Origin of the sequence: Propionimicrobium lymphophilum DSM 4903 (assembly GCF_000423485.1) — a bacterium.
Taxonomy (GTDB): domain Bacteria; phylum Actinomycetota; class Actinomycetes; order Propionibacteriales; family Propionibacteriaceae; genus Propionimicrobium; species Propionimicrobium lymphophilum.
This window is the reverse complement of sequence record NZ_KE384026.1, coordinates 402,268-459,938: the sequence shown is the minus strand read 5'-3', so window position 1 is coordinate 459,938 and position 57,671 is coordinate 402,268. Positions and strand designations below refer to the sequence as shown.

At 52.6% G+C, this 57,671-nt stretch carries 51 protein-coding genes and 2 tRNA genes (2 of these 53 only partly in view); 40 read left to right on the top strand and 13 right to left on the bottom strand.

Features of this window, described 5'->3' with window-relative positions:
• The 4 genes from leuS to holA form a co-directional block, all read left to right on the top strand.
• Positions 1-1,760: the 3' portion of a leucine--tRNA ligase gene (gene leuS / locus G556_RS0109570; protein WP_028822624.1), read on the top strand. The gene continues 724 nt to the left of window position 1, outside the view; the window shows 1,760 of its 2,484 coding nt (coding positions 725-2,484); the start codon falls outside the window, past its left edge; its stop codon occupies positions 1,758-1,760.
• A gap of 191 nt (positions 1,761-1,951) precedes the next feature.
• The gene (locus tag G556_RS0109565) at positions 1,952-2,677 is read left to right on the top strand and encodes a ComEA family DNA-binding protein (RefSeq protein WP_162139781.1); all 726 of its coding nucleotides are present in this window, start codon (positions 1,952-1,954) and stop codon (positions 2,675-2,677) included.
• Positions 2,674-4,920 (top strand): ComEC/Rec2 family competence protein, encoded by a 2,247-nt coding sequence (locus G556_RS10865; protein ID WP_051176830.1) that lies wholly within the window; start codon positions 2,674-2,676, stop codon positions 4,918-4,920. Before G556_RS0109565 ends, G556_RS10865 begins: the two co-directional genes overlap by 4 nt.
• 35 nt (positions 4,921-4,955) lie before the next feature.
• Positions 4,956-5,921, top strand: a complete 966-nt coding sequence (holA, locus tag G556_RS0109555) for a DNA polymerase III subunit delta (protein ID WP_028822622.1) — start codon at positions 4,956-4,958, stop codon at positions 5,919-5,921.
• Between the two features lie 90 nt (positions 5,922-6,011).
• On the opposite strand, the gene rpsT is transcribed toward holA, so the two are convergent.
• Complete coding sequence (gene rpsT, locus G556_RS0109550) at positions 6,012-6,272, bottom strand: 30S ribosomal protein S20 (protein WP_016456319.1); 261 nt, start codon at positions 6,270-6,272, stop codon at positions 6,012-6,014.
• A gap of 201 nt (positions 6,273-6,473) precedes the next feature.
• Here rpsT and lepA point away from each other — a divergent pair, with 201 nt between their 5' ends.
• The 8 genes from lepA (at position 6,474) to G556_RS0109510 (ending at position 16,785) form a co-directional block, all read left to right on the top strand.
• Positions 6,474-8,324 (top strand): translation elongation factor 4, encoded by a 1,851-nt coding sequence (lepA, locus tag G556_RS0109545; RefSeq protein WP_028822621.1) that lies wholly within the window; start codon positions 6,474-6,476, stop codon positions 8,322-8,324.
• A 3-nt stretch (positions 8,325-8,327) separates the two neighbouring features.
• On the top strand, positions 8,328-9,467 hold the full coding sequence (hemW, locus tag G556_RS0109540; protein ID WP_028822620.1) for a radical SAM family heme chaperone HemW: 1,140 nt from the start codon (positions 8,328-8,330) through the stop codon (positions 9,465-9,467).
• Between the two features lie 57 nt (positions 9,468-9,524).
• A complete protein-coding gene (locus G556_RS0109535) occupies positions 9,525-10,388 on the top strand; it encodes a DUF3097 family protein (protein WP_028822619.1) in 864 nt (287 codons plus the stop codon).
• Positions 10,389-10,464: 76 nt separating this feature from the next.
• Entirely contained in the window at positions 10,465-13,041 is a 2,577-nt protein-coding gene (locus G556_RS0109530; RefSeq protein ID WP_028822618.1) for an alpha-amylase family glycosyl hydrolase, read from the top strand.
• Positions 12,962-13,747, top strand: a complete 786-nt coding sequence (locus tag G556_RS0109525; RefSeq protein WP_051176829.1) for an inositol monophosphatase family protein — start codon at positions 12,962-12,964, stop codon at positions 13,745-13,747. Before G556_RS0109530 ends, G556_RS0109525 begins: the two co-directional genes overlap by 80 nt.
• Before the next feature lie 110 nt (positions 13,748-13,857).
• Positions 13,858-14,865 (top strand): heat-inducible transcriptional repressor HrcA, encoded by a 1,008-nt coding sequence (hrcA, locus tag G556_RS0109520; protein WP_028822616.1) that lies wholly within the window; start codon positions 13,858-13,860, stop codon positions 14,863-14,865.
• Positions 14,866-14,876: 11 nt separating this feature from the next.
• Positions 14,877-16,058 carry a molecular chaperone DnaJ gene (gene dnaJ / locus G556_RS0109515; RefSeq protein ID WP_028822615.1) on the top strand — a complete coding sequence of 394 codons (1,182 nt, stop codon included), beginning with the start codon at positions 14,877-14,879 and terminating at the stop codon, positions 16,056-16,058.
• A complete protein-coding gene (locus tag G556_RS0109510; RefSeq protein WP_028822614.1) occupies positions 16,051-16,785 on the top strand; it encodes a 16S rRNA (uracil(1498)-N(3))-methyltransferase in 735 nt (244 codons plus the stop codon). Before dnaJ ends, G556_RS0109510 begins: the two co-directional genes overlap by 8 nt.
• Here G556_RS0109510 and G556_RS0109505 read toward each other — a convergent pair.
• Positions 16,782-18,110, bottom strand: a complete 1,329-nt coding sequence (locus G556_RS0109505; RefSeq protein WP_028822613.1) for a purple acid phosphatase family protein — start codon at positions 18,108-18,110, stop codon at positions 16,782-16,784. The two genes, G556_RS0109510 and G556_RS0109505, sit on opposite strands and share 4 nt — an antisense overlap.
• 107 nt (positions 18,111-18,217) lie before the next feature.
• Between G556_RS0109505 and tgt the strand changes: the two genes are divergently transcribed.
• The 8 genes from tgt to leuA all read left to right on the top strand — a co-directional run bounded on the left by tgt (position 18,218) and on the right by leuA (position 26,732).
• The gene (gene tgt, locus G556_RS0109500; protein WP_016456309.1) at positions 18,218-19,480 is read left to right on the top strand and encodes a tRNA guanosine(34) transglycosylase Tgt; all 1,263 of its coding nucleotides are present in this window, start codon (positions 18,218-18,220) and stop codon (positions 19,478-19,480) included.
• A 114-nt stretch (positions 19,481-19,594) separates the two neighbouring features.
• On the top strand, positions 19,595-20,524 hold the full coding sequence (locus G556_RS0109495; RefSeq protein ID WP_016456308.1) for an SPFH domain-containing protein: 930 nt from the start codon (positions 19,595-19,597) through the stop codon (positions 20,522-20,524).
• Positions 20,525-20,597: 73 nt separating this feature from the next.
• Positions 20,598-21,056, top strand: a complete 459-nt coding sequence (locus G556_RS0109490; protein WP_036916280.1) for a DUF5709 domain-containing protein — start codon at positions 20,598-20,600, stop codon at positions 21,054-21,056.
• Between the two features lie 148 nt (positions 21,057-21,204).
• Entirely contained in the window at positions 21,205-22,152 is a 948-nt protein-coding gene (locus G556_RS0109485) for a PhoH family protein (RefSeq protein ID WP_036916344.1), read from the top strand.
• Complete coding sequence (gene ybeY, locus G556_RS0109480) at positions 22,149-22,610, top strand: rRNA maturation RNase YbeY (RefSeq protein WP_028822609.1); 462 nt, start codon at positions 22,149-22,151, stop codon at positions 22,608-22,610. The genes G556_RS0109485 and ybeY overlap by 4 nt, the downstream gene beginning before the upstream one ends.
• Positions 22,600-23,862: a hemolysin family protein gene (locus G556_RS0109475; protein ID WP_028822608.1), complete on the top strand. Its 1,263-nt coding sequence runs from the start codon at positions 22,600-22,602 to the stop codon at positions 23,860-23,862. The genes ybeY and G556_RS0109475 overlap by 11 nt, the downstream gene beginning before the upstream one ends.
• On the top strand, positions 23,863-24,783 hold the full coding sequence (era, locus tag G556_RS0109470) for a GTPase Era (RefSeq protein WP_028822607.1): 921 nt from the start codon (positions 23,863-23,865) through the stop codon (positions 24,781-24,783).
• Between the two features lie 218 nt (positions 24,784-25,001).
• A complete protein-coding gene (gene leuA / locus G556_RS0109465) occupies positions 25,002-26,732 on the top strand; it encodes a 2-isopropylmalate synthase (RefSeq protein WP_028822606.1) in 1,731 nt (576 codons plus the stop codon).
• Between the two features lie 295 nt (positions 26,733-27,027).
• Here the strand turns inward: leuA and G556_RS0109460 are convergent, their stop codons facing one another.
• Entirely contained in the window at positions 27,028-27,807 is a 780-nt protein-coding gene (locus G556_RS0109460) for an isoprenyl transferase (RefSeq protein ID WP_024110643.1), read from the bottom strand.
• Between the two features lie 63 nt (positions 27,808-27,870).
• Between G556_RS0109460 and recO the strand changes: the two genes are divergently transcribed.
• The gene (recO, locus tag G556_RS0109455) at positions 27,871-28,614 is read left to right on the top strand and encodes a DNA repair protein RecO (RefSeq protein ID WP_028822604.1); all 744 of its coding nucleotides are present in this window, start codon (positions 27,871-27,873) and stop codon (positions 28,612-28,614) included.
• Here the strand turns inward: recO and G556_RS0109450 are convergent.
• The 4 genes from G556_RS0109450 to G556_RS0109435 are packed head-to-tail and all read right to left on the bottom strand — an operon-like array spanning position 28,611 to position 31,786.
• Positions 28,611-29,021: a Fur family transcriptional regulator gene (locus G556_RS0109450; protein ID WP_028822603.1), complete on the bottom strand. Its 411-nt coding sequence runs from the start codon at positions 29,019-29,021 to the stop codon at positions 28,611-28,613. The genes recO and G556_RS0109450 overlap by 4 nt on opposite strands.
• Complete coding sequence (locus G556_RS0109445; RefSeq protein WP_028822602.1) at positions 29,011-29,985, bottom strand: metal ABC transporter permease; 975 nt, start codon at positions 29,983-29,985, stop codon at positions 29,011-29,013. Before G556_RS0109445 ends, G556_RS0109450 begins: the two co-directional genes overlap by 11 nt.
• A gap of 2 nt (positions 29,986-29,987) precedes the next feature.
• Entirely contained in the window at positions 29,988-30,734 is a 747-nt protein-coding gene (locus G556_RS10860; protein WP_036916279.1) for a metal ABC transporter ATP-binding protein, read from the bottom strand.
• Positions 30,731-31,786, bottom strand: a complete 1,056-nt coding sequence (locus tag G556_RS0109435; RefSeq protein ID WP_233418214.1) for a metal ABC transporter substrate-binding protein — start codon at positions 31,784-31,786, stop codon at positions 30,731-30,733. Before G556_RS0109435 ends, G556_RS10860 begins: the two co-directional genes overlap by 4 nt.
• Before the next feature lie 160 nt (positions 31,787-31,946).
• Between G556_RS0109435 and G556_RS0109430 the strand changes: the two genes are divergently transcribed.
• The 3 genes from G556_RS0109430 (at position 31,947) to G556_RS0109420 (ending at position 35,704) form a co-directional block, all read left to right on the top strand.
• Positions 31,947-33,332 (top strand): glycine--tRNA ligase, encoded by a 1,386-nt coding sequence (locus G556_RS0109430; protein ID WP_028822600.1) that lies wholly within the window; start codon positions 31,947-31,949, stop codon positions 33,330-33,332.
• A gap of 55 nt (positions 33,333-33,387) precedes the next feature.
• Positions 33,388-34,539, top strand: coding sequence for a tRNA dihydrouridine synthase DusB (gene dusB / locus G556_RS0109425; protein ID WP_081675577.1), 1,152 nt, complete (start codon positions 33,388-33,390; stop codon positions 34,537-34,539).
• A 94-nt stretch (positions 34,540-34,633) separates the two neighbouring features.
• On the top strand, positions 34,634-35,704 hold the full coding sequence (locus tag G556_RS0109420; protein WP_028822598.1) for an HD domain-containing protein: 1,071 nt from the start codon (positions 34,634-34,636) through the stop codon (positions 35,702-35,704).
• Here G556_RS0109420 and G556_RS0109415 read toward each other — a convergent pair.
• The gene (locus G556_RS0109415) at positions 35,701-36,468 is read right to left on the bottom strand and encodes an ABC transporter permease (RefSeq protein WP_051176827.1); all 768 of its coding nucleotides are present in this window, start codon (positions 36,466-36,468) and stop codon (positions 35,701-35,703) included. The two genes, G556_RS0109420 and G556_RS0109415, sit on opposite strands and share 4 nt — an antisense overlap.
• A gap of 81 nt (positions 36,469-36,549) precedes the next feature.
• Between G556_RS0109415 and dnaG the strand changes: the two genes are divergently transcribed.
• The 8 genes from dnaG to cas2 all read left to right on the top strand — a co-directional run bounded on the left by dnaG (position 36,550) and on the right by cas2 (position 46,193).
• A complete protein-coding gene (gene dnaG, locus G556_RS0109410) occupies positions 36,550-38,412 on the top strand; it encodes a DNA primase (RefSeq protein ID WP_028822596.1) in 1,863 nt (620 codons plus the stop codon).
• Between the two features lie 49 nt (positions 38,413-38,461).
• Positions 38,462-39,259, top strand: a complete 798-nt coding sequence (locus G556_RS0109405) for a sigma-70 family RNA polymerase sigma factor (RefSeq protein WP_028822595.1) — start codon at positions 38,462-38,464, stop codon at positions 39,257-39,259.
• Between the two features lie 24 nt (positions 39,260-39,283).
• Positions 39,284-39,766 (top strand): hypothetical protein, encoded by a 483-nt coding sequence (locus G556_RS0109400; RefSeq protein ID WP_028822594.1) that lies wholly within the window; start codon positions 39,284-39,286, stop codon positions 39,764-39,766.
• A gap of 75 nt (positions 39,767-39,841) precedes the next feature.
• Positions 39,842-39,916: transfer RNA gene (locus G556_RS0109395), tRNA-Asn, on the top strand.
• A gap of 170 nt (positions 39,917-40,086) precedes the next feature.
• Positions 40,087-41,385: a YkvI family membrane protein gene (locus tag G556_RS10855; protein ID WP_051176826.1), complete on the top strand. Its 1,299-nt coding sequence runs from the start codon at positions 40,087-40,089 to the stop codon at positions 41,383-41,385.
• 221 nt (positions 41,386-41,606) lie between these two features.
• Positions 41,607-44,969 carry a type II CRISPR RNA-guided endonuclease Cas9 gene (cas9, locus tag G556_RS0109380; protein ID WP_036916277.1) on the top strand — a complete coding sequence of 1,121 codons (3,363 nt, stop codon included), beginning with the start codon at positions 41,607-41,609 and terminating at the stop codon, positions 44,967-44,969.
• A complete protein-coding gene (gene cas1 / locus G556_RS0109375) occupies positions 44,969-45,868 on the top strand; it encodes a type II CRISPR-associated endonuclease Cas1 (RefSeq protein WP_028822592.1) in 900 nt (299 codons plus the stop codon). Before cas9 ends, cas1 begins: the two co-directional genes overlap by 1 nt.
• A 1-nt stretch (position 45,869) precedes the next feature.
• Complete coding sequence (gene cas2, locus G556_RS11925; RefSeq protein WP_028822591.1) at positions 45,870-46,193, top strand: CRISPR-associated endonuclease Cas2; 324 nt, start codon at positions 45,870-45,872, stop codon at positions 46,191-46,193.
• A 489-nt stretch (positions 46,194-46,682) separates the two neighbouring features.
• Here the strand turns inward: cas2 and G556_RS0109365 are convergent.
• Positions 46,683-46,756: transfer RNA gene (locus G556_RS0109365), tRNA-Met, on the bottom strand.
• A 153-nt stretch (positions 46,757-46,909) separates the two neighbouring features.
• Here G556_RS0109365 and G556_RS0109360 point away from each other — a divergent pair.
• From G556_RS0109360 to serA, 6 genes are read left to right on the top strand one after another with little or no spacing between them, the layout of a single operon-like run.
• A complete protein-coding gene (locus tag G556_RS0109360; protein ID WP_028822590.1) occupies positions 46,910-48,412 on the top strand; it encodes an ABC transporter substrate-binding protein in 1,503 nt (500 codons plus the stop codon).
• A 3-nt stretch (positions 48,413-48,415) separates the two neighbouring features.
• On the top strand, positions 48,416-49,411 hold the full coding sequence (locus tag G556_RS0109355; protein ID WP_036916276.1) for an ABC transporter permease: 996 nt from the start codon (positions 48,416-48,418) through the stop codon (positions 49,409-49,411).
• On the top strand, positions 49,408-50,223 hold the full coding sequence (locus tag G556_RS0109350) for an ABC transporter permease (RefSeq protein WP_016456249.1): 816 nt from the start codon (positions 49,408-49,410) through the stop codon (positions 50,221-50,223). The genes G556_RS0109355 and G556_RS0109350 overlap by 4 nt, the downstream gene beginning before the upstream one ends.
• Positions 50,223-51,056: an ABC transporter ATP-binding protein gene (locus G556_RS0109345; RefSeq protein WP_028822588.1), complete on the top strand. Its 834-nt coding sequence runs from the start codon at positions 50,223-50,225 to the stop codon at positions 51,054-51,056. The genes G556_RS0109350 and G556_RS0109345 overlap by 1 nt, the downstream gene beginning before the upstream one ends.
• Positions 51,046-51,825, top strand: coding sequence for an ABC transporter ATP-binding protein (locus G556_RS0109340; RefSeq protein ID WP_016456247.1), 780 nt, complete (start codon positions 51,046-51,048; stop codon positions 51,823-51,825). The genes G556_RS0109345 and G556_RS0109340 overlap by 11 nt, the downstream gene beginning before the upstream one ends.
• Positions 51,826-51,828: 3 nt before the next feature.
• The gene (gene serA, locus G556_RS0109335) at positions 51,829-53,052 is read left to right on the top strand and encodes a phosphoglycerate dehydrogenase (RefSeq protein ID WP_267878608.1); all 1,224 of its coding nucleotides are present in this window, start codon (positions 51,829-51,831) and stop codon (positions 53,050-53,052) included.
• Here the strand turns inward: serA and G556_RS0109330 are convergent.
• From G556_RS0109330 to G556_RS0109315, 4 genes are read right to left on the bottom strand one after another with little or no spacing between them, the layout of a single operon-like run.
• On the bottom strand, positions 53,045-53,833 hold the full coding sequence (locus G556_RS0109330) for an inositol monophosphatase family protein (RefSeq protein WP_016456245.1): 789 nt from the start codon (positions 53,831-53,833) through the stop codon (positions 53,045-53,047). The genes serA and G556_RS0109330 overlap by 8 nt on opposite strands.
• Positions 53,834-53,842: 9 nt before the next feature.
• The gene (rsgA, locus tag G556_RS0109325; protein ID WP_024110544.1) at positions 53,843-54,868 is read right to left on the bottom strand and encodes a ribosome small subunit-dependent GTPase A; all 1,026 of its coding nucleotides are present in this window, start codon (positions 54,866-54,868) and stop codon (positions 53,843-53,845) included.
• Positions 54,865-56,139 (bottom strand): 3-phosphoshikimate 1-carboxyvinyltransferase, encoded by a 1,275-nt coding sequence (gene aroA / locus G556_RS0109320; RefSeq protein ID WP_051176825.1) that lies wholly within the window; start codon positions 56,137-56,139, stop codon positions 54,865-54,867. Before aroA ends, rsgA begins: the two co-directional genes overlap by 4 nt.
• A 15-nt stretch (positions 56,140-56,154) precedes the next feature.
• The gene (locus G556_RS0109315; protein ID WP_028822586.1) at positions 56,155-56,691 is read right to left on the bottom strand and encodes a DoxX family membrane protein; all 537 of its coding nucleotides are present in this window, start codon (positions 56,689-56,691) and stop codon (positions 56,155-56,157) included.
• 105 nt (positions 56,692-56,796) lie between these two features.
• Here G556_RS0109315 and G556_RS0109310 point away from each other — a divergent pair, with 105 nt between their 5' ends.
• Positions 56,797-57,603, top strand: coding sequence for a sigma-70 family RNA polymerase sigma factor (locus G556_RS0109310; protein ID WP_420806064.1), 807 nt, complete (start codon positions 56,797-56,799; stop codon positions 57,601-57,603).
• Between the two features lie 2 nt (positions 57,604-57,605).
• Positions 57,606-57,671, top strand: the beginning of a protein-coding gene (gene rsrA, locus G556_RS0109305; RefSeq protein ID WP_028822584.1) for a mycothiol system anti-sigma-R factor. 216 nt of this gene lie beyond the right edge of the window; only the first 66 of its 282 coding nucleotides appear in the window; its start codon is at positions 57,606-57,608; its stop codon lies beyond the right edge, outside the window.

Below are 57,671 nucleotides of genomic sequence, written 5' to 3'. Positions count from 1 at the left end.
AAATCGAAAGCCGCGAGGAGCCGGTAACGGTTTTCACCACTCGCCCCGACACCTTGTATGGCGCAACATTCATGGTCGTCGCGCCTGATAGCGATCTGGCCAGCGAAATCGTCTCCGCCGAGCAGAAGGCAGACTTCGAGAAGTATCTGGAAGAGGTCAAAAAGAACACCGAGATTGAGCGACAGTCCACCCAGCACGAGAAGACTGGTGTTTTCCTCGGCGTCTACGCTGAGAACCCGGTAACCGGCGAGAAAATCCCGATGTGGGCTGCCGACTACGTCCTAAGCGATTACGGCACTGGCGCGATTATGGCAGTGCCTGCTCACGATCAGCGTGACTTGGACTTCGCGTTGAAGTACGGCCTCGAGGTTCGTCCTGTCATCGACACTGGCGAAGAGAATCCCGCGACAAGCGGGGTTGCCACCACCGGTGATGGTGTCTACGTGAGCTCCGGCCCGCTCGATGGCTTAACGAGCGTCAAAGAAGGCATTAAGAAGACTGTAGAGGTTTTGAACAAGCGTGGCTCGGGTGAGGCGGCAGTTACCTACAGGTTGCGCGACTGGCTGTTGAGTCGTCAGCGTTTCTGGGGCTGCCCCATCCCAATTATCCACTGCCCGAAGTGCGGTTTGGTTCCCGTCCCCGACGATCAGCTACCGGTAGAGCTGCCAGACCTTCGAGGCGCAGACCTGGCTCCTAAGGGGATGAGTCCGCTGGCAAGCGACGCGGCTGCAGAATGGCGCAGTGTTTCCTGCCCGAATTGTGGTGCTGATGCACAGCGAGATACGGACACGATGGACACGTTCGTCGATTCCTCTTGGTACTTCTATCGCTACTGCTCGCCGCACTTTGAGGACGGCCCCTTCAATCCGGAGGACGTTAATCGTTGGATGCCGGTGGAACAGTATGTAGGTGGCGTTGAGCACGCCATCTTGCACCTGCTTTACATGCGTTTCTTTGCGAAGGTTCTTAACGATCTTGGCGAGATCGACTTCGATGAGCCGATGAAGAAGCTGCTGAACCAGGGCCAGGTCATCAACCAGGGCAAAGCTATGAGCAAGTCGCTAGGCAACGGCGTAGATCTTGGAAAACAGATAGACGAGTTCGGTGTGGACGCTGTTCGTCTGACGATGATCTTCGCCGGTCCGCCCGAGGACGACATCGACTGGGCAGAGGTCTCGCCATCCAGTTCTCTTAAGTTCTTGCAGCGTGCTTACCGTATTGCCGCCGATGTGACCAGCGATCCGGGTTGTCCTGTTGAATCTGGCTACGAGGGTCTGCGTCGAGTAACACACAAAACAATCCACGACGTCACAGAGCTCGTCGAGATGGGACGCTTCAACGTCGCTGTAGCTCGTGTAATGGAGCTGGTAAACGCAGCCAGGAAAGAAATTAACGGCGAGACTGGTGCAGCGGATCCCGCAGTCCGTGAAGCAGCCGAGTTCACCGCTCAGGCATTGAGCCTATTTGCTCCTTACGTCGCCGAAGAGATGTGGGAACTTCTGGGCAAGGAGCCCTCGGTTGCTAACAGCGCCTGGCCAACTGCCGACGAGAAGCTCCTGGTAGCCGAATCGGTAGTACTAGTAGTCCAAGTACAGGGCAAAGTCAGGGCAAAGATAACCGTAAGCCCCGATATCACTGAGGAGCAGGCTATCGAAGCCGCACTCGCCGAAGATAACGTTCAGCGGGCCCTAGATGGTCGTGAGATTCTTAAGACCATCGTCAAGCTTCCGAAGATGGTCAGCATCGTTCCCAAAAAGTAAATAGACCGTAAAAAACGGCAGAGTCTGATGTTGTCAGGCTCTGCCGTTTTGTTGTCTTTGTGAACAAGTCATGAGGGTTAGTCAATAGTGTTTTCGTGCTAGAGAACTCCGATGACTTAGATCGCAGGCTAAGCGAGTTGGTCTCGGGAGAAAGACCTCCCGGGAGTGCTCGCAGAGCGATGTTTGCCAACGTGAATGAATACACGCAATCGGAACAGGACTACAAAGTCGATGCCGACCTCCGCTACGAAGAAAAACTGAATGAGAAATACGTAGAGCCGCCCAAACCGGCTTCGATAAAAGACAAAATCGTTGAAGTAAGCAGAAAAAACCTGCTTGCGCTCATAGCTGCTGGTGCAATTGCGGTGCTCTTCGTTGTAGCCCAGCTAGGTAGATCCTCCGCAGCTCAGCTTCCCGAAACCGAGGATAGGCCGACCCCAGTAATTGTTGAAACACCGGAGCCCACACCAAGCCGGCAACCATTAGTGGTGCACGTCATAGGCGCGGTAAATAACCCGGGAGTAGTCGAAGTACCAGAAGGATCTAGAGTCGTAACAGCAATTGAGGCAGCCGGGGGAGTCACTGACGACGCAAACTTGGGCGAACTGAATCTGGCTATGCCGATTTCGGACGGCGTGCAGATATTCGTCAGCTCAGGAAGCGATTCTAGTGAGGTGAGAACAGGTAAAGCTGCGGAAGGAGGAACACAAGCGGAAGGCTCAGCAGGAAAGATAAACCTGAACACAGCAAGCCAAAGTGAGCTAGAACAGCTACCAGGAGTTGGCCCAGTAACTGCGTCGGCAATAGTCGACTGGCGCACCAAGAATGGAAAATTTTCTTCACCCGAACAGCTCCAAGAAATAGATGGGATAGGGCCGAAATCCTTTGCGAAACTCTCCGAGAAGGTCTGCGTGTGAAGAAAACAGACCTAAGGATGGTGCCCATCGGAGCTGCGGCATGGGCAGGAGCAGCCGCTGGAATACTCGGTTTGCACCTATCAGTAGTGCTCGTTATTAGCGCTGTCAGTGGGGCCCTATTCCTCAAATGCAGGAAAAATATTTTCATAGCTTTCGCTCTGATTCTCTTAACCAGTTTCGTCCTCAGCGGGGTAAGGACTAACGCGAAAGAAGAAGACCCGCTTGCGGAAGCTGCAAGAAATGGTTCCGTTATACATGCGATCGTCAAAATAAGCACAGATCCAGAAATTGCGACTGCTAAACGTAACTCTGAATCGTGCCGTTCACTAGGAACGGTGGAAAGAATATTAGAAAAAGGAAACCCCGCCGCGGGTTCTCGGGTTTTCTTGATCGCCTCTGGTGAACAGCAGACAAGCTTATGCTCACAAACGGTCGGTTCGATAATCAAGGTGACTGCTAAAGCGCGCCCAGCGCAGAGAACTCAACGGCAAAGCGCTTTTCTATCTGTCCTGAAGGTGACACCAGTCAAAAATCCTGGCTGGTTGTCGGCGATAACAAACCGCATGCGAGATGGGCTTCGCGAGTCGATGAGATGGTCGGAACCGAAACAAGGCGGTCTTGTTCCGTCGCTAGTGGTAGGAGACACATCTAAACTTGACGAAACAATTTCATCTGATTTCAAAGCCACCGGGCTAACCCATTTGACTGCGGTTAGTGGCACCAACTTAACTTTGCTACTTGCTTTTGCTCTGCCTTTAGCGAGATTCATCGGCGTCAGGGGTAGGTGGATCTGGCTTGTTGCGTCGGGCTCGGTGGCGCTGTTCGTCATCGTCTGTAGGGCTGAGCCAAGCGTGCTTAGGGCATCGGTCATGGGACTGATTGGCCTTGCTGCCACAGGCGTGGCTACGGACAAGAATCGAGGCCTACGCGCACTAGGTGGTGCTGTTATGGCGCTTTGTCTAATCGATCCTTGGCTTTCATTGTCCTGGGGGTTCGCGCTTTCCGTCTCCGCTTCGGCGTCGATCCTCGTGTTGGCGAGCGGGTGGCAGATTAAACTTCGCAAGTGGCTGCCGGGGCCTCTTGCTGAAGCTATTGCTATCCCTTTAGCTGCTCAACTCGGCACTCAACCGCTTGTTACTTGTATTAGCGGTGAAATCAGTTTCGTCGGTCTTTTTGCCAATGCTTTAAGTGGACCGTTCGTCGGTATGGTGACCGTGCTCGGGCTTGTTGCAGGTGGTTTTTCCTTTTTTTCAAGTTTCTTGTCTGGATGCTTGGGGTGGCTGGCGGGGTGGTGTGTTAACCCGATAATCGTCATTGCGCACACATTCTCTGTCCTGCCTGGAGCCACGTTTCAGTGGTCAGCGACGATTCCCTCGATCACGGTGCTCAGCATTTTCTGCGGTATGTTGATCCTCGTCATCGGTAAGGTGCTGAACACTCCTTGGCTAACTATTCTGCTTGCATTCATTCTTGTTGTCTGTTCGCTATTTCCTCTACAAACAATTGGTTGGCTCCCGAAGGATTGGCTGTACATTTTTTGTGACGTTGGGCAGGGATCGGCAAATCTAGTCAGAAGCGGCAGCGATTCGGGAGTTCTGATAGACGCGGGTCTAGACGACGAAAAGCCTTTGAGGTGCGTAGAAGGATCGGGGCTACGTAGATTGGACGCCATTATTTTGACCCACCGCCATGCCGACCATGTCGGGGGCTTGAACAGGATTTTGGCGAAATTTCCAACCGAGAACATCTACAGCTCTTCAAACATTAGGGGTATCCAAACACAGTTACTGGAAGACGGTGCAGTCTTATCAGTGGGGAATGCCCGGATAAGTATTTTGGGTGGTAAAAAATTGACTAGCGACGTCTCTAAATTGACTGGTCAGATGGAAAACGATGCCGGTATCACGAGCAAAGTCGAACTCTTTGGAACCAAAGCTATTTTTCCTGGTGACATAGAGATCGACGGCCAAACTAAGCTACTGATGCAAGGTCGAGATCTCAGTGGAGACGTCTTAGCCATCCCGCACCATGGATCGGCACATCAAGTTCCAGAATTTTTCAAAGCAGTTTCACCTAAGCTAGCTGTCGCCTCGGCGGGCAAAAACAACGATTACGGCCACCCTTCTGCTAAATCATTGAAGCTGGCTAATCAGAGCGGCGCTTTGGTTTATCGTACGGATGAGAACGGGAGTGTAGCTGTCGCTAGGAGTGACGGTAAACTGGTCGCTGCTACCCAGCGCTGAGACAAGCAAGATGTGGTTCTAACGAGAACGGTTAAATGGAAAAGATGAATGCATTCGGCACAACTTTGCTAATCACAGGAAAAGAGCAACTTCTGCTTGACCGCGCAGTGGAAGCAAGAGTCAGGGCCGCTAAGCAAGAGTGTCCCGAGGCCGAATACAACGATCTTTCCGCGGGGGATCTGGACGGTAGTCACCTCTCATCCATCACTGGAGGTTCTCTTTTTTCGCTCCAAACAATTGTGGTAATTCGTCAACTAGGAGAATTGCCCGCCGAACTGCACGATCAAGTGCTGGCAATCGCGAAAAGCACGCATGACGACCTCAGCTTGACTCTCGTTCACGAGGGTGGGCAGAAAGGTAGCGGACTGCTAAACAAACTCAAAAAAGCCAAAGTGCAAACCCAATCTGTCGAAGCTCCCAAGCCGTGGAAAATGCCCGATTTCGTGATTGCGGAAGGCAGAGCCAACGGAGTGCGGATCGATGAGGCAGCGGCTAAAGCAATTATTGATGCGTTGGGGACTAACATGTCTGCTCTTGCCGGTGCAGTAGCGCAACTGTCAGCCGACTGGCAGGATGGCAGAATCGATAAAGAAATAGTTCAGCGCTACTTTAGCGGCCACGTCGAGATCAGTGGCTTCGCTATTTGTTACGACGTGCTTAACGGCAGAACCGGGTCTGCGCTAGAAAAACTTCGTTGGGCGCTGCAAAACGGTGTTGCCGCAGTTCTGATAACCTCAGCTTTCGCAAGCGAGTTGAGAGGGCTAGGTAAATACTTCGGTGCTCGTGGCACAAGAGGTAACGAGCTTGCAAGAAAGGTCGGAGTTGCCCCGTGGAAACTCAAGGATCTAGCCAGGCTAAGTAGGACTTGGACACCTCAAGGCGTGAGCGCCGCGATACAGGCCGTAGCCAAAGCGGATGCACAAGTTAAGGGCGCTTCTGCCGATCCCGATTACGCGTTGGAAAAGATGATCCTAGAAGTGAACTCTGCCAGGCGTAAGTGAAAAACGCACGTCAAACGCCTCAACCCACCCAGAGGGAGTTGAGGCGTTAGACAAAAATCTTTTAGCCCTTAAATTTAGGCGAAAGTTAATTTACAGAGAAGCCGCGCGAGACGAGATAGCCGACTTGCGGTTAGCAGCCTGGTTCTTGTGGATTACACCCTTGCTGGCAGCCTTGTCTAGGAGACGGTTAGCGCTCGCGGCGAGCTTAACAGCGTCTTCCTTATTGCCGGCATCGGCAGCTTCGCGGAACTTGCGAACGCTAGAGCGCAGCTCGTTCTTAACGGCCTTGTTGCGCAGCCTAGCCTTCTCGTTGGTGAGGATGCGCTTCTTCTGGGACTTGATGTTTGCCACTTGGGTTATGCCTCTTCTAAAAGTCGTTTTCTGGGTTCGCGCTTTTTACGGCGCGACGAGATAATCTATCAGTTTGAATGCTTCAGTCCAAATAATGGCAGAGCATTAGTTGGCATGAAACAATAACACTTGGCGCGTCCGCGTCCAATCGCCAGCATCGCGAACCGGTGCTAACGAGTCTTGAGGTTTAATTCGAAATCCATGGCTAAACACATTGCTGGGCAGACTGATCCGCAACTCATCCGCAACTTCAGCATCATCGCGCACATCGACCACGGAAAGTCGACGCTTGCAGACCGTATGCTGCAGTTGACTGGTCTTGTTGACGATCGCACTATGCGTGCCCAATATCTAGACCGAATGGATATCGAACGCGAACGCGGAATCACCATTAAGTCTCAGGCGGTCCGAATGAATTGGACGTCCGACGATCAGCCTTACGTGTTGAATATGATTGACACGCCAGGTCACGTCGACTTCACTTATGAGGTGAGCCGTTCGTTGGCTGCCTGTGAGGGAGCTCTCCTGGTCGTGGATTCAGCTCAGGGCATCGAGGCTCAGACGCTATCTAATCTTTATTTGGCTATCGAAGCCGATCTCGCCATCATTCCAGTTTTGAACAAGATTGATTTGCCCAACGCGAATCCCGAAAAGTTCGGAGCGGAGATCGCTTCCATCATCGGTTGTGACGAGTCAGAAGTGCTCAAGGTCAGCGCAAAAACCGGTGAGGGCGTTCCGGAGCTGCTGGACACGATCGTCAACAAGATTCCTGCCCCTGTGGGCGACGAAAATGAGGCCCTACGGGCGATGATCTTCGACTCCGTATACGACTCCTACAGGGGAGTCGTGACTTACGTGAGGGTGATGGACGGCTCGTTCAAACAGCGTGACAAGCTGAAAATGATGGCAACGGGAGCCACTCACGAAGCTCTTGAACTCGGAGTCATCTCTCCTGAACCGACAGCAGCAGATGGTTTAGGCGTCGGCGAGGTCGGTTATTTGATCACTGGCGTCAAAGACGTCAGGCAGTCCCGAGTCGGTGACACCATCACCAGCGCGATCAAGCCAGCCGAACAGCCATTAAGCGGATACCGAGACCCCATCCCAATGGTTTTCTCGGGCATATATCCCATCGACAGTTCCTACTTCCCTGATCTGCGTGAGGCGCTTGAGAAGCTTCAATTAAACGACGCCGCATTGACCTACGAACCCGAGACGTCTGCAGCGCTAGGATTCGGTTTCCGGGTGGGCTTCCTTGGCTTGCTGCACATGGAGATTGTTAGGGAACGACTCGAGCGAGAGTTCGATCTCGACCTCATCTCAACTGCGCCTAACGTGCATTACGAAGTCGAGATGGAAGACGGTACGAAGAAGCTGGTGGATAACCCTTCGGATTTCCCAGAAGGAAAGATCGCCGCTGTGCGTGAGCCAATCGTCAACGCAACGATCTTGACTCCATCCGAATTCATCGGACCGGTAATGGAAATGTGTCAGCAGCGTCGTGGCGAGCAGAAGGGCCTTGACTACCTGTCCACAGACCGTGTTGAGCTTCGCTACATGCTGCCACTAGGCGAAATCGTGTTCGATTTCTTTGATGTGCTGAAATCCAAGACCAAGGGTTACGCCTCCTTGGATTACCACGAGGCCGGCGTCCAGGAAGCTGACCTAGTCAAGGTGGACATTCTGTTGAATGGCGAGCAGGTTGATGCGTTCAGCGCAATTGTGCATCGTGAGAAGGCATACGCTTACGGCCTCGAGATGACCAAGAAGCTGCGCGAGCTTATCCCTCGTCAGCAGTTCGAGGTTCCAGTGCAGGCGGCAATCGGTAGCCGTGTGATTGCTCGTGAAACCATCCGAGCCATGCGCAAGGATGTTCTTTCTAAGTGCTACGGCGGCGACATCACTCGTAAGCGCAAGCTCCTCGAGAAGCAGAAGGAAGGCAAGAAGCGCATGAAGATGGTGGGCAGAGTAGAGGTGCCACAGGAGGCCTTCGTAGCCGCGCTTTCGACCAACGAATCGAGCAAGGACATCAAGGGCAAAGAACGTGGCTAATCAATGCAGCGCACGCTAAGCCTCTACGTTCATGTGCCGTTTTGCTCAAAGCGATGCGGCTATTGCGATTTCAATACCTACACGCCAGCACAGGCCGGCCTGGGGGCTGTGCAGGCCTACCTTGACGCGGCCCACAAGGAAATTGATATCGCTCGGGAGACTATCGGTGATGGAAGAAAACTAGACACAGTTTTCTTCGGTGGTGGCACCCCCACGTTGCTAGATACCGAAGCCCTCGGGGGGCTATTGGCGCATGCAAAAGAATGTTTCGGGTTCTCCGGCAGTGTAGAGATCACGACAGAGGCCAACCCGGAAACCCTCGATGACGACGTGCTGGAACATCTTCTTAGCGCAGGGTTTAACCGGCTATCTATCGGCATGCAATCTAGCGACGAGACCGTCTTGGGCGTACTGGATAGAGTTCATCAGCCTGGACGAGCAGTGCAGGCGGCCAAGCGCGCCCGACAGATCGGGTTCTCAAACATCAGCCTGGACTTGATCTATGGCACACCGGGGGAGAGCCTTGAGTCTTGGCGGTCTAGTCTGCTCGATGCCCTATCCGCAGGCCCGGATCACATTAGCGCCTATTCCCTGATAGTTGAGGACGGGACTCCACTCGCCAGGCGGATTAAAAAGGGGAGAGTCGCCAAGGTGGACGAGGATGATCTCGCGGACAAATATTTACTTGCAGACGAGCTTTTGTCCGAGGCTGGACTGGAAAATTACGAGACCAGCAACTGGGCTAAGGATGGGTTTGAATCCCGTCACAACATTGCCTATTGGCTAGGCGGGGACTGGTGGGGTATCGGTCCAGGGGCGCATTCTCACCTGGCAGATAAGCGCTGGTGGAATGTGAAGCGTCCGCTTCGCTACGCCGAGCAGCTTCATCAAAACGGGTCCGCCATCGAGGGCTCCGAAACCCTAGACGAGATCGCTAAGCACGAGGAAGAAGTCTTGCTCCGCATGCGCCTTAAACGCGGGCTTGAGCTTCGAAAACTTAGCGCTTCTGAGGCGTCCAGGGTGCAACGTTTCATCGACCAAGGGCTACTCGAAAAATTTATTTCCGAAGAAGGTCAAATGATTAGGGCGAGCCAAGACGGCAGGCTGCTCATCGATGGAATAGTTGTAGAAATATTGGATTAGACCTGTTCGGGTATGTGGGCTCGATGGCGGCAATAAGTCAGGCTATGGTTTCGTTTCGTGGCAGCAGAATCTAGATACTCCAAGGACGTTTTGGCTCCCGGTTGGCAGAAGGCCCACTTGAAGAAAACCCGCAACGTAACCATGGAACTCGGGATGGTCGTCGAGGATCCCACAAGCGGATTTGTCGGGGAGATCATGGGTTGGGAAAACGGTCTGGTGATTCTCGAAGACAGGCACCTTAAGCGTCGGACTTTTCCAGTTGGGCCCGGATTCTGGCTGGACGGGCAACCGGTATCGCTGTGCATTCCGCCACGTACTGGCAGGGCTCGCGTTACGCACACTGCGTCGGGCTCTCGGATCGGAGAAAAGGAAGCCGCCAAAGTCGCCTTGCCGAGCAGAATTTACGTCGAGGGGCGCCACGACGCTCAGCTAGTAGAGAAGATTTGGGGAGACGATCTGCGTCACGTCGGGGTTGCGGTTGAGTACCTAGGTGGTATCGACGATCTGGTCAATATCGTCGCTCAGTTCAAGCCACAGAAGGGTAGAAGGCTCGGTGTCTTAGTCGATCACCTGGTTTCGGGGACTAAAGAGCGAGGTATCGCCGATGACGTCATCCGCGGTGGCTACGGCGATTTCGTTCTCATAAAAGGGCACCGGTTCATAGATATCTGGCAAGCTATTAAACCCTCAACTCTTGGCTTCAAGAGCTGGCCGAGTATCCCCAGGGACGTCGATTTTAAAAAAGGAACTTTGGCCGCACTGGGCCTTCCACATGACAATCAGGCGGACATCGCCGAAGCCTGGAGAAAAATGCTGAGCAGGGTGAAAACAATCAAAGATTTAGACATGGAGCTAGTGCGAAATGTCGAGATTCTGATCGATTTCGTCACTCAAGATCACCTTGAAGATATCGGTGAATAGCTAAAACCAATGTTGTGCTCACTAGGTTTTCGCTTTCAAGTATGTTGGGCGAGACTTTAAAAGTAGGCTGATTGCTATGAGTGTGAACGAAGACCAGACACCCCGTTTGCATAACCTCCAAGATTGGGAGAGCGCATCTTGGCGCTTAGGCGCTAACTTTGATGAGGAAAGCGGCGTAACAACTTTTGGCGTTTACGCACCTATGGCCGAGCACGTAACTCTAGAGATCTTTTTAGATCCCATCGGGGCCGAAGCCATTTTGCGGGTCGACATGGCCAAGAGCTATGAGGGAGTTTGGCGGGCCAGCCTGTTAGGAGCGGGGCACGGCACATACTACGGCTACCGCTGTTGGGGAAAAAATTGGCCGTATCTTGAAAGTTGGCGTCCAGGAACTCTGGAGGGTTTCCAGGCTGATAGGGACGAATATGGTAACCACTTCAATCCGAATAAGGTTCTTCTCGACCCCTACGCGTTAGAGGTGTCGCACACGCCAATGAATCCCAAGCTCGAAGAAATGGGGTTCAATAAAAACATTTTTGGCACCGGTAGCACCGTGTGGGAAGGCAAGCAGGTCAGGGAGCTCGACTCTGCAAAGTGGGCACCAAAAGGCATCGTTGTGTCCGACCGGACGGACACTGGCCAGGGGATCAACCGAGAGGGGCAGGACATCTGCCTCTACGAAGTCCATGTCAAGCAGCTGACGATGCATCCTTCTGCTTCCAAGCTCGAAGAAATTTTCAGCGACGAGTTGGGGTTCGATGAGGTAAAAAACGTTCCGGAGGAACTTCGCGGCACTTATGCGGGTGCGGCATATATGGCTCCTTATCTGAAGGCGCTAAACATAAACACAATTGAGTTCCTTCCTGTGCACGAAACCGACTCCGATCAGGTCGGGGACAACAATGGGTCTACGAATAACTGGGGATATCAGACGCTCAATTTCTTCTCTCCGAACAGGGACTACTCCTCCGATAAGTCTCCTGGCGGTCCGACTCGTGAGTTCAAAGAAATGGTGCGCACATTCCATGAACATGGGATCGGTGTATTCATCGATGTCGTATTTAACCACACGGCAGAAGGTGGAAATTGGGACGCAGACCCCAACAATGCGGGCTTCACCACCTTTGGTGGTTTTGGCACGGCGGAATATTACGACCTAGCCGAAGGTGGCGCGATACACGATGCTGCAACGGGGTCGGGAAACCAAACAAATTTTTCCTCGCCCGGTATGTGCAGCTTGACTGCAGATTCGCTCAAGTATTGGCATGAGGCAATGGGAGTGGATGGTTTCCGCTTCGATCTGGCCCCAGTCCTCGGCAGAATGCCGGAGTTATTTGACGAGAGCGATTGGGCGGGCCGGAAGAGGTTCTTCCGTGGCCATCCTCTGCTGACCAGGATCGGTAGGAAAGCGAAAGAAAATAATTTCCGTGTCGTTGCGGAGGCCTGGGACCTATGGGGGTACGAGGTTGGAAACTTCCCTGCGGAATGGGGCGAGTGGAACGGTCGCTATCGAGATGCAATTCGTTGTTTCCTAAAGGGGGACGGTAACACCTCTGAATTCATCAACGTCTTTAACGGTGACTGGGCGGGATTCGGGCACAAGGAAGGTCCCAATAAGTCCATTAACTTCGTCACCGCGCACGACGGTTTCACCATGATGGACCTGGTTAGTTTTAACGCGAAAGATAATAACCAGGAATATCCTTTCGGGCCCTCCGACGGTGGTTCAGATAACAACAATTCTTGGGATTCCGGCGGTGATTTGTCTCTGCGTAGAACGCGTTGGCGTAACTTCATCGTCACGCTTTTCTTCTCGCGTGGTGTTCCGATGATCGTCGGCGGGGATGAATTTGGCCGCACCCAAAACGGAAACAACAACCCGTGGAACTTGAACACGGTCGGGGTCTGGAACAACTGGGCCCAGGCAGCATCAAACGCGCCGACTCAGGTGCCAGTGGACCCCAGAGACGAGACAATTAACGGATACTACGATGTCATCGGTCAAACCGCGGCACCAGAAAAAATCAACCCGCTGTTCCGCTTTACCCGGTACGTGGCGAGATTGCGATCTTTGGATCCGACACTTCGTCAGCCCACATGGGGCAACGGAGAGCTTCACGATGACGACGTTACATATTTATTCTTCAAGCCGGATCTGAGCGGTGCTCCAGAAGAGGGCGACAGGGCGGTTTGCGTTCTTATCGATGGCAATGGCATTGGCGGCAGCGAATACCTATTTATGCTCAACATGAGCGACTCGAACGTCGATTTCGATGTACCGGAAGAACCCGATCCAAACCGTCCTCAGCTGAAGTGGTTTAACATCATTGACACTGGAGATTGGGCCGAAGAAGTGAGTAACTTCTGGGTACCTAGCATGGCAAAGCCCATCGAGGGTAACTACACGGTAGAGCCATGGTCTATCGCGGTATTGGTTGCTGCAGACCAGGAGTCTCCGCTCTTCCATAACCCAGACTTCGACAAGATCAAGCTTCCGAAACCCGACAAAATTTTCAAAAAAGACAGAAGCATTCCGCAGACCAAAAAAGAACAATTTTCAGATAAGGACGTGAATGATGCAGACCGAGCAGATACTTCAGATGCTGAGGTCGGTAGCGGCAGAAGTGATCACGCCGAGGTTTCGCAACCTTAGTGACGACCAAATATTCGAAAAGAAGCCGGGCGATTATGTCACTGTCGCCGACAGGGAGTCGGAGGTGGAGATCACTAAGGCGCTCCGCGAGGCTTACCCGGATGCCCTGATCGTTGGCGAAGAGGCAACCTTCAAGGACCCTTCTCTTCCGGATGGGCTGCTAGAGGCAGATCATGCATTCACCATCGATCCCATCGACGGCACCGGAAACTATGTTCGGGGTAGCGATAAACACGCGGTGATGCTGGCCGAACTTAAGAATGGCCAGCTTTCGAGGTCGTGGATTTGGTTGCCGATGTTCCGGAAGGCATACGTCGCAGAGCGCGGCAACGGGGTATTTCTTAATGGGCAGAGATTGAGCCCAATTGAGCGTACTGGTGTTGCCCTTGGGGGAACCTCCAGGAAGAATCTTCAGGGCTACGACGCTGAGGGCAAACTTGAACCCACTACCACGACAAATAATTGCGCAGGAGTCGACTACGCAGATTTGCTAGAGGGATCGATTGACTACTTCCTGTACACGTCACCGAAGCCTTGGGACCACCTGCCGGGCCAGCTGATGCTCCAAGAGATTGGCGGCGAGATCCTGAAGATGGACGGAGCCCCGTACGATGCTAGCGGTGATGCTTCTATCATTTTCTCTGGTTCGAACGTGGAGCGTTTGCAGCAGATTATTGATGCATGGAAGCCCAATCTCGACAAATAAAAACGATCTCGAAAAGAGCTCGCTAGAAATACCGAAAAACTGAGCTAAACTAGCACTCTGAGCATTCGAGTGCTAGAAAATTAGTTATGCTTCGATGAGAGAGGGTGACGATGCTTAACGACCGTAGACTAAAGGTGCTGCGAGCGATCGTCACCGACTATGTCTCTATGCACGAGCCGGTGGGGTCTAAGGCTTTGGTGGAAAGACACAGCTTAGATGTCTCCCCGGCAACGGTCCGCAACGATATGGCAGCCCTTGAGGAAGAGGGATATCTGGCCCAACCGCACACCAGCGCGGGCCGTATTCCAACCGATAAAGGCTACCGGTTGTTTGTCGATAAACTAGCCGATATCAAACCGCTATCGCCAGCCGAGCGAAAAGCCATCGAAACCTTCATGGCCGGCTCGGCCGACATCGACGATATTGTGCATAGAACTGTGAGGCTTTTGGCTCAGTTCACCAGACAAGTTGCAATAGTCCAGTACCCGATCAGCGATCAGGCAACGGTCAGGCATATTGAATTCGTTCAGTTGAGCACATCCAAGGTGATGGTCATCCTCATCGACTCTGTTGGGATCGTGGAACAACGAATGGTCCAGGCCAGCACTGCTCCAGAAGATCTCGAAGAGCTAAGGAAAGTCTTCAACAAGCTGTCTGCTGATCAATCTTTGGATCAGGCCGCAGCCACGCTCTCCGAACACGAACTATATGAAAAGGACGAGGTGTTTGCTGCCCTCACGGATGCTGTAGTGGACATCGCGCAGTCTAATCCGAATAGCGAGGTAGTGGTTGCAGGCTTCCCCAACTTGACTAGGTATGGAGCGGATTACATGCCGATGATGGTGAAGGTCATCGAGGCGCTTGAAGAGCAGGTGGTTTTGTTGAAGCTGCTCTCAGAGACGGCTACCGAACCGGGCCAGGTTGCTGTTCGAATAGGCCAGGAGAACAGCTACGAGCCGCTACAGGCCACATCCTTAGTTGCGAGTTCTTATGGCAGTCCAGCCGATGCATATGCGAGGTTGGGAGTTGTTGGGCCAACTCGGATGGATTATCCATCAGCAATGGCGGCCGTTCGAGCCGTCGCCAATTACGTCGGTCGTTTTCTATCTGAAGGTTAATTTCAAAAGTAATGAGTGATTACTACGAGACGCTTGGCGTGCCTCGAGACGCCAGCGCGGAACAAATCAAAAAGGCTTTTCGCCGCAAGGCACGTCAGTACCACCCCGACGTCAATGATTCACCTGATGCCGAGGATAAATTCAAGGCTGTAAACGAGGCTTATGCCGTATTAAGCGACGAAAATAAGCGCGCTATCTACGACCGTGGTGGCGATCCGATGAGCGGCGGATTTGACGGCGGCATGGGCGGTTTTGGCGGATTCAGCTCGCAAGGGTTCGACATTGGCGACTTGTTCGGCGCCATGTTCGGTGGGGACTTCGGCGGTTCGAGAGGGCCGCGGTCTCGCGTTCAGCGTGGCAAGGATCTTCTCGCTAGACTTGAGCTGGAGCTTTCCGAGGCAGTCTTCGGCGTCACTTCGGAGCTGACGATCAACACTTTTGTCGCATGCCAGAACTGTCATGGTGCAGGCTCCGCTGACGGCAGCGATCCAGTGACGTGTACCCAATGCAACGGCCGCGGCGACGTAACCGTAAGCCAGCGTTCTTTGTTGGGCGAGATCAGAACCACTCAGGCTTGCCCAGCTTGTCAGGGGTACGGGACGGTCATTAAAAACCCATGCCCAGATTGCGCCGGCCACGGCAGGGCAAATGAACGCCGCACGCTGAACGTCAAGGTTCCTGCTGGCGTCGACACCGGCAACAGGATAAGGCTCCAGGGGCAAGGAGAGATTGGAGAGGGTGCCGGCCCTGCAGGCGATCTTTTCGTAGAAATCAGAGTTAGGCCCCACGAACGTTTCCGCAGAGTGGGCCAAGACCTCGAAACGTACATGAACCTTCCGATGACTGCTGCAGCGCTGGGGGCAAAGATCGATTTGGGCACGTTGGAGTCCGAGCGCGACGACTGCGATCCGAACGATTCGACTGTTCGGATAGACGTTCCGGAAGGAACCCAAACCGGAACCCGCGTCACTGTGCGCGGAAAAGGAGTTCCTAGCTTGAACGACGGTCGTCGTGGTGGACAGCGAGGCGATCTGATCGTTATCTTCAACGTCGTCACGCCTACTAAGCTCACTGACAGGCAGCGGGAATTGCTTGCTGAGCTGGCGGAAGAGCGAAACGAAACGGAGCTAAAAGCCGAAATTAGCCATGATAAAGGCTTTTTCGAACGACTAAAAGACGCTTTCCGTGACTGAACCACTATTCATCGCCGAAGTCGCCGACAAATGCGTCGGCGACGTGGTTAACGTTGCTGGCTCAGAAGGCAGGCATGCAGTTTCAGTAAAGAGGCTGCGTGTAGGCGAGAGCGTGTTACTCGCGGACGGTCTGGGGCACGGGATCCGGGGCGAGGTAATCGAGACCGGTAAAAATGTTTTTTCCGTTCGTGTCGGAAACGTTCTCCAAGCCCCGCAGCGGCCAATTCGCTGGACCGCGGTTCAGGGGCTGGCGAAGGGCCCGCGCTCAGATATCGCCATCGAGGCTCTAACTGAGCTTGGAGTCGATGAGATCATTGCCTGGCAGGCCTTTAGATCGGTTGTCAGGTGGGAGAAGAAAGCCGACAAGGGCATTGCGAAGTGGCAGTCTACGGTTCGCGAGGCCAGCAAACAGTCCAGGCGGCTAGCGATTCCTGAAATCAGCTACGCGGATGCTGCGCAGATCGCAAAAAGGATTTCTGAGGCCGACTGCGCATTAATTCTGCACGAAGACTCAAAAACTGGCTTGTCGGAAATCGAACTGCCAAAATCTGGTGAGATTCTTTTTGTTATAGGCCCCGAAGGCGGCATCAGCCCCGAAGAGGTCGAGCAATTTGAGAGCGCAGGCGGGAAGCTGGTCGGTCTTGGAGAACAGGTTCTGCGTACCTCGACTGCAGGCCTTGTCGCGCTAAGCCAGCTACAAATACTCAGCCAACTCGGCGCGGCTTAGACTCTCAGCTCCTCCGGTATTTCGCCGTACGGTTCTAGGCCAGAAAGATCGGCAAATACTACGTGATTACGGTCGTCTACCGTGCCGACGGTCAGGTGAGGGCCGATGCCCATCATCTGCCAGCGGCTCCTGTACGTCCAGTCAAGAGCGCGGGGTGTGGAAGTACGCCAGAAGTTCAATATGTATCCACCCTCGTAAAGGTGGAGGAGCGAATAGCCACCTGGGTATGCGGCTACTGCAGCATTTTCTAGGTATTCGGTGTGAGCACCAAACAAATCAGGCTTGTTCCTGCGCATCCTGTGTGTGTGCCCAGAGAAGTGCAAGAACACACCCGGTGCCTTCACATGCAGCTTTTGCAGTTCCAACCTGTCGCGTTTGCGAAGCATGAACGTCTGGCCTGCGGGCCATGAATTAACCGAATCTTTCGTCACTGGGTGGTGACTCATGGACAGCGTCGGTCGGTCTGGGTCGTTTCGTAGCACATCGCTGATTTGAGCGAATTGGTCAGCGCATATTCTTCCGCCACCAGACTTGTAGGTCGTGTCTATGCCTATGATTCGAAGCCCGCTAGGGTGGTCTGCAAGCTGCATTTTTTGAAATACGGCGATTCGGCTGCCAAATGGGTCGTCATGTTTGGGGAAATCGTGGTTGCCCCGTACCGCCATCCAATCGTCGTTTTGCGTTCCATACCCGTCAACAAGATCACGGAATCGGACGGCCTCAGCTTGCTTACCAGAATTAGTTATGTCGCCGGCCAGGCACAGGTAGGGGCTGCCACGTTTACCTAGTTCTTCGAGCATGCTGGTGAACATGGTCTCCGGATACTTTTTGTCATGGCTCGCCGAAACCGATGTCGGAAAGAGCGGGCCAAGGTTTATCCCTTGGCGGACCTCGCCGATGTGAATGTCATTAGCCAATGCGATCGAGGTCAAATATTTTCCCGGTGGGGGAAGAAGCGTGGTGAAGGAATAGGTTCGCTCGAAGCTGCCCGGTTTCTTGGTGACGTGAAGTGCTGGCAGGGGAGTAATCCCCGAACTCTCGCAAGAGAAGAAATATCTTCTGCCAGGTTCCAAACCTCTGATATGCACTCTGTGGAAGGCTCGCGGGGTTGAGTCTTCGTGGACCAGTTTCAGATCGCGGTTGTTAGTACCCAGGAAGAGGCGCGTGTTAGTGCCTACCCGAGCAGGCACAAGCTGCCAAAGCTTAGAGCGCCTGCGAGTGATCCAAGTGATCACTACGCTCGTTGGCGTTACCGTGCTCACCTCGAGGTCGGTGGCGATAAATTCTTTGTTTAGATCCGTCTGGAAGTCGGGTATAGGCGGCATCTCTGTAGCAATAGATGTCGCTATGCGATGATTTTTTTGTCTAGTCCATTTGTTCGGATCACTCACGGATTCAACCGTATCTTTTTTAGACCTGCAAAAATAGTCTTATGACCAGTTTTGAAGCATCGAGTAAACCAGCGAGCCAAGAAGATTTCGGGTTCGAGGTTACGGCTACTTTGTCGAACGGTCTTGGCCGCACGGGATTGATCTCGACTCCGCATGGAAAAATCGAAACTCCAGCATTCATAGTGGTTGGCACGAAGGCCACGGTTAAGTCGGTGCTTCCTGAAACAGTTCGCGATCTGGGCGCGCAGGCCGTGTTAGCTAATGCGTTTCACCTGTATCTACAGCCGGGGCCAGATTTAGTCGATGAGGCGGGCGGTCTAGGCAAATTCATGAACTGGCAAGGTCCGACATTCACGGACTCTGGTGGTTTTCAGGTGCTGAGCCTTGGCGCTGGTTTTAAGAAGGTCTTGGCGATGGACGTAACCGGCATGCAGAACGATGAGGTGATAGCCGAGGGCAAGGAGCGTAAGGCTCACGTCGATGAGGACGGGGTTAACTTTAAGTCTCCACTGGACGGCTCAATGCACAGGTTTACTCCCGAAGTCAGCATGTGCGTGCAGCACAAGCTTGGTGCTGACATCATGTTCGCCTTCGACGAGCTGACGACCCTTCTGAACACTCGCGAGTATCAGGTCGAGTCTATCGCCAGAACGCAACGGTGGGCGCAACGTTGCCTTGCTGAGCACAAGAGACTTACTTTGGAGAGGAAAGGTAAGCCCTATCAGGCTCTCTTTGGGGTGGTTCAGGGAGCTCAGTACGAAGATTTGCGGCGTAAAGCCAGTCGCGATTTAGCTGCTACTGAATCGGATGGCTGGACCTTCGACGGCTTCGGCCTAGGTGGAGCGCTCGAAAAGCACAATTTGGCTAAGATCGTCACCTGGATGGCGCAGGAGCTTCCCGACAACAAACCTCGGCATCTGTTGGGGATCAGCGAACCGGATGATCTTTTTGCCGCTTGCGAAGTGGGCGCGGATACTTTCGATTGCGTCAACCCGTCGAGGGTGGCAAGAAATGCGGCGATTTATACGGCGGATGGCAGATACAACATAACTAATTCTCGCTTCAGGCGAGATTTCAGCCCGCTTGAGGAAGGTTGCGACTGCTACACCTGTGCCAATTACAGCAGGGCTTACGTTCGCCATCTATTCAAAGCGAAGGAGATGTTGGCCAACACGCTTGCCACGATTCATAACGAAAGGTTCACTGTTCGCCTCGTTGATCAAATTAGGTCCTCTATCCGAAACGGCGATTTCTACGAATTCAAAGGGGAAATGCTGGGTCGGTTTTATCAGAAGAAGAGCTGAGCGGTTAACGGGTAATTCTTAAAGAATTCATTTTCTGTTGATAGTGATTCTTTAGTCTCTAACTCAAGTGTTTATTGGCTCGTTGGTTGGGCCGCAGATCCGAAAGGGCTGACCGTGTTTTCTGTTTTCGTTTTCTTTTTAACTGTCGGGTTGATAATTCTTTTCTCCTCGCTGTTTGTCGTTAAGCAGCAGATGAGCTACATCATCGAGCGGTTCGGAAAGTTCCACAAGGTGGCGAATCCGGGGCTTAACTTCAAGGTTCCATTCGTCGACAAGATCGCAAAAAAGGTTCCGCTTCGTATAATGCAACTCGATTCCATCGTCGAGACGAAAACCCAGGACAACGTGTTTGTGACGATACCGGTTTCGGTCCAATACATGGTCGCGAACGTCGTTGATTCTTATTACCGACTCGCTGATCCGGAACGCCAGATTCAATCCTACGTCTATGACCGTGTACGAACTTCTTTGGCGAAGCTTAACCTTGATGATGCCTTCTCCTCTAAGGATCAAATTGCCTCGGACGTGGAGGCCACCTTGTCCGAGTCAATGGCGGCCTATGGTTTCACGATTGTTAACACTTTGGTGACTGACATCAACCCAGACCCGAATGTTCGGGCATCGATGAACGCTATCAACGCTGCCCAGCGTGAGCGTGAAGCAGCTATCTCGCTTGCAGAAGCCGAAAAGATCAAGATAGTCAAACAGGCTGAAGCCGATGCCGAGTACAAACGGCTACAAGGTGAGGGCGTTGCGGCCCAGCGCAAAGCGATAGTCGACGGCCTGGCCGAGCAGTATGAGCTGCTCAGGAAAGCGGGTATAGGACAAGAAGCACAAGAGATGCTTCTGCTCACGCAGTACTTCGACACTCTTCAAGAAGTGGCTAAGTCTTCCAACACTCAAACTCTGATGCTGCCCTCTAACCCTGGTGGTCTGGAGGCAGTCATGAACGAGATGCGGAGTTCTCTTTTCGCGTCGGTTCGATCTGCCAATCAAGATCCGAATGGCGGGTTTGGTTATCCAAAAGTCTCCCGTAAAAGCTAAATTGCTTGGTTCGGGCTCCAATAGTTAGCCGTGTTGGAGCCCGAATCTTCTTTTGGGGTGGCAGAATCTATATATGAGTGAGCAAACGGTTAGCAATGACGCTGGACTGCCGGAATATGACGAAGGTCAGCTTTCAGCCTCAGACACGTTGATTGATCGAGGAGTGGCGGATCCTCTAGACGAAGGTTACGTAGCCCCAGACAATTGGTCCGTCGCCCAAGGGTATGGCAATACCGCGGAAGAGGCGCGTCGCGGCGAAAGCGTCGAACAGCGAATCAAGCAAGAAGAGCCCGAAACAACCGACGAAGATAAGGGTCCTTGGAACCCGCATCAGGAACCTCGACAGGTTGGCCAGGAGCGCGCCGGTCGATTGGTGGCAACAGCAGACGGAAAGATCACCAACGATAAAGAGGGCGAGGCAGTGGCTAAGGACGTCGGTATTTCTGGTGGTGCAGCCAGCGCAGAGGAAGCCGCGATGCACATCATCGACGAAGACGAAATTGATCGGCAGAATAAGGGCGAAGAAGAATAGTCTTAGGAGACTAAGGCGGTTGAGCTAGAGTTATTGTGTCACCACCGCCAAGTTGCCGGTGGGTTTAGCAATTTTTGGAGGAATCCTGTCCAGCCAGCCGAATCCTGATGACAGTCTGCGTGTTTTATCCGTGCCAGCGAACGTTGACATGATCAATGTGCTTGGGCCTCGCGACGAATTTCTGCGGTTGTTGGAGGGTGCGGTCGCAGCTGATCTGCACGTCCGTGGAAACGACATTACGGTCACCGGAGACCCGGCTAGCGTCCAGAATGCCGTGGATATTCTCACCGAGATGGTTACGATCGTCAGAATGGGGCAGCCTCTAAGCTCGGAAAAGGTAGAACGAATCATATCGATCGCTACCGATACAGGCGGAGATGTGCACGCTTCCGAGGTGCTTACCGCCAACATCCTGTCTACTCGCGGCAAAACCATCAGGCCCAAGACGATAAATCAGAAGCGATATGTTGATGCGATCGATGCCCACACGCTCACTTTTGGTATCGGCCCGGCAGGAACAGGAAAAACATATCTGGCCATGGCCAAAGCAGTGCAGGCGTTACAGGAAAAGCAGGTTAATCGGATTATTCTCTCGCGTCCGGCCATCGAAGCGGGGGAGAGGCTCGGATTTTTGCCGGGTAGCCTGACCGATAAGGTGGATCCTTACTTGCGTCCGCTATACGACGCTTTGCACGACATGTTAGACCGCGATCAGGTTCCCAAATTATTTACTTCGGGCGTGATCGAAGTAGCTCCTCTCGCCTACATGCGCGGACGCACTCTTAACGATGCTTTTATCGTTCTTGACGAGGCTCAAAACACCACTGCCGAGCAAATGAAGATGTTCTTAACTCGCATGGGCTTTAATTCAAAAGTTGTAGTGACGGGCGATATCACCCAGGTAGATCTGCCAGGCGGGACCTCCAGCGGCCTTAAAATCGTGCAGAAAATTCTTTCAGGTATAGACGACATCGCCTTTTGCCAGCTGACTTCGAAAGACGTCGTTCGCCACAGGCTGGTCGGCAAGATCGTTGCGGCATACGACAAATACGATGTGACGCTCGAACAGGCACTCACGAACCGAGGCAGAAAATGATTGATATCAACAACGAATCAGGCACTCAAGCAGACGAGCAGCGCCTAGTCAGGCTCGCCGCTTTCGCTCTCGACAAATTGCGCATTCATCCGCAGGCTGATTTGTCGCTGGTTTTGGTCGACGAGGAAACCATGGCCGGATACCACGAACGGTTTATGGACCTTCCGGGGCCTACGGATGTAATGAGCTTCCCGATGGACGAGCTCAGGGTGCCGAAAGACGGCGAAGAACCGCCGAATGGCTTGCTCGGTGATATCGTCATATGCCCTCAATTCACTAGCGCTCAAGCGCCCGAAAACGGACGCGAGCCTGAGGAAGAGATTGATTATCTTCTGATTCATGGCCTGCTGCATCTGCTCGGCTACGATCACGCAGAACCCGATGAAAAGGCCGAAATGTTTGGTCTAAACGACCGGATAATTGCTGATTGGAAGGCCGGCCCGTTAAATGAGTCTTAATCAGTGGATTTGGCTGGGGCTAGCGGTAGTTTTTTCCTTTCTAGCCTTTCTGGTGATGACGGTAGACACCGCACTTTCATCTATGACGAAAGCTCGCGTCGATGTCTTCGTTGAGGAAGGCAGGAAGAATGCCCCCAAGCTTAAAGAGATTCTGGAGGATCCGGCACCGACGCTAACCGCAGTTACCTTGCTTAGGGTCGTCTTCGAGATAGTAACTTGTGTCCTGTTTGCCATGCTGGTCTTCAGCCTCGCCGATGAACTTTTACTGCGCATGCTGATCACGATCGCAGTTTTGAGCATTGTATCTTTTACCATGTGGTGGACGGCGCCTAGGACCCTAGGAAAACTGCACGATGAGAAACTGGCGCTTGGCTGCGTCAAACTTATCGGGTTTGTTTCTTCTTTGGTCTGGCCGATCGGGCAGTTGCTGATCTGGATCACCAACGCGCTGACACCGGGCCCGGGCTGGACCGATGGGCCCGCAAGCCCGGAGGCGGAGAAGATCGAGGTCGCTTCAGACGGTGAGCGAGAAATGATCCGTTCGGTATTCGAGCTTGGCGACACGTTGGTCCGCGAGGTCATGGTTCCCCGCACTGACGTCGTGTTCATCGAGCAGGAAAAATCGATTGGTCAGGGGCTATCCCTAGCTTTGCGTTCTGGGTTCAGCAGGATCCCGGTTGTGGTTAACGACCTAGATGACATTGTCGGTGTTCTCTACGTGAAAGACGCCATGAGCAGGGTTTATTGTGAGCCTGAAAAGCAGCGCACCCAGACTGTTGGCGAGGTCATGCGCGAACCCAAGTACGTGCCAGATTCAAAGCCGATCGATGAATTGCTTCGCGAGATGCAGCTGACCAGGAATCACATGGTCGTGGTGGTCGACGAATTCGGTGGCACCTCTGGCCTGGCCACTATCGAAGATCTAATCGAAGAGATCGTCGGCGAGATCACTGACGAATACGACTCTGAACCAGATCTTGCACAGGAAGTCGAACCGGGGCTGTGGCGTGTTTCAGCCAGGATGCCGATCGATGACACAGGTGCTTTGTTCGATCTGGAGGTCGATGACGAGGATGTAGAGACCATAGGCGGGCTATTAGCTAAAGAACTGAACATGGTGCCGATTCCGGGCTCCAGCATCACCTGGAACGGGTTGGAACTGACCGCAGAAAGAGCGACAGCCAGACGACACCAGATCGATACCATTCTCGTCCGCAAGTTGGAGCCGCAGGAAGAAACCGAGGAGAAATAAATGTCAGAATTCGTATCGGGTTTCGCCTGCTTTGTCGGCCGTCCGAACGCAGGTAAATCCACGCTAATTAATGCGCTCGTAGGGCAGAAGGTAGCTATTACCTCTAGCAAGCCTCAAACGACCAGGCGAGTTGTGCGGGGTATCGTGACTACCCCTAACGCCCAGCTGATCATCATCGATACGCCAGGTGTCTCTAAGCCGCGTTCTTTGCTGCAAACAAGGCTAAACGATCTTGTTTACGAGACTTGGTCGGAGGTTGATGTCGTAGCAGTTGTGCTGCCTGCGAACCAACATGTCGGTCCTGGCGATGAATATTTAGTTTCTGAGCTCGCGAAGCTTTCGAAGCGGCCGAAGATGTTGGCTATCGTCACCAAGACCGACTTGGTGAGCAAAGAACGTCTTGCAAAGCAATTGACCGAGGTCGATGAGCTGGCTAAACGAACTGAGGTCGAGTTCGAACACATCGTGCCTTGTTCTGCGGTTTCCGGCGAGCAGACCGATGACGTCGCCGAAGTGCTGACCAGCCTGCTCGAGCCGGGGCCAAAGTTTTACCCTGATGATGATCTAACCGACCAACCTGACGAGACCTTGGCCGCCGAGATCATCCGCGAGGCGGCATTGGAAGATGTCAGGGATGAGTTGCCGCACTCGATAGCCGTCGAGATCGATGAGATGAGTCTCAAGCCGGATCGACCAAAAGACAAACCACTGCTGCAGATCTATGCTTCGATGATTGTTGAACGCGAATCTCAAAAGGGCATCATGATCGGTAAAGGTGGTTCCAGAATCAAGCAGGTCGGTACCGAAGCGCGCAGGCAGCTCAAGGCTATTTTTGGTGTTCCGATATATCTAGATCTCAAGGTAAAGGTGCTTAAAGACTGGCAGAAGGACGCTAAACAACTCAACCGTTTGGGCTTCTGAAATCTGCAATGTCCAAACTGTGGTGATTTGGCTGGCTAGGCAAATCAGCAGTTAAAATGGAAAACGTGGTTACGCCTAACAGTGCATATTTGCTGCTCCTTGGCCGCCGCAGCGAGGCTAGCTAGCCGTTAAGGGCTGGAGCCAAGCCTCCTCGCTGCGGAGTTTTCGCGTGCCTGGCTTCCATATCTAATACTTTTCTGGAGCGAAATATGTCTAAAATCTCTGCGATTAAGCCTCACGGTTGCCCTTTGCAGCAGCCTTCACCTATGCCTTTCGAGCGGTATCGTTCGTTTCAACCTTTGAAGCTGCCCGATCGCACTTGGCCCGACAAGGAGCTGACGAAGGCTCCACGTTGGTTGTCGACGGATCTCAGGGATGGCAACCAGGCTTTGATTGACCCCATGACTCCTGGCCGTAAACGCGAGTTGTTCGATTTGCTAGTCCGAATGGGATACAAGGAAATCGAAATCGGTTTCCCCGCTGCATCGCAAACAGAGTACGACTTCGTTCGGTCGTTAATCGAGGACGAAGACGCAATTCCCGATGATGTAGTCATCTCAGTGCTTACGCAGGCTAGGGAAGACCTGATCGATCGCACGGCGCAGTCCCTAGTTGGCGCCAAGCGTGCGACCATCCACATGTACAACGCGGTGGCCGATTTGTTCCAACGCGTCGTCTTCCAGAACACCCCAGACCAGACCAAGGAGCTGGCGAAACAGGGCACTCAATGGGTTGTAAGCGCCATGGAACGTCACCTTGGCGACACCGAGATGGGCTACGAATACAGCCCAGAAATCTTCAGCCAGGCGAACACCGATTTCGCTTTGGAAGTATGCGAGGGGGTCATGGAGGTTTGGCAGCCTGACGCTGATCGCGAGATTATCCTCAACCTGCCTGCTACCGTTGAGATGAGCACCCCGAATACTTATGCCGATCAGGTTGAGTATTTCTGCCGCAACATCCCCAACCGCGAAAACGTCTGCGTATCATTGCACCCTCACAACGACCGTGGCACTGCAGTCGCTGCTGCCGAATTTGCGCAGATGGCAGGAGCTGACCGTGTTGAGGGCTGCCTGTTCGGTCATGGCGAGCGCACAGGTAACGTCGACCTGGTCACTTTGGGGCTCAACCTTTACACGCAGGGGATTGACCCGAAGATTGATTTCTCTAACCTCGATGAAATCCGGCACACGGTTGAGTTCTGCACAGGAATGCCGGTCCACGATCGGCAGCCGTACTCTGGAGATCTGGTCTACACGGCGTTCTCCGGTTCGCACCAGGACGCCATCAAGAAGGGCTTGGACGACCTTCAGAACAAGGCAGATGAGCAGGGTAAGACCATTCACGAGATTGAATGGATTGCTCCTTATCTGCCTTTGGACCCGCATGACGTCGGGCGAAACTACGAGGCCGTCATCCGAGTCAATTCGCAGTCCGGCAAGGGTGGCGTCAGCTACCTGATGAGGACGGACCACAGGCTCGATATGCCTCGCCGTCTGCAAATGGAGTTCAGCAGAGTCGTTCAAAAGTATGCGGACGAAGCTAGCCACGAAATCACCAGTGAGCAGCTGTGGGAATTCTTCGAAGGCGAATATCTGAAGATGGACGAGCCGCTGAGCGGTTTGGACTTCAACTTCAGAAACGAGCATGGCGTGTACAACATTACTTGCGAGCTGAACTTTCATGGTGAACGCAAGAAGGTCACAGGTCGGGGCAATGGCCCGGTTTCGGCGTTCGTCGATGTTCTGAAGGCGGTTGGGTTCAACGTTCACGTTCTCGACTACGCTGAGCATGCGATGACTTCTGGCGGAGACGCCAAGGCGGCCGCTTACATCGAGTGCGAAATCGGGGAGGGCGAGGACACAAAGACTCTGTGGGGTGTCGGTATCCACCCCGACATCACGACCGCTTCATTGCATGCCTTAATCAGTGCATGTAACAGGGCATAAAACTGCTTGACCATATCGGTGAAAAGGATTTGCAAATTCCATAGTGCATGGTGCACTATGGAACATAGTTCCCGGCGACTTATTTACCCCTTCTGGGTCGCCGGGAATCTGCTTTATCAGCCGGTTTAAGCTCGAAAAATTATTTTTTAGTCGCCCTTGCGACCTTCAGAGGATCTGTCGGCTTAAGAAATCTGTCTCGAAGGAAAATAATTACCTGGCGTCAAGGTAAGTGGTTATTTCACGGTTTCGCTATTGAAAAAATTTTCCATTTGTAAGCTGACCTATCTATTAAGCGTTATGCCTTAGCTCCGCCAAATCGCCTATCGCGGTTCACAAATTTCTCTACCGCATCCCAAAGGTCTCGCCTGTCCCAATCTGGCCAAAGCTTGTCAACGAAGACATATTCGGCGTATGCGGACTGCCAGATTAGGAAGTTCGAGGTGCGCTGTTCGCCTGAGCTTCGGATGAACAGGTCCACGTCTGGGATCTCGGGTTCGTCAAGGTATTGCCTGAAGGATTTCTCCGAAATCTTCGCAGGGTTTATCTTTCCATCCTTGGCATCTTGGGCGATAGCTTTGACTGCATCCACGATCTCGGCTCGGCCACCGTAGTTAACGCAAAATTGCATGGTCATGACGTGGTTATCCGCCGTCTGGATTTCAGCCTCTTCTAGCTCTTTGATTACGGAGTCCCACAATTTAGGCCTGCGGCCAGCCCACCGAACTTTTACTCCTAGAGCATCCAAATCATCACGGCGATTGTGGATGACGTCCCTGCTAAAACCCATCAGAAAGCTGACCTCGCGAGGGTCGCGTTTCCAGTTTTCGGTGCTGAAGGCGTATACCGAGAGATACTTGATCCCCATCTCGATCGCACCTTCGATGACGTCGAAAAGTACGCTTTCGCCAGCCTCATGACCCTTAGTCCTAGGCAAGCCTTGAGCCTTTGCCCAGCGCCCGTTCCCGTCCATTACGATCGCCACGTGTCTTGGTAGCGCCTCGGCAGGGACGTTTGGGGGCGTTACTCCACTCGGATGCGGGGTGGGTTTACGCTTCTCGGGACGCTGGATACTCATAGCCTCAAATTTAGCGCATCAAAGAGTGGAATTAGTTTGTCGTTGGTGGGCACAATGGAGTAAATGCCTACGTATCGAGATCGAGCAGTCGTCCTGCGCACCCACAAACTTGGTGAGTCGGATCGCATCATCACGCTGCTTTCTCGTTCGCGCGGCAAAATTAGGGCGGTCGCCAGGGGAGTCAGAAGGACCTCCTCCAAATTTGGGGCACGGCTCGAACCTTTCAGCCATATTGATGTGCAATTCGCCGTTGGTAGAAACCTTGATGTGGTGGCGCAATGTGAGACCCTTCATGCATTCGGACGTCCATTGGCAACCAACTATCCTGCCTACACTGCGGGCCAGGTGATGCTCGAAACCGCCGATCGGCTAGTGACAGTGGAGGGGGAACCTGCTATCGGTCAGTACCGATTATTGGTTGGTGCTTTGTGGGCACTGGGCTGGCGCACTTCGGATGGTCCCAGGCCTCCGGCAATGATCCTTGATTCTTTCCTGCTGCGCTCACTATCGCTTGCAGGCTATGCGCCTTCCTTGTCTGATTGCGCCCATTGCGGGTCGGCTGGACCGCTGGAATGGTTCTCCCCAGAAAGTGGAGGAGCGGTCTGTGTCTCCTGCAAGCCGCCGGGGGCAGCGAAACCGAGCGGGGCGGCTTGGGGGCTGATGATTTCATTGCTCACCGGCGATTGGCCTACAACCAGGTCGGTAAGCCCTCATACGCAAGCGGAAGTCAGCGGTTTGGTGTCGGCCTTCGTTAACTGGCACCTGGAGCGTGGGCTTCGGGCGCTTCCGATGGTGGATCGCCGCTAGCTACAGTCAGGGCAAAGACCCCAGATCTCTAGTAGGTGTTCGGGCTGTGTATAACCGTGCTTGGCAGCTACTTCTGATGTCCAATTCTCTAGCCAGTCGGGGAACACCTCGATGGTTTTCCCGCATCCCCGGCAGATTAAGTGGTGATGGTGCCCGTCTGAGCAAGAACGGTAGGCGACTTCGCCTTCCTCGTTGCGGATCCAGTCGACCTCGTTGTTTTCGGCCATGGACTGCAATGCCCGGTAGACAGTAGCCAGGCCAACGGATTCGCCCGCGTCACGAAGCTGGGCGTGAACCTGCTGAGCGGTTAAAAACTCTTTACTTTCGTCAATGGTCGCGGCGATTAGCTTGCGGCGTTTGGTCTGGCGAGGTGCTTGGCTGGGTGAATTTCTTCTGTCAGTGTTCATCAAAGTGGTCTCCGTGCGGTGCATGCCGGTGACCATTGTGAAGATAATCGACGTGGTCGCCGTGCAGCATGGCTGGGTAGTTCTTCGCCTGCTCTAGCGACTCGTGTTCCTCTGCCCTCGGGAAGACTTCCGCAGGATGTTCTTGCGGAGCTTTCCGGTGACGGCGCTGGATGAAGCTGCTGATTGGCAGGCTAGCCATGTAGACAAGGATAGCCAACACCACAATAGTAGCGCCCGAAGCAGTGTCTAGATAGTAGGAGCATGTCACTCCACCGACGGACGTGAACAGGCCGATCAGCATCGAAAAAACCAAGGACTTTTTAAATCCTAAAACGATGTTTGAACTAGTTGCGACGGGAACGACCATCATCGCGCTAACTAACAGGAGCCCAACCGTTCGCATTGATACGGCCACAGTTATGGCGGCTAAAACGACGATCAGAATGTTGAATATTCTGGTCGGAACGCCCTGGCTGCGCCCGAAATCCTCGTCCGCGCATACTGCGAATAGCTGCGGTGCCATTCCCAACGAGCAGGCAAGAACTATCGCGGCCATTATCGCGACGACTTTCAGATCGGTCGAGTCAACAGAGGTTAGCGAGCCAAACAGGTATTGCGATAGAGTCCCAGCCCCTTTTCCTGCGATACCAGCCATCAACACTCCCGCAGCCAGACCCCCATAGAAGAGAATAGCTAGGCCAACATCACCGGTTGCTTTTCCGCTTTGGCGGAGCAACTCGATAGCGATAGCCCCAACGACGCAGATGGCAACTGCGACAGGAACGGGGGCATGACCAGTCATCAAGGCTAGGCCAACACCCGCGATTGCGACGTGTCCCAAGCCGTCACCAAGAAGACTAAGCCTGCGCTGCACGATGTATGTGCCGACCGCAGGTGCCATTAGCCCGGTGAGGATCGCTGCGAGCAGCGCCCTGATCATGAAATCTAAAGTGAAGATGCTCAAGGTTAATCCTGATCAAAAATTCTCAGATGCTTTTGCATCCTGACGTCTTCGGGGCAGTGCTCCGAGCCGGGTCCGGAGACCAGGTTGCCGTCATAGATGACCCTGCCCAGTTGTAAAACAACGGAACGCTGCAGAAGCGGCTCCATCGCCCCCAGCTCATGAAGAACAGTGAGAATGGACAGTCCCTGCTCGTTGAGCGATGCCAGCAAGTGAGCAAGCTCGGTTTGGGTGCGCACATCAAGAGCTGCCAGCGGCTCGTCTAGAACCAATAATTTGCTGTGCCCGGCAAGTGCTCGCGCTATAAGCGCACGCTGTTGTTGACCACCCGAGAGCCGCGCTATTGCGCGATTTTCGTAGCCACCCAGCCCGACTCGTTCGAGAGCGTCGGAGACGGCGAGCCGGTCTTTCTTGTTCGGGATGCCAAACCAGGGGTGCCTGGAGAGTCTGCCGAGCATCACCACTTCGCTGACTGTTGCCGACGGGACTTGTAACGATCCGCGTTGAGGAACGTAGCCGATTTTCGCCCAGTCGTGGAAGTGGCCCAAATCTTTTCCGAACAATTCGATGCTTCCCGACGAATACGGAATTAACCCGAGCAAGGTTCGGATCAGGGTCGTTTTGCCGGAGCCGTTACCTCCTAAGAGCGCAACGACTTCGCCGGCGTTGACGTCCAAGTCCACACCATGGATGATCTGGTGATCACCAAGGAAAACGTCAACGCCGGCGGCGTGAATTACTTTTTCGCTCACTTGCAGCTGTTTGCTTTCCTGAGCGATTCAAGATTCGATTTCATAACTTCAACGTAGTCACTGCCCCTTGACTCGTCACTTAGTGTTTCCAGAGGATCCAGTACGTCGGTTTTGAGTTTGAGGTCGCTAGCGATTGTTTCGGCAACCTTCGGGGAAACCGTCTGCTCGTAGAAGATCGTGGTCACTTTGCTGGCTTTGGCGATCTCGTGGACCTCTTCGATGCGTGCGGGGCTGGGTTCTTCTTCCGTGGATAGCCCGGAGATCCCGACCTGCTTCAGGTTGTATTTGTCTGCGAGGTATCCGAATGCTGCGTGGTTGGTAACGAAGGTGTCGATCTTGCAGCTCTGCAGGCCTGCGGAGAATTCGCTGTCCAGTTCGCTCATCGACTCGCTCAAGGCTGATGCATTGTTCTTGTAGCTCTCGGAGTGCTCGGGATCAATCTTCGATAGCTCTTCAGCTATGTGTTGACCAATCTCAGAAACGTTCATTGGGTTGAGCCAAACGTGCGGATCGTATTTTCCGTGGTCGTGTTCGCCGTGCTCGTCCGATTCTTCATGCTCGCTGTGATCGTGATCTGTGTGCTCAGCAGAGTCCTTGTGATCTGCGTGGTCGTGTTCGGCATGATCGTGGTCTTCGGAATGTTCTTCTTCGTGCTCGTGGTCGGCGTTGTTAGCCAGCCTAAGCTTCAGAAAAACAGCGGTGTCCAGCACGTGCTTGGGGGACTGCTGGGCTACAGCGTCATCGAGAGCGCTTTGCAACTTGGACTGGTATACCACCAGGTCTGCGTCTTTAACTGCAGATACTTGCTTGGCTGTTAGCTCGAGGTCATGGGCATCAGTTCCGGGGTTGAGCAGGTTCGTCACCTGCGCGTTATCGCCAGCGATTGCCTCTGCTGCGTACTGGAATGGGTATGCTCCGACGATAATTTTTGGCTTCTGCGCAGAAGTCTCGTTTGATTCAGCGGAGCAGCCAGTTGCTAGTGCGAGCGAGCCGGCAGCGAAAAGTAGGAAGGTAGTCTTAAAAAACTTGTTAAACACGATAATCATTCTCATATTATTTTGGTTAGTTTTCAAATTCATAAAAACTCGATTCGAGACAACATTGTCGAACAGATAACCTATATATGTTGTGTCGGTTCTTTCACCGACCAGGCTCGGTGCCAGCCAGGTATCGAGAAATAGCCCTAATGGGGCCTGCGTAGATGAGGATTTAATGGCTGAAAGCAAGCTGGATAAGGTAATCAACCTTTGTAAGCGTCGCGGTTTTGTTTTCCCCTGTGGTGAGATTTACGGCGGAACTCGTGCCGCCTGGGACTACGGCCCGCTTGGTGTAGAGCTGAAGACCAACATTAGGCGTCAGTGGTGGCAGCACATGGTCACCTCTCGTAGTGACGTCGTAGGTTTGGATTCGTCGGTAATTTTGCCTCGAGAGGTCTGGGTTGCTTCCGGTCACGTAGGAGTATTCACCGACCCGCTGATTGAGTGCCTGAGCTGCCACAAGCGTTGGCGCGCAGACCAGTTGATGGAAGAATTTGCGGCTCGCAAGAACATATCCGAGGACGACGTTGCGTTGACCGACGTGCCTTGCCCAAGCTGCGGCAACCGCGGCGAATACACCGAGCCTCGCGACTTCAATATGATGCTCAAGACCACCCTCGGTCCGGTCGAGGATGAGTCGGGTCTGCACTACCTGCGTCCCGAGACAGCTCAAGGCATCTTCGTGAACTTCAAGAATGTGCTCAATTCTTCGCGCATAAAGCCTCCGTTTGGCATTGCCCAGATCGGTAAAAGTTTCCGCAACGAGATCACCCCAGGCAACTTCATCTTCCGAACCCGTGAGTTTGAACAGATGGAGCTCGAGTTCTTCGTAGAGCCGGGAACCGATGAGGAATGGCACCAGTACTGGATCGATAACCGTAAGGCCTGGTATATGGACCTGGGCATCAGCGAAGAAAACTTGCGTTTCTACGAGCACCCGCAGGAGAAGCTGTCGCACTACTCGAAGCGCACGGTGGACATCGAATACCGCTTCGGATTCCAGAACAGCGATTTCGGTGAGCTCGAGGGTATCGCGAACCGCACAGACTTTGACCTGAAGACCCACTCCGAGCACTCCGGCACTAACCTCGAGTACTACGATCAGGCTCAGAACAAGCACTACATTCCGTACGTGATCGAGCCTTCCGCTGGTTTGACCCGTTCCTTGATGGCATTCATGGTCGAGGCTTACACCGAAGACGAAGCTCCCAACACTAAGGGCGGCGTAGATAAGCGCGTTGTTCTCAAGCTAGACCCGCGCCTGTCGCCCGTTAAGGCCGCTGTTCTACCACTCTCGCGCAATGAGAAGCTTTCTCCGAAGGCGCGTGATCTAGCAGCTGAGTTGCGTAAGTACTGGAACGTCGACTTCGACGACGCACAGGCAATTGGTAAGCGCTATCGTCGTCAAGACGAGATCGGCACTCCCTACTGCATCACGGTGGACTTCGACACTCTTGACGACGATGCCGTGACGATCCGCGAGCGCGACACCATGCGTCAGGAACGCATCGGAATCGACAAGGTCAAGGAATTCCTGGCCGGCAAGTTGGTCGACTGCTAATAATCAACCGGGGTGCGTTCCTTGGAACGCACCCCATTATTTTTCTTTTTGCCTAGTGAATCTTCTACCTCCGCTAAAACTCAGCGCACCTTCTAACCCAGACGCGCTAGTCGTAAACACTCCTGTTATCCTCGCGCCTATGGCGGGGGTAACCAATGCCGCTTTCCGTCAGCTTTGCGCAGAGCAGGGCGCGGGCCTGTACGTGTGCGAAATGATCACGGCTCGAGGCCTAGTGATGGGTGACTGGAAAACCGCGGACATGCTCACGTTCGCCGATAATGAGGTCTTCAGGAGCGTTCAAACTTATGGCGCAGACCCCGAGTCCATCTATGTCGCAGTCGGCATATTGTGCGAGTCGTTCAACGTCAGCCATATTGATCTCAACTTTGGCTGCCCGGTGCCTAAAGTAACTAGAAAAGGCGGGGGTGGCGCCTTGCCATGGAAGCTCGACTTGATGCGAGCTGTGCTGAAGGCCGCTGTAAATTCTGCAGACCGATATGGGGTTCCGGTAACCGCCAAGACTAGAATCGGAATCGACCAGAATCACATCACATATCGCGATTTCGGGCAGATCGCTCAGGACGTCGGCATCGCCGCGGTTTGCCTGCACGGGCGAACAGTATCCGAATATTACGGCGGGCACGCCAACTGGGAGCCCATCGCAGATCTGGTGGAGCTTCTTGATATTCCAGTCATCGGCAACGGAGACATTTGGGAAGCTTCCGATGCAGTTGAGATGGTTAAGCAAACCAACTGTGCTGGCGTTGAAGTGGGCAGGGGCTGTTTAGGAAGGCCTTGGATATTCAGGGATCTCGCCGATGCAATGGCAGGCAAGCAGACGCTTACACTGCCAAACCTGGGGCAGATTGCTGCATTGGCCAGAAGACACGCCCAGCTGCTGATCAAATATAGGGGAGAGCGACACGGTATGCCGGATTTCCGAAAGCACACTGCCTGGTATTTCAAGGGATTCCCAATCGGCGGCGAAATGCGACACGCTTTCGGAATGGTCAGTACTCTAGACGAATACGACGATCTCGTTAGTCAGCTTGATCCGCAAATGGAGTTCCCAGAGAAGCTGTTAGGGAAAGCCAGGGGAAGAACAGGGCGAGCAAAACGAGTCGCGCTTCCAGACGGCTGGCTAGAGACTCGCAGCGTCGAAGGATTCGATATGAGCGGTGCCGAAGAACACGTCGACGGCGGGTAGTTCCTGCAGGCAGGAATTTTCTTTCTTCAGGTGGCAAGCTGGATGTGTGGCAAAGCTAGAACCTAATTCCCGCACGAAAGCATGGGCAAAAACGATGAGTGGCCATGGTGGTGGAGAATTCATCACCGCGCATAATGATACGCATGCCGAACTCGAACCTGGAAAGACGGTAGGACGCGTAGCAAGGGAAGAGTTAGAGGCCGCCACTTTGCGACCCGGTGCGACGCTTTCCAAAGGTGCGGGTAATCGGGCGCGCCCGGAAGAACCAGATCCGGAGCGAACGTGTTTCGAGCGAGACAGGGACAGAATCGTCCACTCGACCCCTTTTCGACGCCTAGCGGGTAAAACGCAGGCAGTCGTTTTCCCCACTGACCATCAGCGCACTCGACTTACACACGCACTCGAAGTCGCTCAAGTGGCTACGTCAATTGCCAGGGGGATAGGCGTAAACGTTGCGCTGGCAGATGCCATGGCTCTTGGCCATGATTGCGGTCATGGTCCAGGAGGTCATGCCTCCGAGGAGGCCTTCGATATGTTTATTCCAGAAGGATTCGATCACGGGCCTTGGGGTGCGGATGTTTCTTTAGCGCATCTGAATTTGTGTGAAGAGACGTTGGATGGAATCCGTAATCACTCTTGGTCGAGGCCGGCTCCTTTCACTGTCGAGGGTGAGATTTGCAGCTGGGCCGACAGGATTGCTTATTGCTGCCACGATCTAGAGGACGCGATTCATGCCGGCGTCGTCTCAGAATCGGATCTGCCGTCAGATATCTCTGGTGTGCTGGGTATATCCCGTCGTGAACAGTTGTCTGTGCTGATTCGCTCCGTGATCGACACCACTAACGAGCACGGCGTAGTGGCGATGTCGGCGGAGATATTTGAGGCAATGGCCGCCTTGCGTAGGTTCAACTACGACCAGATCTACACCAGGCAAGAGTCTCTTGATCAGTCGTTGACAGTGATAAAAGTTCTGCAGTCGCTCGTAAGTTACTACATCGATAACCCTGCCTACCTGCCAGATTCATACAGAGACCCAAAAGATCCGGTTAAGGCCGCGGTTATCTATACGTCGGGCATGACGGACCGGTTTGCGTTCGATCAAGCCGAGAAGCTCCTAGGCTGGGATCCTGCGAAGCTGCCTAAGGGGATCGGAAGAGGAGCTTAGGGGTGAAGGGCTGCCTTGAGGTAGGGAGGAAGCAGCTTTGTCCTCTTAATTAGCTCATGGGAAACTGCCACACAGCAGACCTGGCCGGCCATGATGCCAAGCAGTACCAATACTTGTGATGCGCCTGCTTGCAGGGCTGTTCCTCCGCCAAGCAGGACTCCGATGAAAGCACCTGGAAGCGTCACCAGGCCTGCGGTTTTGGTCGAGTCGATGTTAGGGATGAGTGCTTCTTTTCGTTCTGGTTTTATGACGATCCAGACTGCTTGGGGGCGTTTGAAACCCAGAGCTAAGGCTGCCTCGTAAATGCCGATATTTTCTCTCAACGTGCCGAAAATTCGTCGTCCGGTGAGGGTTTGAGCCTTCATCACGTTACCGATGATGATTGAGCCGATCGGCACCAAAGAAAAGCCATTGAAAGGGGCAGTTCCAGACAGGAAAATTACCGCCAAAACCGGCAGCACACCTGAGCCCATTGCCACACAAACCCATAGGAAAGAGTTCCTGTTTTTTACTGTGCCAGTCGTTGTCCAGACCGCATACAAGAACATTGCGATGATAAAAAGCAGCCCACTCCACCAGCGCTGAACCGCAAGCACAACTATGAATGAAACGGCCGCCAGCTGCAAGATGGAGCGGATCGCGGCAATAATGATTTGTTTGCTGAGAGTTAGCTTCGCGAACCTGGCAACTGTCGCTGCCAATGCGCACAGTGCAATCAGAGCAATTGCTAGCTGCCAGGTCGGATCTATCTGCATGATTGTCATTATGCCGTTTTAGCCGGGCTGTTTCGTCTTTCATTCAGATTGGGCTAACCATAGTTTCTCTCGCTAGCTAGACTTCAATCCATGGCAGGCCTTATCAGCAACGACGACATAGCGCTTGTTCGCGAGCGAGCAAATATCGTTAGCGTGGTCAGTGACTACGTGACGCTCCGTCCTGCCGGTTCCGACTCCATGAAGGGCCTTTGCCCGTTTCACGACGAAAAAACGCCCAGTTTCCAGGTGACCCCTTCTCGCGGGCTTTTCTACTGTTTTGGCTGCGGCGAAGGCGGGGACGTGATCACGTTCTTGCGCAAAATTAACAATCTGGATTTCGTCGAGGCGGTTCAGCTGCTCGCCGACAAAGTCGGGGTCGAATTAAGACAGACTGAAGACTCTGGGCCGCGCGTCAACGTTGGGGCCAGGGCGAGGATTCTTGCCGCTAATGGCGCCGCAGCAGATTTTTATGCTTCCCAGATCGAAAAATCCGATAACGATGTATTCCGTGAATTCGCGATGGGCAGGGGATTCAACAAACAAGCCTGCCGACACTTTGGCATGGGGTACGCGCCTAAAGGCGGTAGGGCGTTGCACAATGCCCTCAACCATGCAGGTTTCGACGACAAGACCCTCGTGCAAGCCGGCCTGATCCGCCAAAACGGTTGGGACTATTTTCAGGGCAGGGTCGTTTGGCCAATCCGCGACTCCGCTAACTCCGTGCTCGGCTTCGGCGCAAGAAGGGTATTCGACGACGATCGCATGCCTGCAAAATACTTAAACACCCCAGAAACGCCGGTCTACAAAAAATCTAATGTTCTCTACGGTCTCGACCTAGCGCGTCGACAGATTGGCAAACAAGCCCAAGCGGTCATCGTCGAGGGGTACACGGACGTCATGGCGGCTCACCTTTCGGGCGTAGAGACCGCTGTTGCTTCTTGCGGCACTGCGTTTGGTGAAGGTCACGCTCGTCTCATTAGAAGGCTGATGGGTGCCAGCGACGCCTTCCACGGAGAAGTAATCTTCACATTTGATGGCGATGCGGCCGGCCAGAAGGCGGCGCTAAAGGTTTTCGATCTAGATCAGGAATTCACTTCTCAGACCTACGTCGCCGTGGAACCAAGCGGTTTAGACCCGTGTGATCTACGTCTTCAACACGGTGAGGCCGCGGTGCGAGAGCTAATCGGTAGGCGGGTTCCGCTCTATAGATTCGTCATGGATAATATCGTCAGCAAATACGATCTTGATCGCGCAGACGGCAGGCTCGACGCGGTCCGCGAAGCATCCGGTTTGATCAAATCCGTCAGAGACCAATCACTAATTCCCGGATATTTGCGTGAGTTAGCCCAAATGGTGGGCATGGATCCAAATGACGTTAGGCAGATAGTCAACAGAACCAACCGAGTCAACATTCCGCCCGAAAACCAGCGGCGCAGAAGGTCAGCTCAAATCAGCGCAGCACAGAACGCAGCGACGCTGATGCCGATGCCCGACAGGAACGATCGTAGAATCGGCGTCGAAAGAGGCACACTGAAACTGATGCTGCAGGCTCCCACCACTTTCGACACTTCCTGGAATAGTCTTACCCCGGAAGATTTCACGCACCCCGCTTACCGGGCGCTGGCTGAAAACATCTTGAACGTTGGCTTCCAGGCAAGTAACTGGCCACAAGCCGTCAACGATTCGCTCGAGGACGAATCTCTCAGAAAGCTACAGCTTTCGTTGATCGTTGAGGAAGTCTTAGCTCAGCCCAGCGAGGATTACGCAACTGCATACGTGGCAAGGCTGAAGCTGATTACCACCAACCGAAAACTCGCCAATCTGCGTTCAAAACTGCAGCGCCTGAACCCGGTACAAAACCCTCAAGAGCACAAAGATCTTTTTGCTCAACTCCTAACTCTCGAAACCGATAGACGTAGATACCAGGCTGAGTCTCTCGGAGTTGAAGAATAGCTGTGGATAACTAAGTTTTTGGCTCAACACGCGGCCCAAAATTTAGGGCATGAGTATTTGCAAACTAGCTATAGATCCACTGACCCACCCTGAAGAGATAGAACTGGCCAAAACTCTCGAATCAGGCGTATATGCAAAACACCTGCTTAACTCGGGCAGTGCGGTTCCCACTGGATTGCTGGAAGCAGTCATAGCTCTGGGCGAAGACGCCAGATCCACGCTATACCGAGCCAACCTGCTTTTGGCTTCAAAACTCGCCAACGACTGGTCTCGAAAAGCAGGACTGCCGAACAACGAGCTGCTGCAAGAGGCGTGCATCGGGCTAGGGGAGGCGATCAAACGCTGGGACTGGGCAAAAGGGCATAGATTCACCACCTTCGCTTGGAACACCATAAATGGGACTCTGGCACAAGCTGCTGCGCTACGTTGTGGAGAGCTAGATACTTCTATTAATGCGGCACGAAAAATATGGCAGGCAAGAAAAGCATGGAATAGACGGCAAGCCGAAGCTGACGAAACAATCTCAGATGGCAGGTTCGCCAGAGAAGCAAAGCTAGGCGCTTACGCGCACTTGGTGATGAGCGCAGGACGGCACCTTGAGCTTGTCCCGGAGATGGCAGAAAACATTGTCGAGCTGAAAATTGAAAAACCCGATCTGCCACCTGGGTGGTCGAGCGTGCTGACCCAAAAAGAAAATCAGATAGTCCGAATGCATTACGGTTTGGGCTGCAAACGCAGGACAAGGAACTACATCGCAGAGCAAATGCAACTGAGCGTCAGCAGCGTACGTAGAATTGAACTTAAAGCGTTAAGAAAGCTTCGCGGCTACATTCAACAAGCCGCGTAACCAACGGTAGACACTGGAAGGCAAATGAAAGTATCACGAGACGACCTGCAAGCCCTTCGCGAGAAATTGCCTAAAGCGAGAATCATTGTTTCCGCTAAAGGCCTCAAGGGGACAGCGGCCATTCTCGAAGATCACTTTGCGTTACTTGGCTCAGTTGGTTGGGACATCATCGCTTGGCAAGAGATCCAGTCAGGATCTTGGGACGCAAAAAACGGTGTTCTAGCTTGGGAACTGCTTGACGGCGCTCGTGGTGGAATAAAGCTAGATGATCCCGGAGATCTTCCCCTCGTATTCGCCGAAAAAATAAGGGCATCGATAATCACCGAAACTAACGTCGATCTGGGTGACGGTCTCGGAAAAATAACGATTGCCGGCCGTCGCGCGCCCGGCGGCGGCAAGATAACTTGGACGGTCTACGCGCTTGGTGCCACTGATCTTGCAGATGAAGCGGTCAAAAAGCGTGTAATCGAGAAGACGAAACTCATTCAGAAGGAGTACGGCAACTAGGCAGTTCAAGCTCCGGAACGGTCGATTTTGAATCTTCGCCAACATGTTGCTAGTGTTTCTTTCTGCACCGAGCGATCCCCTGTAGCTCAACGGCAGAGCATCTGACTGTTAATCAGAGGGTTCCTGGTTCGAATCCAGGCGGGGGAGCCACAAGGCTCAGGCTTAGTGATCTGAATAATTTCAGTTCTGTTTGGCCAATATTTTGCTCACCTTTTAGGTGAGCAATTTTTTTGCTCGAAAACCGTTTAATTATCGTTAGTAATGTGTGATGACGGCTTTCGGGGTGAATACTTTGAAGATATCCGTATAGGAGTCACATATTGTCTGTTAAAAGAACGGTATCGATAGCTTTCGCATTTATTGGATTGATGGTCGGGGCTGGTTTCGCAACTGGTCAGGAAACCATTCAGTACTTCATATCTGCAGGATCCATTGGCATCATCGGTGCGGTAATCGCGGGTTCGGTGATTGCGGTTGCGGGCGTCGTTATTTTGCAATTGGGCTCGTACTATCTAGCCGATGAACATAACGAGGTATTCACATCTATCGCACACAAGACTGTGGCTAAGTGTCTAGATGTGGCAGTAATCGTCACTTTGTTCGCGTTTGGATTTGTAATGCTTGCCGGAGCAGGATCTACGCTGGCTCAGGCATTCGATTGGCCAGTTTGGATCGGCTCTACCGTGATGCTCGGGTTAGTGCTGATCTCCGGTTTCCTAGATGTCGAAAAGATCACTAACGTCATCGGTACGTTAACTCCACTAGTGTTCGTGATTGTTATCGGTGCATTCGTCTACTCGATGACCAAGCTCCCTCTCGATTTCAATGTTTTGAATCAAGCCGCATTCAGCGCGAGCGCGCCGGTTTCACCTTGGTGGCTTTCTGCCATCAACTATGCGGGTCTTTCCCTGATCCTAGGTGTGTCGATGGTTTTGGTTATCGGCGGTAACTACCTCGATCCTCGTGAGACGGGCAAGGGCGGAATGCTCGGCGGGATCATTTACATGTGCCTGTTAGCGATGGTTGCCGTGGCTATTTTCTTGAACGTCGACGAGGTGGTTGGCACTGACGTTCCAATGCTGGCTCTGTTTCAGAACATCAGGCCTTGGATGGGCTATGTGGTGGTGTTTATCGTCTACGCCATGATCTACAACACCTGTATCGGCATGTTTTACGCCTTGGGCCGTCGCCTGGCCGCTGGAAATCAGGTTAAGTTCAAGATTTTCTTTACCATCTCCGCGATTGCTGGTTGGGCGGTCAGCTTCATCGGGTTCCAAGACCTAATGGGAGTCATCTATCCCGCTCTCGGCTACCTAGGGATGGTTTTGATCACCATCCTCGTGGTCGCTTATTTGCGTGAGCGTCCGAAGATCTCCAAGGAGAGCGAGCGTCGTGTCCGCATCAGGTCGTTGTTCTACAAGCATGAGAACCCCGATACTGACGATTTGAGTCGCAAAGAGCGTAAAGAGTTAAACAGGCTGATGGACGCATCGGTGATCGAAAATTCTGAGCTTGAACAGACCGTTACCCGAGAGGTCGTAGCGGATTTGGATGGAGATGACGAGATCGACTACTCGGCAAACGTAGAAGGTAAAGAAGCAGGATTCAAAGAAATCTAACCAGGCTTATTAGAAGTGCAAGCATAAAAATAGGGCCCCGAGGGGCCCTATGGAGCATTCGGAACCTCAAACGTGGAGGTTCTTACTGAGAATCAGTTCTGAATTGAGTTTAACATCACATTAATTTCTTTGAAGGTAAAACCCTGAATCAGGGGTTTACCTTTTTCTGGTTTGTGGCAGTTATATAAAAAATCATCGGTTGCGTCTCTTATCATCTGAATATGAGTCATGAGATCGATTACAAAGTTGGTATTGACGTAGGAACAAATTCTGTGGGGTTCTGCGCCCTACAGGTTGATGCTAACGGTATGCCAGTCAAGCTGCTAAGCAGCATGGTTAAGATCCATGATTCTGGAGTAGACCCTGAAAAAGTTAAAAGCGCAGTTACGAGGCTCGCTTCCGCAGGGTTTGCTCGTCGTACTAGAAGGCTCTATCGACGTCGTAAGAAGCGTTTGGCTGAGCTCGATCGAAAGCTTGTCGAGCTAGGCATGCCAATAATCGATCTAGAGAGTCTACCCGACCCGTATGCGCCATGGAAGGCGAGGCTTCTCCTGGTACAGGAGAAGCTTGAAGCCTCTGAACAAAAGCGCGAATTATCCATTGCGCTAAGGCATATCGCTAGGCATAGAGGCTGGAAGAATCCTTATGAGCGCATCGAATCCCTCTACCATGTGCAAGAAGACAGTGATCTTTTCGAGGATCTGAAAAAGAGAGTTAGCGAGAAGACCGGCGCTGTTTTCGTTGGCGGCGAGACGTTGCCGGAGGTGCTTTCGCACGTTGGTTTCAATGCCTCTGAAAGGCTTAGGAGCGCCCCATCCGTCAAGTACGGTCAGCGCTCACTCATCGACGGAGAAAACGTAGAAGGCGAGACTAAGGACGGCATCATCGGCGGGAAACTGATGCAGTCTGATAACGCGAACGAGATACATAAAATTGCGCAGGTTCAGGAGATTCCTGACGAAATCGTAAAAACCTTGATCGATCTTGTATTTAAAGCTGAAAGTCCTAAAGGCTCAGCTAGTAAACGAGTCAAGAAGGATTCTTTGCCTGGCCAGAACAATAAACCTCGAGCAGAGAAGGCGCATCTGTCTTTTCAGAGGTTCCGGATTGTTTCTGTCATTGCAAATATGCGTTTGATAGATCCTGAGAATGGAGAGCTACGCAAGCTAAACGCTGCTGAGAAATCTAAGTTAATAGATTTTCTAATGCTCCCAGATGATTCTGATGGCATCACCTGGGGAGATGTTGCCGAGATTCTCGATGTCCCTCGAGAATGTCTCCAAGGCACCTCCAAACTCGCGCCCGAAGGTGAGCGCGCTTCGTCCTTTCCGCCGGTTAATGTAACGCACTCGAGGGTTACGAAGTGCGGGGTTAAACCAATAGTCGAATGGTGGGAAGAAGCAAACTTTGAAGAGAAGAACGCTCTGATAACACTTTTGTCTAATGCCGACGAACTAGATCCTGATGTTCCCGGAGCGGATAGTGCAAATAAATTAATGGAAAGTCTGAGCGACAAACAGCTCGAAAATTTAGACAAAATAAAACTTCCGGCCGGCAGGGCAGCATATTCCATCGATAGTCTTGATCGGTTGACAGAAAAAATGATTTCAGATTCTCTAGAACTTCACAAGGCTAGGAAAGCTGAATTCGGTGTGCCTGACGACTGGAGGCCGCCGAGTGATCCGATTGGAGAGCCTGTCGGAAATCCTGCTGTCGACCGCGTTCTTAAGGCTGTCAACCGATGGCTGCTAGCCGCAGAACGTGAGTGGGGCGCTCCTCTGTCAGTGAACATCGAACACGCCAGATCGGGCTTCACTTCCGAGTCTCAGGTTAGAGAGTACGAAAGAGACCTTAAGCGGAGGAGAGAACGTAATCAGCGCGTCGTTTCCGAAGCAAATAGAAAGCTTGGCTCTCAAATGGTTGAGAGAAGAAGCGACATAACTCGTTATGTTTCTGTTCGTAGGCAGAATTGTCAGTGCGCTTACTGCGGAGAGCCGATCACTTATCAGTCCTGCGAAATGGACCACATAGTCCCCAGAAAGGGGCCAGGTTCGACGAACACGAGGGACAATCTGGTTGCTGTTTGTGTGCGTTGTAATAGGGCAAAAACGAATATCCCGTTTGCTGTTTGGGTGGAAAGCACTACCATCCCCAGCGTAAGCGTAAAGGAAGCTATCGCTCGCGTTCGTTATTGGATCAAAGACGAAGGTCTTACACTAAAGCAACAACGGAATTTCCAGAACGATGTCATCAATAGATTGAAAAAGAAAAGCGCGGACGAAGAGATCGATAATAGATCCATCGAGTCTGTTGCTTGGATGGCCAACGAGCTTCATGCGAGAGTTAAGGGACACTTCGAATCTGTTGGAGCTGAAACAAAAGTTACCGTATTCCGTGGTGCTATTACAGCTGAAGCTAGGAAAGCTACAGGATTCGAGGGCAAAGTAAATCTGATTGATGGCCACGTGAAGACTCGTTTTGATAGGCGACACCATGCGATGGATGCAGCCGTAATATCGCTTATGAGGCCTTCTGTGGCTAAAACATTGGCTGAACGATCAAATATTAAACAAAGCCAGAGAATTACTCGTCGGGCTGAGGATTGGAAAAACTACAGAGGTCGTGATGAGGGGTCGAGAAATATCTTCGATCGTTGGTCGCGCCAAATGGATCAAATGCTCGTGTTGTTTAATATCGCGTTGGCTGAAGATGCCATTCCGGTGACTCAAGATGTTCGGCTAAGGGTTGGTAACGGAAGAGCGCACGATGACACAATTCGGCCATTAGCTGCTAAACGAGTGGGCGATTCATGGACGCTTCAAGAAATTGACAGGGCCGCTACAGAACAAATGTGGTGTGCGCTGACTCAGCAGTCCGATTTCGATCCGGTTGAAGGACTGCCAGAAAATCAATTACGAAAAGTTAGAGTCAAGAATATTTTCTACGAAGCCAACGATGAATTGCGGATTTTGCCAAAACAGATAGCGGCTATCCCGGTGAGAAATGGTTACGCAGAAATCGGAAACACTATTCACCACGCTCGCATTTATAAATTCGGTTCTAAAAAGCCTAAATACGGCATGATTCGAGTGTTTACCCATGATTTATTGAAAAATAAATCAGACGACGTTTTCACCGTTGAACTGAAGCCATCTAGCGTAAGTATGAGAAACGCTGAATCTTCTGTAAGAAAAGCCGTTCTCAAAGGTGAAGCAGAATATCTAGGCTGGTTAGTGACTGGGTCTGAGCTTGAACTTGATCTGAGCGATAGCTATTTCAGTCAAAAGGCAATCGGCGAGTTGTTAAAAGATTTTCCTGAAACGAATCGCTGGGTTGTCTCGGGATTCGACTCGAACAAGCAACTTAAACTCAGGCCAAGATTATTAGCTGCTGAAGGAAGCGAGAAAGTTGCACTTAATGATGGAAGTAAAGTCATTATTTGCGATAAAGGGTGGCGTCCTTCCGTTAATTTGCTGTTCTCGAAAGCTAGCTTTTTGAGAAAAATTTGCAGACCGGCTTTAGGTCGTGAGAGAACTAAATCAGACTCAGGATTACCGATCAGCGTAACTTTGAAGGAGTCGTAATGAGTTTGCGCTGGCGGGTAGTTGATTGTTCTCTCATGGAGGGAAGGATATCTTCTGCCCGCGGCGCTCTGCTTATAGAAAAAGACAATTTAGAGCCAACAAACTTGCCATTGGCAGATGTTTCAGTATTACTCGTCGGCGTAAAAGTTAGATTCTCTGCGGCAGCCATGCACAGGCTATTTTCTCAAGATATTGCTGTCGTCTTTTGCGATTGGAAGGGCGTACCCGAAGGCGCTGCTTACTCATGGGGAACTCACAACCGTATAGCAGCAAGGCACAGGGCTCAGGCCAAATTGTCTGTTCCTCGCCAGAAGAATGCCTGGGGCCGATTAATTAAAGCCAAGATTTCTGGTCAAGCTGCCGTGTTGAAAGACCAAGGTAGGCAAGACCATAGACAGCTTGAAGCGTTAGTTCCCAAAGTTCGATCTGGAGACCCGGATAATTTGGAGGCCAGGGCTGCAAGAATATATTGGCATTCGCTTTGGGGAAGTGAAGATTTTGTTCGGATCCCTGGACAAGGAATTTCTAACAGAAATGCTCACCTGGATTATGCCTATACGGTGCTAAGAGGCTTGGGCATTAGGGCAGTGGTAGGTGCGGGGCTATCTGCAGCAGTCGGCATTTTTCATAGAAATAGAAGTAACAACTTTTCTTTGGTCGACGACCTGATCGAACCTTTCCGGCCTGCGGTTGATGATGCAGTAGCTGATCTCCCTTGCGATGCTCCGATTGAGGATCCAGAAGTTAGAAAATGTTTGGTTGCTGCCTCTTCAAGAAAGTTCCTACGAGACGGCAGAACTATTAGCTCAGCGTTTGACGAGCTGGCGCAAAGATTTGGCCAGTACGTTGAGGGCGATATTTCGAAACTAACGGTTGTTCCCTGGCAGGGGAGGTCTTGAGATGGCAGATGATCCTATGTGGTGCATATGCATGTTCGACTTACCAACAAAGACGAAGAGGCAGCGCAGGCGATATTCAGAGTTCAGGAACATGCTCCTTGACAATGGATTCGTGTTCACGCAGCTGAGTGTCTATGCAAAGTATTCTCCCAGCGGCGTTCTCACCAACCGTGAGGTAGCCGAAATAAAGAATCAGGTTCCTTCTGAGGGAGAGATTAGGTTGATGCATATATCTGATCGCCAATGGGCAAATACCATCAGATTTTGCAACGCAATAGAGATGGAACAAGAAAAAGCTCCAGAACAGTTGCTACTTTTTAATTGAAAAGAAGCAAAAAAATTGTCCCTGGCAAGGGAATTAATCCCCTTGCTCAAGTCTAACAAGGGGATTAAGAACTGATTCCCAGCTTCAGATTCAACTTGGCTAAAAGGATGGCAAGTCTAACAAGGGGATTAAGAACTGATTTCCAGCCAGATTGTGTATGCCACCTATAGTCAGGCAAGTCTAACAAGGGGATTAAGAACTGATTCCCAGCATGTATCTTTCATGCATACAAATAAGCACAAGTCTAACAAGGGGATTAAGAACTGATTCCCAGCATATCGACTTGATGGCCGAACAGTTCAACAAGTCTAACAAGGGGATTAAGAACTGATTATTATCCTTGCGGTCTGCTTAGTTAGGCCTTCTGGCTTGTACGGCAATTCAGATTTTTACCTCTTCCGTGTCAGGGAAGCGCTTTATATGTGGTTAGGTAAATCTGTCGAAGAGCATAAAAATTGGGACCTGCTTTGCAGATCCCAATTCCCTTCGTAGCGGGGGCAGGATTTGAACCTGCGACCTCCGGGTTATGAGCCCGGCGAGCTACCGAACTGCTCCACCCCGCGGCGTCTGATCAACTATAAGGCATGTTTTATAAAATGCAAAATTGAGACGCAGTGAGAATTCTCTGTATAACCTAACGTTGTTAGGCGCTAAACTATCCCAAGACTACAATCACCTGGTGGTCGGTGTAATACGCGATGAGCGTTTGGAGGATCATGTTTCGCAAAGCTTTGGTGTGCCTGGTCGCATTGCTCCTAGTCTTAAGTGGGTGTGGCTCTAATTCCAACGTTGCCCCACAAGACAGGGTTCTTATAGTCGGCACCCATACCACACCAAGCACGTTGGACTTATCGGCAAATGATGCTGCCGCTATCTCTGAGGTGCTCCTATATAACGTTTACCAAACCCTCGTACGTACAGATGATCAGGGACAACTACAGAAGCTCTTAGCAAGCGACTACCAGATCTCTAGCGATCGCAAGACTTACACCTTCACGCTACGCCCCGGGGCAAAGTTCTCTAGCGGCGCTCCAGTTAACGCTGAAGCGGTAGTGAAGTCGATCAACTACATAATCAACGACGAGAATACTTCTAAAACACGTAAGAAAGAGATGGCAGTAGTCGATTCTGTCGAGGCTAAAGACTCAGACACTGTTGAGTTCAAGTTGAAGCGTCCAAGCAACTTCTGGCTATACAGCATGGCTGGCCCCGCCGGCGTGATTTATGACCCTGCGACGCTTGACTCTGGCGACTTGGCAACACAGCCGGTCGGATCTGGGCCCTACAAACTTGATACTTGGCTGCAGGGCGAAGAAATCAGGCTCATCCGTGATCCTGGATATTGGGGTACCCCAGCTCGTGTTGCCGGCGTCAACTTCAAATATTTTGCCGACCCGAATGCTATGAACAATGCGATGGCATCAGGCAGCATCGACATCATCCGCAATGTAACTGCTCCGCAGGCTCTCGGACAGTTCGAAAACAACGACCAGTACAAGGTGCTAGAGGGCTACACCAATGGCGAGGTTGTTCTTGGAATGAACCAGCAGCGTGAGCCGCTCAAAGACCTTAGAGTCCGTCAGGCAATCAACTACGCCATTGACAGGCAGGCTCTACTGGACGCGGTTTGGGCAGGAAAAGGAACGCTGATCGGTTCCATGGTTCCACCGTTCGAGCCTTGGTTCGAGGATCTTTCCGATGCTTATCCTTACAACCCAGAAAAGGCTAAAGAACTTCTGGCCGAAGCTGGATACGGTGACGGCTTGACTCTTACCATGCGCGTACCGACACTGCCGTATGCCACTGACTCTGCCGCTTACATCTCCAGCGTTCTTTCCCAGGTCGGTATCACGCTGAACATCGAACAGCTAGAGTTTCCAGCGCGCTGGATCGATGAGGTTATGGTCAAGTCGAACTACGATCTGACCATCGTTTCGCACGTGGAACCGCGAGATATCGTGCGTTTCGCGACCCCCGACTACTACTGGCACTTCGATAACGAAGAACTACGTCAAGTCATGGCACAGGCCGATCAGTCTCCAGAGCCAGAGCAGATTGAACTTTTGAAGAAGGCCGCAAGGATAATTTCCGACCAAGCTGGCGCCGATTTCCTTTGGCTGCTGCCCAACTTGGTCGTCACCAAGCCGGAAATTGTTGGGATCAGCTCAAACGCAACTAATCTCAGCTTCGATCTGACGAACGTGGCGATCAACGAGTAACTCATGTCTGCGCAAACCGCGAAAGCCACCTGGGGCTCTAGGCTCAGGCTGCTAGGAATAAAAATCCTTTCTTTGTTCGTCAGCCTGGTAGCGGCATCTTTAGTTGTCTTTTTACTTGTCAACCTGCTCCCGGGTGACGTCGCGGGAGTCATCCTCGGCCAAAACGCTGATCCAACTTCCGTTGCAGCCTTGCGTGAGACGATGAATCTAGATCAGCCTTGGCCGGCACGTTATCTGGCATGGGTAGGAGGCCTACTCCAAGGCGATTTGGGGTCTTCGATCTTCACTAGCCAACCTATTTCCATGCAGCTCGGCAGAAGGCTGGGCGTGACTTTCAGCCTCGTCATTCTAGGAATGCTTTTTGCTGTTGGCATTTCGCTGCCGTTAGGGGCGTATGCCGCGGCGAGAAGAAACAAGGCCACTGGTGTTGCGGTTTCAATACTCAGCCAGCTCGGAATGGCAGTGCCAGCTTTCCTTGCCGGTCTGTTGCTCGTCATCGTGTTTGCGGTATGGCTCGGCTGGCTGCCAGCAAACGGGTACATAGAGTTCAGAACGAACCCGCTTATGTGGGCGAGGAATCTCGTTCTGCCGGTCGCATCCTTGGCTATGGTTCAGGGGGCAATTCTCACTAGATACACTCGATCGGCATTCGTTGAGGTACTCAATCAGGACTACTTTCGGACGGCACGCGCTGTCGGATGGAGGTTTCGCCCGGCCATCATCCGGCATGGCATCCGAAATGCCAGTCTTCAGGTGATCACAGTGCTAGGGCTCCAGCTAGCTAGCCTGCTTGTTGGCTCGATCGTTGTGGAACGAGTTTTCAGCCTTCCGGGACTCGGTAGCTATCTGATCGCTGCCGTGGGGCAGAGAGACCTGCCTGTTGTGCAATCTGTCGTGATGATCCTCGTTGCGCTGGTTCTAATTATTAACACGGTGGTCGACATCATCTACCACCTGCTAGATCCCCGACTAAAAGCAGCCGAGGGGGTAGAGCGGTGAAAAGGGCAAACTTATATATCGGCGCTGTATTGGTAGGCATCGTGATTTTGCTCGGCATAATCTCGTTTTTCTGGATGCCGTTTGATCCTACCCAGGTCTCGACAGACCGATTGCAGCTTCCGAGCGCTCAGCACCTGTTCGGAACCGACGACTTTGGTCGAGACATCTTCTCCAGGATCTTGTCTGGCGCAGGCATATGCCTGCTGGTCGGAATCGTCTCTGTAGGAATTGGCGCCATAATCGGAGTTCCGATGGGTATGATCGCTGCTGTTAAAGGCGGTCTATTCGAACGATTTGTCATGCGAGTTGCGGACATCATGTACGCCTTTCCTGCGATACTCTTGGCGATTTTGCTTGCAGCCGCGAGAGGATCTGGCTCAACCTGGACGGCAATGGTGGCGATTGGCGTAGCGTCGATTCCTGCTTTCGCTAGGGTTTCTCGCGCATCGACTCTCCAAGTGCTTAACCAGGACTACATGGTTGCTTCTAGGGCCTGCGGAACGCCTAGGTACGTCTCGATCTTTACACACGTTCTGCCCAACGTTGCTCCTACGATTATGGTTCAGGGGTCCGTCAGCTTCGCACTGGCGATTCTTGCTGAGGCAGCTTTGAGTTATCTGGGCTTGGGCGCGTCCCCAGACCACCCGACATGGGGCCTGATGCTATTTGATGCGCAGAAGTCCATCCTGGTTGAACCAAACCTTGCGCTATGGCCCGCGATATTTATCGCAATTACAGTTCTCGGCTTTAACCTGCTTGGAGACGGCCTGCGTGAGATTCTCGACCCTCGTCTTCGGGAGCAGGGACAGTGATGGTAAGCAAGAACTTATTAGAAGTCAGGAATCTTCGAGTTAGCTTCAAAGGCAAAGAAGCGGTTCGAGGTATCGATTTAGAAATTAGGCCTGGTCAGCGAGTCGGCCTAATTGGAGAGTCAGGATCCGGAAAGTCCGTCACAGCCCTTGCCTTGATGAAGCTGCTGCCTCCTAACGCAACAATCGAGGGCTCCATAAAACTAGCTGACGTAGAGCTCTCGAATCGAAATGATGCGCAGATGTCTTCGATCAGGGGCAGCAAAATCGGCATGATTTTCCAGGAGCCCATGACCGCGCTAGACCCCACTATGCAGGTTGGGCGGCAGGTGGCAGAGGCTCTTTTGCTCCACTCTGAGCGACAAGGTAAATCATCTGATCGTGTTTGTCAGATGCTGGAGCAGGCCGGACTTCCCGACCCACAGAGAATCGCTAAGAGCTACCCGCATCAGCTTTCCGGTGGGCAGCGGCAGCGAGTCCTAATCGCAATGGCGTTAATTAATGCTCCTTCGCTTCTTATCTGTGACGAACCCACCACTGCGCTGGATGTGACCGTGCAGGATAAAGTCTTAAAATTGCTAGATAAAGAACTTGCTAAGGTAAACGCCGCATGCTTGTTCATCAGCCACGATTTGGCGGTAGTCTCGCAGATCTGCGAATACCTCATGGTCATGTACAAGGGTGAAATCGTGGAAAGCGGACGAAGGACAAAAATCTTGAATGATCCTCAGCACCCTTACACAAAGGGGCTGCTGGCCGCCGCTAACTTTGTTAGCGCCAATCCTGGACAGCCATTAAGAGTTCTGGATGATTTTTGGAGCGGAAATGATCTATAGGGCTCGTGGCCTGCGAAAAATTTACAAGCACGGCAAGAATGAAGTTACCGCTGTCGACGACGTTAGCTTAGATATCGCTGCTGGCGAACGCCTTGGAATAGTAGGGGAATCAGGTTCCGGCAAATCCACACTGATCAGAATGCTCGCGGGACTAAGCAAACCCACTTCCGGCGAAATCTTTCTTGATGATGAAAGGATAACCGGCAAAAAAGAGCGCGAGCTGGCTCCGATGCGGGCAAGAGTCCAAGTCGTATTCCAGGATCCGCGCAGCTCGCTTGATCCGCGAATGAAAATTCGCAAAATCGTCACAGAGGCACTTAGGTCCCCGTGGGTTAAGGGGAGGCTGGGAATCACCGATGATCCTGATGCGCGCTGTGCACAAGTGCTAGAACAAGTAGAGCTCGATCCAGCAGATGCAGACAAATACCCACACGAATTTAGCGGTGGACAGCGCCAACGAATAGCTATAGCACGAGCGCTGGCATCACATCCGGACGTCCTTATCGCTGACGAGGCGGTTTCAGCGCTGGACGTTTCCGTGCGGGCTCAAGTGCTTAACCTTTTGAACCGCATTGCTGACCAGGAGAACCTTACACTGCTATTCGTCAGCCACGACTTAGCGGTTGTCAGATACCTTTGCGACAGGGTCATAGTAATGCGAAACGGCAAGATCGTAGAGTCAGGCGATACCTCGAAAGTCCTTTACGAGCCGGAGGCAGAATACACGAAGAATTTGCTCTCAGCTATCCCACGTTTGAGAGTCGATTAGCGACTGAGAGTTTTCTTACTAGAATCTCATGTCATGAAGGCTTTACTTTTAGAGAACATCGATAAAACCGCAGTTGACGCTTTCGAAGCCGCCGGATTTGAAGTCGACTACCGCAAAGGCGCCTTAGAAGGTGACGAATTAATTCAGGCTCTTCAGGATGTGAATGTCGTCGGTGTTCGATCCAGGACTAACCTGACGACAGATGTCATCGAGCAGATGCCAGAGCAACTGGTGGCCATCGGAGCCTTCAGCATTGGCACTAACCAGATTGCTTTGGACGCGGCCGCCAAGCGTGGAATCGTATGCTTCAACGCTCCATATTCCAACACTCGCTCTGTCGTCGAACTCGCGATGGGTGAAATCGTAGTTATGGCCCGCAGGCTCTTCGACAAGAGCCAACAGATGCACAACGGTGTCTGGCAGAAGTCCGCCGACGGCAGCCATGAGGTTCGTGGCCGCACGCTCGGCATCATCGGCTACGGAAATATTGGTTCGCAACTATCTATCCTGGCTGAGTCTTTCGGTATGAACGTCAACTTCTACGATGTAGCCGACAAACTCGCCCTAGGAAACGCTCACCGCTGCGATAGCCTAGAAGAACTGCTCAGCATCAGCGAGACCGTCTCTATCCACGTCGATGGTCGAAACGAGAACCACGACATTTTCGGTGAAAAAGAATTCGCCCTAATGCCGGAGCGTTCGCTATTCCTCAACCTCTCGCGAGGATTCGTCGTAGACGAGGAAGCTCTAGCCGAGAACCTGCGCTCAGGACATATCGCAGGCGCAGCTGTCGACGTCTACCACAACGAGCCCAAGAAGAGCGGAGACCCATTCACTAACCCGCTTCAGGGCATTCCAAATGTGATTTTGACACCGCACGTTGGTGGATCTACTCGCGAAGCACAGTCTGATATTGGTGGCTACGTTTCCGGAAAGCTAATCGACTACGTCAGGACGGGTAACACCTCCATGAGCGTTAATATGCCTGAGGTTCAGGTTCAGCCCATTTCTGGCCACCGGATTCTGCACATCCACCACAACGTGCCGGGCGTTATGGCGGATCTTAACTCGATCCTCAGCAACCACAACGCTAACATTGCTTACCAGGCGCTATCGACCATCGGCGAGGTCGGATTCGTAGTGATGGACATTACAGCCAGCACTCCTGGGCTAACCGAAGAATTAGCCCAGGTTCCTCACACCATCAGGGTTAGGGAAGTTAGCTAGTTGGACGCAGACGATCCAGCATCTCTCGGTGAAGCATCCCGTTCGTAGCAAGTGCCCCCGGGCCAAACGGACCATCTTCACCGTCGATGCTGGTGAACCTGCCTCCAGCCTCACGGACAATTACGTCTAGTGCCGCCATATCGTGCAGGGAAAGTTCTGGCTCACAGGCGATGTCCACGACGCCTTCGGCGACAAGCATGTAGCTCCAGAAGTCTCCGAAAGCGCGGGTCCTGCCTGCGTCCCTTAGCACGTCTACAAATCCTTGGCCGCGGCCGGATGAGATCCACCCGTGCAGTGAGGAGTAAGAAACAAACGCATCCGACAAGCTAGAAATGCCGGAAACGTGTATTCTTTCGGCCTTCATCAGCGAACGGCCGGTCCACGCGCCTAGGCCCTCGCCGGCCCACCAGCGTTTTCCTAGCATTGGTGCGGAAACCAGACCAACCTTCATTTCTCCTTCGACTTCGAGACCAATCAGCGTAGCCCAGACGGGTACGCCTCGAACGAAGTTGGCCGTTCCATCAATAGGATCTATGATCCAACGCCGAGGCCCGTAGCCGGTATCTTCGAATTCTTCTCCGTGCACTGCATCTCTTGGACGGGTGCTCGAAATCATCGAACGTATTGTTTTTTCGACGCTACGGTCAGCATCGGTAACTTCTGTGTGATCCGGCTTCGTCTCGATTTTGAGATCTTGGGCGCGGAAGCGTTCTTCGGTGATCGCATCAGCGCTATCTGCAAGCAGATGAGCGAGGCGAATATCTTCAGTGTAGTCAGCCACGAATCCAGGCTAGCTGCCCGGAACGTCATTTGCCTGCAACGCCTCGAGGATCCTGCGTAATGATACGAGCCTATTTTCGTCTATGGCCTCGTCCTGTAGCGCTTTGTCTAGTCCGCACTCGCTTTCGCCTGTTTCGTGTGTACAGCCACGAGGGCAAAGATCCAAGTATTCGGCTAGTCCGCTGAATGCGGCCAGGACTGATTCGGGGGTAACGTGGGATAACCCGAAACTACGTACCCCAGGGGTGTCTATTACCCAACCTTCCGAATCGGGAAGCCTGAGCGCTTGTGCAGAAGTGGAGGTGTGCCTGCCACGACCTGTGTTCTCATTAACGCTTCCAGTCTGACGATTAGCGTTTGGCACAATCCGATTTATTAGGGTCGATTTTCCTACGCCTGAATGGCCAATGAATACAGTTACGTGACCGGCAAGCGCTTCGAGAAGTTCGTCGATTTCCACATCCGGCCCAACTACGAAGATAGTCAGGTCTAGGGGAGCGTAAGTATCAATCAGATGCTGTGGGCTGGCTAGATCCGCCTTGGTCAGACACAGTATCGGCTTCATTCCAGCGTCGTAAGCGGAAACCAGAATTCGATCAATCATTCCCTCTCGTGGCGGGGGATCCGCCAGCGCGGTAACGATCAGTAGCTGGTCGGCGTTGGCGACGATTGGCCGTTCCAGGGGGCTATCGTCATCTGCTGTCCTGCGTAATACTGTTTGTCTTGGGACGATCTCGACGATTCGGGCGAGCGTACCAACTTTCCCAGAAGTATCGCCAACAACCCGAGCCTTGTCTCCAACGATTACTCCCTTACGGCCTAGCTGCCTTGCCTTAGTGGCAATGACCAGGTTCCCGGTGGATTCCATCACGCACTGGTAACGACCGCGATCGATCGTGATGACCCTGCCTATCTCTGCATCAGAGTAATCTGGCCTGACCTTTGTCCTGGGCCTGCTACGTTTTTTTGGCCTACCAAAGTTGAAGTCGTCGACGTCTAAATCGCGAATATTGCGGCCGGCATATTTCCGGCTCATTCGGCATTCACCATTTTTGTCCAGCGCTCGACAAAATCTGGCATTGTCTTAGAGGCAGCCTTGGGATCTTCCACCTCGAGGTTTGAGCACTTTAAGGCTAACAGGGCGCCAAGGTGAACCATTCGATGGTCGGCATAGGTTTTGAAGGGGCGGCGTGGGCTCAAAGACCCATGCGATCCGATTCCCTCGATTTGAATTCCATCTGCTAGTTCGGACGCTGTGACGCCAATGGCGTTGAGTTCGTCGACTATCGCTTCGATGCGGTTTGTTTCGTGGCCTCTGATATGCCCGACACCAGTGATCCTCGTCGTTCCATTACAAAAGACTGCCAGCGCGGCGACAACCGGAGTCAGTTCACTAGCAGAGTTCATATCTAGATCTACGCCAGACAAATCTTCGGAAGACCAAGCGCTAAGCCCGTCTTTTGTCAGTTCGCTGTGAGCCCCAACTTTATCGAGCACGCCTCGGATCAGGTCTCCGGGCTGCGTAGTTTTGCTCGGCCATGCGGGAACCGTGACGCGACCACCGGTAATCACTCCGGCAAGCAAGAACGCGGCAGCATTCGATAGGTCTGGTTCGATGCGTTGGTCCAGGCTGGAAATAGTGCCGGGTTCAACCGTCCAAGTCATGCCGGAGTTTGACACTCTTACGCCTCGTTGGGTGAGCATTGAGACGCTCATCTCTATATGAGGCAGCGATGGCACAGAATCACCAACATGATGGAGAACTAGCCCATTGGGGAACCGAGCCGCGCTTAGCAAAAGCCCAGAAATGAATTGGCTCGAACCAGAAGAGTCGATGCGAACCTCTCGGCCGGTAAGTCCATCGGGCGCGGAAATGCTAAAGGGGACATGTTCGCTGGAACAGGATGCTCCTAGCTGCCTGAGCCCATCGAGTAGGGGAGCGATAGGCCGCTCGCTCATCTTGGGATCTCCGAAGAAGCTGCACTCGCCACCAGAAAGAGCCGCAAGCGGTGGCAGGAATCTAGCCACCGTTCCGGCTAAACCACAATCAATTTTGGCAGGAACGAAATGTTCGGGAGGAGTGACTACCGCTTCGTCGTGGTCTAGCTGGATGCGAACTCCGAGGTGCCTTAGGCCAGCGATCATCAATTCTGTATCGCGGGCCTCAAGAACACCTGAAAGTCTACTTGGTCCATCGCCTAATGCACCGAGAACTAATGCACGATTCGATTCTGATTTTGAGCCGGGCACTGGGCATACGGCATTGATCGTCGCCACGGGCGTGGGCGCGGGCCAAACTTCAACCACTAAATTACCTTTAAATTATTTAAAAGACTTGCGTGTCTTGTTTAGCTTCTTTTCGGCCTTTTTGGCTGCCTTCTTAGCCTTACGATTTACCTTATCGGCCTTACGGTCTACAGCCTTGCCTGCTTCTTTGCGAGCCTGTTCTGCCCGCCAAGAGAGCGAAGGCTTTCCGTTCCGGTCACGAGTTGCAACGATCGCAGCGCCCAACAAAGACAGCGGAACAAGAGAACTGCCCTCTTCGTCCCTAGCGTTTAGTGCCTTTGGTACTGCGGAAATAGCAAGCAAGAGAGCGCCAAAGCGACGTCCTAAACCAAGCGTGTACAGAGCGCCACCAGCTACCTGCATGCAGCCGAAAATCCTAGACCAGGTTTTGGGGTCTTCTGGGAGCGCGTCGGAAGCACCTTCGGGAAGAACTCGCTGAACTAGCGGAACTATGCGGTCGGTGGTTGTCGCTACTCGCTCAGCGCCCTTGTCGGGGCTGGTTATCATTCCTACGCCATCAGCGACGAAGTACGAAGAGAAAAGTGCGCGTCCAAAGAATCGAAGCAGTGCCATGAGTCTTTTCTACCAGGTTTGGCAAGCCGAGATTCGGTTGAGCCAAATAAAACTGATTTAGTCCAGCCCAAGGAATAGATCTAATAATTCGCTGTTGTAAACAGTATGAAGTCAGCAAATGTTCTCGCGCAAAGCTCAAGTTCTTTGCCGGGCTATGCCGTTAGACCGCTTGCTGAGCGTCAGAGTAAGAAGATATACGCTAATTCGGCGAGCGATATTGAGTCTAAACCGCTAATCTCTGATGTGATGGTCACTTCTACTACAGATTCGACTTCAGATGCTGAGTCGACTACGCAACCGGATTTACGTAAGAACGAAACCGAGGAAGAGCGTCGCGAACGGTTCGAAAGAGACGCCCTCGAGTACGTAGATCTGCTCTATGCAGCTGCCTTGCGCATGACCCGAAATCCTGCAGACGCCGAAGACGTTGTCCAGGATACTTACGCAAAGGCGTACGCTTCCTTCCATCAGTTCAAGCCTGGAACCAACCTACGCGCTTGGCTCTATCGGATTCTGAAGAACTCGTACATCAACACTTACCGAAAGGCTAAACGTCGTCCTCAGATAAGCGATGCAGAGAACGTCGAGGACTGGCAGATAGCCAGGGCGGCTTCGCATACTTCGGATGGTCTTCCTTCTGCAGAGCTTGAGGCTCTTGGTCGAATGCCAGACCAGGAGATTCTAGATGCCTTAGAGACGCTTACTCCGGAATTCAGGGAAGTCGTCCTGTTAGCAGACGTCGAAGGGTTTGCGTATAAAGAGATTGCCGAGATCATGGATACTCCAATCGGAACTGTCATGTCTCGTCTGAATCGCGCTAGAAAGCAGCTACGTGTCCTCTTGGCAGATAGAGCAGCAGAGATGGGAATCGGTAGAACAGATACCGATAAATCTGGCGGGGAGGATAAATAAACATGTCTGAGCCGCAAAAGACGAATCGTTTCGAGTCAAACCAGGATTTAGAGTGCGAACTGGCGCTC

Bases quoted from the DNA above. Each gene is read 5' to 3' on its own strand.
- holA (WP_028822622.1), top strand. From the start codon at position 4,956: ATGGAAAAGATGAATGCATTCGGCACAACTTTGCTAATCACAGGAAAA.
- lepA (WP_028822621.1), top strand. From the start codon at position 6,474: ATGGCTAAACACATTGCTGGGCAGACTGATCCGCAACTCATCCGCAAC.
- hemW (WP_028822620.1), top strand. From the start codon at position 8,328: ATGCAGCGCACGCTAAGCCTCTACGTTCATGTGCCGTTTTGCTCAAAG.
- G556_RS0109530 (WP_028822618.1), top strand. From the start codon at position 10,465: ATGAGTGTGAACGAAGACCAGACACCCCGTTTGCATAACCTCCAAGAT.
- G556_RS0109525 (WP_051176829.1), top strand. From the start codon at position 12,962: ATGATGCAGACCGAGCAGATACTTCAGATGCTGAGGTCGGTAGCGGCA.
- hrcA (WP_028822616.1), top strand. From the start codon at position 13,858: ATGCTTAACGACCGTAGACTAAAGGTGCTGCGAGCGATCGTCACCGAC.
- dnaJ (WP_028822615.1), top strand. From the start codon at position 14,877: ATGAGTGATTACTACGAGACGCTTGGCGTGCCTCGAGACGCCAGCGCG.
- G556_RS0109505 (WP_028822613.1), bottom strand. From the start codon at position 18,110: ATGCCGCCTATACCCGACTTCCAGACGGATCTAAACAAAGAATTTATC.
- tgt (WP_016456309.1), top strand. From the start codon at position 18,218: ATGACCAGTTTTGAAGCATCGAGTAAACCAGCGAGCCAAGAAGATTTC.
- G556_RS0109490 (WP_036916280.1), top strand. From the start codon at position 20,598: ATGAGTGAGCAAACGGTTAGCAATGACGCTGGACTGCCGGAATATGAC.
- G556_RS0109485 (WP_036916344.1), top strand. From the start codon at position 21,205: ATGATCAATGTGCTTGGGCCTCGCGACGAATTTCTGCGGTTGTTGGAG.
- ybeY (WP_028822609.1), top strand. From the start codon at position 22,149: ATGATTGATATCAACAACGAATCAGGCACTCAAGCAGACGAGCAGCGC.
- G556_RS0109475 (WP_028822608.1), top strand. From the start codon at position 22,600: ATGAGTCTTAATCAGTGGATTTGGCTGGGGCTAGCGGTAGTTTTTTCC.
- era (WP_028822607.1), top strand. From the start codon at position 23,863: ATGTCAGAATTCGTATCGGGTTTCGCCTGCTTTGTCGGCCGTCCGAAC.
- G556_RS0109460 (WP_024110643.1), bottom strand. From the start codon at position 27,807: ATGAGTATCCAGCGTCCCGAGAAGCGTAAACCCACCCCGCATCCGAGT.
- recO (WP_028822604.1), top strand. From the start codon at position 27,871: ATGCCTACGTATCGAGATCGAGCAGTCGTCCTGCGCACCCACAAACTT.
- G556_RS0109450 (WP_028822603.1), bottom strand. From the start codon at position 29,021: ATGAACACTGACAGAAGAAATTCACCCAGCCAAGCACCTCGCCAGACC.
- G556_RS0109435 (WP_233418214.1), bottom strand. From the start codon at position 31,786: ATGAGAATGATTATCGTGTTTAACAAGTTTTTTAAGACTACCTTCCTA.
- G556_RS0109430 (WP_028822600.1), top strand. From the start codon at position 31,947: ATGGCTGAAAGCAAGCTGGATAAGGTAATCAACCTTTGTAAGCGTCGC.
- G556_RS0109420 (WP_028822598.1), top strand. From the start codon at position 34,634: ATGAGTGGCCATGGTGGTGGAGAATTCATCACCGCGCATAATGATACG.
- G556_RS0109415 (WP_051176827.1), bottom strand. From the start codon at position 36,468: ATGACAATCATGCAGATAGATCCGACCTGGCAGCTAGCAATTGCTCTG.
- dnaG (WP_028822596.1), top strand. From the start codon at position 36,550: ATGGCAGGCCTTATCAGCAACGACGACATAGCGCTTGTTCGCGAGCGA.
- G556_RS0109405 (WP_028822595.1), top strand. From the start codon at position 38,462: ATGAGTATTTGCAAACTAGCTATAGATCCACTGACCCACCCTGAAGAG.
- G556_RS0109400 (WP_028822594.1), top strand. From the start codon at position 39,284: ATGAAAGTATCACGAGACGACCTGCAAGCCCTTCGCGAGAAATTGCCT.
- cas9 (WP_036916277.1), top strand. From the start codon at position 41,607: ATGAGTCATGAGATCGATTACAAAGTTGGTATTGACGTAGGAACAAAT.
- cas1 (WP_028822592.1), top strand. From the start codon at position 44,969: ATGAGTTTGCGCTGGCGGGTAGTTGATTGTTCTCTCATGGAGGGAAGG.
- cas2 (WP_028822591.1), top strand. From the start codon at position 45,870: ATGGCAGATGATCCTATGTGGTGCATATGCATGTTCGACTTACCAACA.
- G556_RS0109360 (WP_028822590.1), top strand. From the start codon at position 46,910: ATGTTTCGCAAAGCTTTGGTGTGCCTGGTCGCATTGCTCCTAGTCTTA.
- G556_RS0109355 (WP_036916276.1), top strand. From the start codon at position 48,416: ATGTCTGCGCAAACCGCGAAAGCCACCTGGGGCTCTAGGCTCAGGCTG.
- G556_RS0109345 (WP_028822588.1), top strand. From the start codon at position 50,223: ATGGTAAGCAAGAACTTATTAGAAGTCAGGAATCTTCGAGTTAGCTTC.
- G556_RS0109340 (WP_016456247.1), top strand. From the start codon at position 51,046: ATGATCTATAGGGCTCGTGGCCTGCGAAAAATTTACAAGCACGGCAAG.
- rsgA (WP_024110544.1), bottom strand. From the start codon at position 54,868: ATGAGCCGGAAATATGCCGGCCGCAATATTCGCGATTTAGACGTCGAC.
- G556_RS0109315 (WP_028822586.1), bottom strand. From the start codon at position 56,691: ATGGCACTGCTTCGATTCTTTGGACGCGCACTTTTCTCTTCGTACTTC.
- G556_RS0109310 (WP_420806064.1), top strand. From the start codon at position 56,797: ATGAAGTCAGCAAATGTTCTCGCGCAAAGCTCAAGTTCTTTGCCGGGC.